Raw genomic sequence first — 54,498 nt, 5'->3', positions numbered from 1 at the left:
ACGACGCTCGTCGGCTACCAGGGCGGACACACCGTGCACCCCACCTACGAGGAGGTCTGCTCGGGGATGACGGGCCACACCGAGGCCGTCCGCGTCGTCTACGACCCGGAGAAGGTCGACTACGGGCGCCTGCTGAAGCTCTTCTGGGAGGCCCACGACCCCACGCAGGGCTTCCGGCAGGGCAACGACGTCGGCACCCAGTACCGCTCCGCCGTCTACACCCACTCCCCCGCCGACCAGAAGGAGGCCGAAGCCTCTCGCGACGCCTACCAGCGCCTCCTGACCGCCTCCGGCTACGGCGACATCACGACCGAGATCCTGCCCGCCGAGGGCCGCCCCTTCTACGCCGCCGAGCTGTACCACCAGCAGTACCTGCACAAGAACCCGGCGGGCTACTGCGGCATCGGCGGCACCGGCGTCTCCTGCCCCGTCGGCATCGCCCGCACGGACGGCTGAATCGGCCCACGACGGCTCGCAGCATCGAAGCCTCGGCTTGAAGGGCAAGCCCGCCTTCTCATCACATACGTGTGTGATCGAGCCCCCTTCAAGGTCGCTCCTTCACTCGTTCGAGAGGCGATAGCGCAGTACCGCCCATGACGCTGAGGCGCGGGATCAAAATCGCGCTCATGGGAGCCGCCATGACTACCTCCGTCGCCGGGCAACCGCTGATCCCTCAGCCGCCCGCCACTGTGGCCGCGCTGCGGCAGGCCGTGGGCCGGGTCACCCCGGCCGCCCTGCCGGCCTTCACACGGGAGCTGGACCATGCGGCCGATCAGTCCCGGCAGGGTTCCGATCCGGCACCGCTCCAGCGGTTCGTCGCCCAGTGGACGGTCCACGTCCACGTGCAGCGGCACCCGGAGATCGCAGCGGATCTCCGACGCTGGGAGGATGCCGCCGAGACTGGTGATGCCGCCCAGGCACGCCGGGCGGCCGCTCACATCGGCGCATCCTGGACGCGGCCCACGCGGCCGTCGGTCTCGCCACCCGGTGAGCGCGGATTGGCACTGGGAATACGACCCTGACCACGACCATGTAGCAGGGGGTGTTCCCACTAACGTCGTAGCCGAGGTGGAGCGGTTGGCTGACCAGATCGTCGATCTGGCCAGTACGGGCGTCGACGTCGGCGACCTCGGCACCGGGCCAAGCTCAGGGGTCTTCGGCGTGTGGACGAGAAGTGAGCCGGTGTTCAGGTGGATGCGGCCGTCCGTGTGGCCCGTCCCGGGGAGGGGCGGGCCACACGAACGGCCTGGGCACCTGAACGACGAGGTCAGGCGTCCTTGGCGCAGATGACGTTCACGTAGCCGGCGTCCAGGTCCGACGTCCTGGGCCCGGCGTCACCGACCGTCAGGACGGCTCGCCATCCCCGCACCTCACCGTTCTTGAACGCGGGTCCCGAGAGGACCGGGCTGACGTGGCGGTAGTTCGAGACGAACCCGCCTCCGGTCGCGTGGTAGCCGTCCTTGCAGAAGACGGAGGCCGTCCCCTCGGTCTCGCCCTTCTTGATGACGATCGGAGCACGACTGGCGTACGTGCCCGGGTCGGCGGCACTGGCCGTCGCCTGGGCCATGCCACATGCCATCAGCGCGCTCAGCGCGACTCCGATCGACGTGCACACCGTTCGAGACTTCATGGTCGTCCTGCCTCATCCGTTCGTCGTGGACCGACGTGTTCCGGTCGGTCGGTGAGCGCGCGTTCCGGCGATCACCGCGTCTTCAACGAGGCGGACCGCGAAGGGACACCGTTGCGAGACGCGCTTCCGGTGGTCGAGGGCGAATTTGTGCTGGTCGAAGGGGTGCAGCAGGGTCAGGATCGCCGGTTCGGCCGTCACCGGCGCATGGAGGTGACCGCCCGTTCGGCGCCGTGCGACGGGCGGGGCAGGGGTGGGGGCGGGAGGATGGGTGGGTGGGGTTCGACGAGGTCGCGGACGAGCTGTACCGGGGGCCGCCGGAGGAGTTCACGGCGGCACGGGACGCGGCCGTGCGGGCGGCGCGGAAGGCCGGTGAGCGGCGGCTCGCGGCGGAGCTGAAGGAGTTGCGGCGGCCGACGCGGGCCGCGTGGGTCAGCAACACGCTGGTGCGGGAGCGGCCGGAGGAGGTCGGGCCGCTGGTGGAGCTGGGCGAGGCGCTGCGGCGGGCGCAGGCGGAGTTGGACGGCGCGCGGTTGCGTGAGCTGGGCGCGCGTCAGCACGCGGTGGTGGGGGCGATGGCGCAGGAGGCGGGCCGGCTGGCGGCGGACGCCGGGCGGCCGGTGGGGGACGACGTCCTGGAGGAGGTCCGCCGGACGCTGCACGCGGTGCTGGCCGATGCGGAGGCGGCCCGGCGGTGGGCGGAGGGGCGGCTGGTGCGGCCGTTGCGGGCGGCGGCCGGGTTCCCGGCGGTGGCGGCCGAGCCGGGCGCGGAACCGGGGGCCGAACCGGGCGCGGTGCGGGATCTGGACGCGGCGCGGGATCGGCGGCGGGCGCGAGAGGCGCGGGCCGGGCGACGGGAGGCCGAACGGCGGGCGGCCGAGGAGCGGCGGGCCGAGCGGGAGCGCCGCAAGGGTGAGGAACGGCGGGCGGCGGAGGACGCCGAACGGGCCGTGGCGGCGCGCCGCGCGGAGCTGGAGGCGGCGCGGGAGCGGCTGGCCGGGGCGCGGGAGCGGGCCGACGCGCTGGCGGAGGAGCTGGCGGCGGCGCGGGAGGCGGTGGCGGCGGCCGAGGAGGGGGAGCGGGCGGCGCGGGCGGCGGTGGGTGACGCGGAGCGGGCCGCCCGTCGGGCCGGACGGCGTCGGCCCCCGCAGTAGGCGGGCGTCTGGAGGATCAGGCGGGGTGTGCGGGCGCCGGGCGCTCGGGGTCGGGTTGACCGGGCGCCGTGGCGGAGCGGGTGACGACGACCGTGCGGCGGGTGGTCGCGCGGCCGAAGACGAGGGCGACGGCGGCCAGGCCCGCCGTGGCGCCGAGGAGTTGGGCGGCGAGGTAGAGGAGGGCGGAGGCGGGGGCGATCCCGGCGAAGGTGTCGGAGAGCGAACGGGCGGTCGTCAGGGCGGGGTTGGCGAAGCTGTTGGAGGGTGTGAAGAGGATGGCGGCGCCGATCCAGGCGGGGACGGCGAGGGGGACGAGCCGCGTGCGGCCGGAGCGGACGAGTCCGAAGGCCACGAGGAGCAGTCCGGCCGTGGCGACGGCTTCGGCGAGCCAGACGCCGGGGCCCCAGCGTGCGTGGGTGCCGGGCGTCAGGGGCGGGAGGCCGTACATGGCGTGGGCGAGGGCCGCTCCGCTGAGGCCGCCGAGCAGTTGGGCGGGCAGGTAGGCGGCGACGTCGCGGCGGGGCGCGTCGCCGGTCCACCAGGCGGCGAGGGTGATGAGGGGGTTGAGGTGGGCTCCGGAGACGGGGCCGAGGACGCCGAGGAGCAGCCCGAGTGCGGTGGCGCTCGCCGCGACGTTGACCAGCAACGCGACGCCGACGTCCGTGCTGAGCCGGCTCGCGTGGATGCCGGAGCCGATGATGACGGCGGCGAGCAGGGCGGTGCCCAGCGCTTCGGCGGCGACGCGACGGCGCAGGGAGGGGGGTCGCGTCACCCGGTCACCCCCGGCACCGCCGACCCACCTGCAACATTTTGTTGAAGAATCATGGTGTCGATGGTGCCAGGTGGGTCAGCGGTCCTTCCGAGCGGGTCGGGGCGCGCGGGGCAGCGCCAGGAGGATGAACAGGGCGTTGACGGCCAGGACGGCGGCACCCAGCTGGAAGGCCAGGGCGTAGCCGGGGGCGAGGCCCTCGGGACCGGGGCCGGACATCCGGGCCGCCGCGACGGTCGACAGGACGGCGAGGCCGAGCGATCCGCCCATCGTGCGTGCCATGTTGACGAGCCCGGAGGCGATGCCCGCGTCCTCCGTCGGGGCGCCCGTGGTGGCGGCCGACGCGAGCGGGGTCGCCGTCAGGCCCGCGCCCGCCATCATCAGCAGGCCGGGGCCGAGGACGGTGCCCAGGTACGTGCCGTCGGCGTGCAGGGTGCTCTGCCACAGGTACCCGGCGGCCGCCATGACGCAGCCGGCGACCGCGACGTTGCGCGGTCCGGCCCACACCATCAGGCGCGGCGCCACCTTCGACGCGGCGACGATCACGAGGGAGTGCGGAACGCAGCTCAGGCCCGCCGCGATCGGCGAGTAGAGCAGGACGTTCTGGAGGTAGAGGGTGATGAAGTACCAGGAGCACACCATGGTCGCGCCCATGACGAACATCGCCGTGTTCGCCGCCGCCACGGCCGGCAGTCGGAACAGCCGCAGCGGCATGAGCGGCACCGGGGCGCGGGCCTCGACGGCGAGGAACGCCCCGAGGAGGGCCAGGCCGCCGAGCAGCGGCACCAGGGCGGAGGGCGCCCCCCAGCCGGTGGACTCCGTCTCGACGATCCCGTAGGCGAGGGTGGCCAGCCCGGCGGTGACGAGGACGGCGCCGGGCACGTCGAGCCGCCGCCGTCCGCCGGTGCGGGTCTCCACCAGCCACCAGGCGGCCGCGAGGAGCACGACGGCTCCGATCGGCACGTTCACCAGCAGCACCCAGCGCCACGACAGGCCCTCGGTGAGGACGCCGCCGACGAGGCCGCCGGCCGCGCCGCCGCCCGCGCCGACGGCCGTCCAGGTGCCGATGGCACGGGCCCGGGCCGGGCCTTCGGGGACGGAGACGGTGAGGAGCGTCAGGGTGGAGGGGGCCAGCGCCGCGGCACCGACGCCCTGCACCGCGCGGGCCGCCAGCAGGTGCCAGGACTCCTGGGCCAAGCCGCCGGCGAGGCTGGCGAGGGTGAAGACGGCGAGGCCGATGAGGAAGAGGCGCTTGCGGCCGAAGAGGTCCCCGGCGCGTCCGCCGAAGAGGAGGAGCCCGGCGAAGGTGATGGTGTAGGCGTTGACGACCCATTGCAGTCCGGCCGCGCTCATGCCCAGGTCGTCGCGCATGGAGGGCAGGGCGACGTTGACGACGGCGATGTCGAGGACGACGAGGAACTGTCCGGCGCAGGCCGCGAACAGCACGGCCCACAGCGGCGGGGTGCGCCGTCGCGCGGTGGATATCCTTGAGGCGGCGGGGACTTGGACCATTCGACCATGCTATGGCGGCGGACCTCGGGGCCGGGACGCCCGGCTGGGGTCAGCCGCCCAGGTGCTCGCGCACGGTGGCGGTGATGGCGGCGGTGTAGCGGTCGATACCGGGGGACGGACGCGGGCAGGGCTTGGGGTCGGACGTCGTCGGGGCCAGGCAGAAGTGCAGCAGGTCGTCCTCGCGGTGCAGCGGGGTGCGGCCGTCCTCGCAGTAGCCCGGGGTGTCCCGCTCCTCCTGCGTGCAGGGCAGCGTGCGGGTCCAGGTGTAGCGGGCGCCGGGGCGGCTGACGGCGGCACCGGCGTCGGAGAGCAGGGCGTCCGTGCGCGGGGCGAGTTCCTCGTAGACGGCGTTGACGCGGCGGACGCGGTCGGGCGCCATCGCGTCGGGGCCCTGGAGGACCCAGACGAGTCGCGGTGCGGCGGTGCCGTTCTCCTCGGCGGCGCCCCGGATCTGCTCGGTGATCCGCTCGGCGTCGGCGGTGTAGCGGGCGTAGTACTCGGGGGTGCCGGAGCCGATGCGGTCCATGCAGGGCGTGTAGCCCCAGGAGTTGCCCCAGAACTGGAGGACGACGACGGTGGGCCGGAAGGAGCGCACCAGGGCGGCCGCCTTGTCGTTCGCGGGGACGAGCGACTCGACGTCGCGGCCCTCCAGGTAGTCGCACAGGGTGGTGCCGGAGTAGGGGGCGCTGAGGTACGTCGTGCGGTCCAGCTCGCCGACGCGGCGGCCGAGTTCGTCCTGCGTCTCCATGGCGAGCGAGTCGCCGATGTACAGGACGCGGGCGGGGTCCCGTTCGGCGGGTTCGGCCTCCTCCGGCTCCTCCTCGGCGGCGTCCCGGGCTTCGCCCGGCAGGTAGGCGGGCCGGTCGTCCCCGGCCTCGGGCCGCTCGCGCGCCGACGTCGACGGGCCCGCCCACAGGTAGCCGACGGCCAGTACGGCGCCGACGAGCCCGAGCGCCAGTAGCGCCGCGATGTGCTTCCGCATGCCGCCCTCCCCACGGTGGACGGCCACCCAAGCACATCGCGGGCGCGGTTTCTACCGGTCGGTAGCTTCGGGGTGGCCCATCGCCTCGCGGACCTTCGCGGCCGTCTCGGCGGGGTCGTAGCCGGCCGGGACGCCGGGCACGATGACGCAGTCACCGGTGATGTGCCGGGTGCGCAGGGGCAGCACCTCCTGGTAGGCGGGCGACGCGTACCAGGCGCGCGCCCTCGCCAGGTCGGGGAAGCCGATCACGACGACGTCCCCGGGCCAGCTGCCCTCCAGCACCTCGACCTGGGCGCCGTGGACGAGGAATCGGCCGGAATACGGCGCCAGAGTGGCCTGAATCCGCTCGATGTAGCGGGGTACGTCCGGGTGCGGACGGAACTCCCGCAAGTGGGCGATGGCGTACGCGTTCACGGCGCCGGGCTCGGTCATGGTCTCCCCCTCGTGCGGACGGTGGCTGCGACGCGTTCACCGTCCCACCGGGCGGGTCGCCGGGTCGATGACCTCGGAGGTCATGCCGCCCGGGCCGAACCGAACCGGCCGCCCGCGCACGCCGCGCGCACGCCGGGCGGCCGGTCCCGCACACCGCGTCTCTCACATGCGCTTCATCTTCATGTAGCGCACGGCCTCGGGACCTTCCGAAGCGATGACGGCAACCGTCGCCAGGGTGACCAGACCCACGGCCAGCCGGACGACGGCCGCCGGGATGAAGATGCCGTTCCTCATCGCGGACTCACCTCCTCTCCCACTCCCGCCGCTTCCCCTCCGGCCTCCTCGCCCCCGACGCCCACCCGCGCCTCGCCCATCGCGCTCCGCGCCTCGCCCATCGCGCTCCGCGCGAGCAGGTCGGCCACCAGCGAGGTCACCAGCGGCACGGCCTCGGCGACCGCCCGCCGTACCGGTTCGCTGAGGCCCACGCTCACGTCCGGCTCCTCGCCCGTCATCCGCACCAGGGGCTCGCAGCCCACGACCAGGACCCGCGGCAGCGGGGCCCCGCCACTCAGCCTGCGGGCCAGGGCCAGCACCTTCACCGGGTCCATGGCGTGCGCCTCGGGCATGGCGTCGCCGAAGTCGTCCAGGGGCGGTTCGATGACGCTGAGCGTGCCGGGCGGCTGGCCGTGCGGGGCGGCGTCCACGAGGACGGCGGCCGTGTACCCCTCGGTGAGGCGGTAGGCGAGGTCCATGCCCCGGATGCCGAAGTCCGCGACGTGCGCCTCGGCGGGCAGCGTCTCCCGGCGCAGCGCCGCGGCGACCTCGGGGCCGAAGCCGTCGTCGGCGAGGAACATGTTGCCGATCCCCGCCACCAGGACGCGCGAGGGGCGCTCCCCCTCGTCGGGATCCGAGGCGGGCTCCAGCTCCTCGGGGGCGAAGAAGAAGCGGTGCCCGATCTGCGCGGCGGAGCCGAAGTCCCGCCCCGGGTCGTCCTGGAGGACGACCGCGACGTGCACGGCGCCCTCGAAGTCCTCCTCGACGGCGACGACTTCGGCCGTCCGCCCGGCCAGGGCGAGGTCCATGATGTCGCCGTGCCGCAGCGGACGCAGCCGCACCCGGCTGCCGCGGCCGACCACGACGCCGTCGACGAGGACGGTGCGGGCGGCGTCGGCGGATGACGTGGTGTCCTCCCAGGGCGCGTTCATGCCTGCTCCAGCGGTCGGAACTCGCGGATGGTGCCGTGCAGCGCGGCCAGTTCGGCGGTGCTGAGCCGGGCGCAGCGGTCGAGGATCTCCCGCGCGCGGGGGTCGGCGGCGCGGGCCTCGGCCTGTTCCTCCTCGGTGAGGCTGAGGACGGTGAGGATGAGGAGCTGGTCGATCTCGGTGCCGTCGAAGAGGTCGCCGGGGCTCTCGGGGGCGACGGCCGGGAAGTCGTAGAGCGTGACGGGCGAGGCGAGGACGGTGTGGGCGCCGGCGGTGCTGTCGGTGCGGGCGGCGCCCAGGCCGCCGGGGCCGCCGTCGACGAGGACGGGCCACACGCCCTCGTTGCGGCAGTCGGCGGCGGCGTCCGCCAGCGGGGGCGGCGGGTCCAGCAGCGAGACGAACCGCGCGGCGTCGCAGTGCAGGACGGTGTGGGTGGAGATCAGGGCGTGGGCCGCGGCCTTCTCACGCGCCCGCCGGTCCCCGGCCGAGGGCGGCGGGCAGTCGGTGGTGTTGGCGGTGCGCACGGTGACGCGGTGCACCCCGCCGCCGACGGCCTCGGCGCTCACGGTGACGGTGCCCGTCAGCCGCTGCCAGCTGCGGACGAGGGTCGCGACGTGGCCGCCGTCGGCGGCGTGCAGCGGCTCGCGGGCGCGGCCGGGCGGCACGTCGACGGGGGCGGTGCGGGGGGCCGCGTACAGCTCGGCGAGGCTCGGGCTCAGGGTCACCTCCCGCTCGGTGGCCTCCTCCCAGGCGACGTACCGCTCCCCGGCGACGGTCACCGCGTCGACGGGTTCGGGTCCGCCGGGGCCCTCGCGCAGCACGGCGCGGTCCACGACGTGGAGGAAGCGCACCCGCACGCTCAGCCGCACCTCGTGCGGCGGCCGGTCACCGGCGTCCAGCAGGACCTGGGTGCGCTGGGTGGCGGGTTCGCCGAGGTCGGCGGCGCAGCGCTGCGGGAAGACCCCGCCGAACGTCCAGCGTTTGGTGTTCTTCAGCGCGGTCCTGCGGTAGGGCCACAGCAGGTAGCCCTCGTAGAGGCAGGTGCGCACGATCTTCTCGACGGCCTCGGCGGCGTCCATGACACTCCGGTCGGTGACGTTCGGGGGGGGGTGGGGTGAGGGGGTGGGGGTCAGGAGGCGGTGGTGTGCGCGTCCCGGTCCCCGGCGGGGGGCTGTTCGCCGGTCTCGGCGTGGTCGAGCAGGCTGCGGACGGTGGCGTCCCAGTCGGTGAGGACGTGGCGCACCCGGTAGGCGTCGAGCCGCTCCCACGTCTCGCGCGGGAGCCGCAGCCAGGGGCTGTCCGGGTAGTAGCGGCCGATCAGTCCGTGCCACAGGGGGGCGGGCATCCGGTAGGTGGCGTCCTTGGACCACGAGACGCGCGCGGTGCGCAGGCCGCCGTCGGCGCCCGCGTAGAAGACGGTGCCGCTGAACAGGAAGTCCAGCGGCACCTCCCCGTCCCGGACGGCGGAGAGGTACTTGGTGACGGCGATCTCGGTGTCGTAGCCGCAGGGCACGACGACGTCCACCCGGGTGCGCCGGTCGAAGGCGGGCACCTGGAGCGTGGTCTGCGCCCAGGCCAGGGGGTGCAGCGTGGTCCCCCAGCGTTCGGCGGCGCCGAAGAGCTCGGCGAGGGCCCGCTGCGTGGCGGGGTCGTACCGGCGTCGGGCGACGTCGATGCGCAGGGCCGTGGTGAGGCTGACGGAGCGGACGGGGCCGCCGCCCGTGCGGGTGATCTCCACGCCGAAGCGCAGGGCGGGCACGGCGGCGAACCGTTCCTGTTCGGCGCCGGTGACGGCGAAGTCCAGGTCGGGCAGGTCGGGTGCGGCGGCCGGCGTCCGCTCCGGGGCCGTCATGCCGGGGAGAGGTTCGGCATGTCGGGCTGGATCGGGTCGCGCAGGTCGGAGTTGATGCCGGTGGAGCGGCGGGCGGTGCTGCGGTCGCCGGCCAGGTGGCCGGGCTGGTGCTTGGCCGCGCCCTGGTGGTTGCCGCGTCGCACGCCCCTGACGTGCGCGGTCGCGTCGGCCTTGATGTCGGGCTTTCCTACGGTGATACCCATGACGCCTCCTGCGGAGTGCGGGTCGTGCCGGTGTCGTCGGTGGCGGACGCCGCGTCGAGGGTCCGGAAGAACTCCTCCACGTGCCGCCACACGTCGGTGCCGCCGCCCAGGCCCTTCCAGTGGGCGCGTACGAGGGCGGCCAGGCGGTAGCAGTCGTCCAGCGGCAGCAGCCACTGCTCACGCCGGTCGGACGCCCGGTGGACGAGGAGGGCCTCGACGTCGTCGGCGAGGTCGGCCAGGGCCGGGTCGGTGGCCAGGACCTCCTGCCAGACGGCCGGGTCGGGGTGGGCCCGCAGGGTGCCCAGCGGGCTCGGGTAGCGGGCGGTGACCTGCCCGGACTCGGCACTGCGGGTGAAGAAGGCCAGGTCGACGGGGACGCCGAGGCCGGCCCACAGGTGGTCCTCGATCGGCGCGCCCGTCAGCCGCAGCCGTCGCTGCGGGAGGAGCCGGTAGTGGGCGCCGCCCGCCTCGTGGCGGTCGAAGAGCAGGGAGCAGGGGCGGCAGGCGCAGGACACCGCGTCGGTCAGCAGGTCGAGCAGGTGCCGGTGGTCGGGGGCGAGGCGCTCCGCGCACAGGTCGCAGCGCTCCTCGGCCGCCGGGCCGGCGGACGTCGCGCCGCCGGGGGCGGTGCGGGCCGTGGCGCGGCGCGCCACGGCCCGGAGCCGGGGGGCGGCGGGCGGGCCGGTCACGGCTGCCCCGCGGGGGTGGGGGCGGGGCGCTGGAAGAGGGAGTCGACGGAGATCAGGGTCTCGGGCGCGGGGTCGGGGGCCGTCTCCACGTCGACGCGTGCGAGGTCGGGGGCGGCTCCGGCGAGCGCGTCCCGGACGGTCCGCTCGGGCGGTTCGGGGGGTGCGTTGCAGCCCCGCGCGGTGCCGGTGATCCGCACCCGTACGGTCTCGTCGGTCAGCTCCCGCGCCGCCACGGTGACGCCGTGCCGCCGCAGGTGCTCGGCGACGGCGTCCAGCGCGCGGCGGGCGCGCACGGACGGCGGGTCGGGGTGCAGGTCGTGGACGAGGAGGAGGTGGCCGACGAGTTCGTCGTCGGCCAGCCGCCGCAGGGCCGCCGTGTCGTCACCGGTGTGTGCGACGACGCGTTCCAGCGCCTCGCCGTAGAGGCCGACGAGGGTCTCGACGGTCTCCCGGGCGCGGGCCGCCGCCGCGCTGTCGGGCAGGGCGTCGAGCCCGGAGAGCAGTTCCTCGGCCCGCGCCACGGTCGCGCGGGCCCGGGCGTCGTCCGATGCCATCACTGCCGCCTTTACAGGTGCTGGCCGAAGGTGGGCGAGTGCGTCCGCGACAGGGTGCGCCCGCCGCCGACGTACATGTGGACCCCGCAGGGCAGGCAGGGGTCGAAGCTGCGCACGGTGCGCATGATGTCGATGCCCTTGAAGTCGTCCGGGCCGTTCTCCTCGAAGATGGGGCAGCCCTGCACGGCGTCCTCGTAGGGGCCGGGGGTGCCGTACATGTCGCGCGGGCTGCCGTTCCACGGGGTGGGCGGGTACGGGTGGTAGTTGGCGATCTTCTTGTCACGGATGACGAGGTGGTGCGAGAGGACGCCCCGCACGGCCTCGTGGAAGCCGACGCCGATGCCCTCGTCGGGCACGGTGAAGTCCTCGAACACCTTGGTGCGCCCGGCCCGGACCTCGGCCAGGGCCTCGTTGACGAAGTGGAGGGCCATACCGGCGGCGTAGGCCACGAAGTACATGCGGGCCCGGTTGCGCTCGATGGTGTTGGGGAAGGGCGGCGGGGTCCACTTGAGGTTGACCTCGGCCATGCCGGGCGTCTTCGGCAGGTCGATCTCGACGCTGCCGCCGCGTGCCCGCACGTAGGGGGTGTCGACCTTGCCGGCGAGGGCCGTCGCCCAGAGCCGGGCGATGGGGCCGCCGCCGGTGTCCAGGGCGAGGTGGTCGCCGGTCCGCTGGTCGAGCCAGCGCGGGCTCATGACCCAGCTGTACTTGCCGCCCTCCTCCAGTTCGCGCTTCTGCGGGGCGGGCAGCGTCGTCTGGTTCCAGGGGTGCCGCTTGTCGACGGGGTTTCCGAGCGGGTCCTTGTCGACGTACGTCTCCTCGTTCACCCAGTCCTCGTAGTAGGAGCTGCCGAGGAGGATGCGCATGTTCAGGTTGATGTCGACGAGGTCGGTGGTGACGAGCTCGTTGTCCACGACGATGCCGGGGGTGACGAACATGGCGTTGCCCCACTCGTTCATCGTCCGGTAGCGGTAGTCGACGACGTCGGGGTCCTGGAAGGCGCCCCAGCAGCCGAGCAGGGTGCGGCGGCGGCCGACCTCCTCGTAGCCGGGCAGGGCCTCGTAGAAGAAGTCGAACACGTCGTCGTTCATGGCGACGGCGCGCTTGATGAAGTCCAGGCAGCGGGTCAGCCGCACGAGGTAGTCGGTGAAGAGCTGCGGGGTGGCGACGGTGCCGACGCCGCCGGGGTAGAGCGTCGAGGGGTGGACGTGCCGGCCCTCCATCAGGCAGCACATCTCGCGGGTGAGGCGGCTCATGACGAGCGCGTCCTTGTAGGTGCTGCCCTCGAAGGGGTTGAAGGAGCGCATGATGTCGGCCATCGTCCGGAAGCCGTGGACGTCGCCGCGCGGGGCGGGGGTGCGCTCGGCACGCTGAAGGACGCTCGGATTGGTCTCCTTGACCATGCGTTCGCTGTAGTCGACGAAGACCAGGTTGTCCTGGAAGATCGTGTGGTCGAACATGTACTCGGCGGCCTCGCCGAGGTTGATGATCCAGTCGGCGAGCGGCGGCGGCTTCACGCCGTAGGCCATGTTCTGGGCGTAGACGGAGCAGGTGGCGTGGTTGTCCCCGCAGATGCCGCAGATGCGGCTGGTGATGAAGTGCGAGTCCCGGGGGTCCTTGCCCTTCATGAAGACGCTGTAGCCGCGGAAGACGGACGAGGTGCTGCGGCACTCGACGACCTCCCGGTTGGGGAAGTCGATCTTGGTGTAGATGCCCAGGTTGCCGACGATCCGGGTGATCGGATCGAACGCCACCTCGGTGAGGGTGCGCTGCTCGGTCGGCCTGGCCTGCGTCGTCGTCACGGGGTGAGGTCCTTTCACGCGGTGTCAGCGGGAGGTCAGCGGCCCGTCCACCGCGGGGCGTAGCCGGAGGTCAGCTCCGCCCGGTTGTGGCGCCACTTGGGCTCGTGGTTCGCGGTGCGGTTGGTGATGGAGCGCAGGGAGCGGACGAGGGGCCCGTAGGTGCTGCTGAGCAGGCCGGAGGAGACGCTGCCGCCGGGCGGCTCGTCCATGAAGGGCATGAACTTGTCGGGGAAGCCGGGCATCGTGCAGCCGATGCAGATGCCGCCGACGTTGGGGCAGCCGCCGACGCCGTCCATCCAGCCGCGCTTGGTGACGTTGCAGTTGACGACGGGGCCCCAGCAGCCGATCTTCACCTGGCACTTCGGCGAGTTGTAGTCCTTCGCGAAGTCGCCCTGCTCGTAGTAGGCGGCGCGGTCGCAGCCCTCGTGGACGGTCTTGCCGAACAGCCAGGTGGGACGCAGCTGCTCGTCGAGCGGGATGGTGGGGGCCAGCCCGGCGGCCTGGTGGAGCAGCCAGGTGAGCGTCTCCATGAAGTTGTCCGGCTGGACGGGGCAGCCGGGGACGTTGACGATCGGCAGGCCGCCCGCCGAGCGGAAGTCCCAGCCGAGGTAGTCGGCCAGGCCCATGCAGCCGGTGGGGTTCCCGGCCATGGCGTGGATGCCGCCGTAGGTGGCGCAGGTGCCGATGGCGACGACGGCGTAGGCCTGCGGCGCGAGGAGGTTCAGCCAGTCGTTGAGCGGGCGGGGCTCGCCGGTGTCGGGGTCGTTGCCCATCGACGTCCAGTAGCCCTCGCCGTTGATGTTCTCGTTGGGGATGGAGCCTTCGACGACGAGGACGAAGGGGTGGTCCAACTCGCCGCGTGCGGCCCGGTGGAAGACCTCCATGAAGTCGTCGCCCGTCTCGTAGGCGAGCACCTTGTTGTGGAGGTGGACCTTGGGCAGGCCGGGGATGGCGCCGAGGACGATGTCCTCCAGGCTGGGCAGGGAGGCGGCCGTGACGGAGACGGTGTCGCCGTCGCAGCTCATGCCCTCAGAGGTCCACAGGATGTGCACCTCTTCCACGCCCGTGCCGCTGGGGGCCGTCTCGGTGGTCGTCATGGCGCGCTTCCTTTCGGCCGCTACTGGCTCACCCGAGAAAGGCTGACACGGTGTGCTAATGCTCACAAATCGGACACGCGTGACAGTGCGTGCCCGGCGGTGGTGTACCGGGCGAGGTGTTCGGGCGTGCCGGCCGGGCGGGCCTTGCGCACGAAGGCCGAGCGCAGCGCGTGGTAGGGGGCCCGGGGGTCGAGGAAGGTCCGCCGCATGGCCGCCAGCTCCTCGGCCCGGTGGTCCGCCAGTCGCCTGACGGCCTCGTCGCGCTCCCGCAGCGCCTTCTTCTCCGCCACCCGCGCGGGCAGGTGCGCCGAGTGGGTCAGCCGCACGGCCAGCCGGGCGACCTCGGACGCGAAGCCGGCGGGCGTCGCCTCCACCACGCGGTCCACCAGCCCCGCCCGGTGCGCGCTCGCCGCGCTCAGCGGCAGCGCCGCCCGCGTGAGGCGCCGCGCGGCCTCGGCACCCACCCGGCGCGGCAGGAGGTAGGTCCACAGCTCCGAGCCGGTGAGCCCCATCAGCCGGTAGTGCGGGTTCAGCACGGCGCCCTCCCGGCACCACACCTCGTCCGCCGCGAGCGCCAGCATCACGCCCCCGGCGGCGGCGTTCCCGGGCAGGGCGGAGACGACGAGCCGGTCGGTGGTCGTCACGACGGCCTCCACCAGGTCGTCGATGGCGCAGATGTTCGCCCACGACTCCGCCGCCGGGTCCTCGGCGGCCTCGATGACGCCCAGGTGGATGCCGTTGGAGAAGAAGTCCCGGGCCGGGCCGAGCACCAGGACGTCCGTGGGCCGGGTGCGGGCGTACCGGTAGGCCGCCAGCAGCCGCCGGCACTGGCCGGTGCTCATCGCCCCGCCGGGGAAGGAGAACCGCAGGAAGCCCGCCGAACCGTCCTCGTCGTACCGGATGTCCGCCCACGTGCGGTCGGCGTCACCGGCGCGCGGCCACAGCGGGGCCGGGACCTCGGGCACGTCCGCCGGCAGCCGCTCGCCGAGGGCGGTCGTGGCGGGCAGCCGCCAGGTGGGCGGGCCCTGCGGACGGCGGCGGGCGCGCAGCTCCGGGATCCAGACCGCGCCGTCGACCGTCGCCCGGCAGAGCGCCCCCTCCCGCGTCGCGACGACCTCCCCGGGCAGGCCGCGCAGGGTGTCCTCCCGATGGCCGCCGTGCAGGTACCACTCGGCGCCGAGAAGGGTGTCCAGGACGCCCGGCCGGGAGTCGGCCGCCCGCAGGGTGCGCAGCACCGACGCCGTCGGCTCGGTGAACCAGTCGATGCGGCGGTCCTCCTGGCGCAGGTACGGCCGCCAGCCGGGGCCGGACGCACCGGGGTCCCCGGGCAGCGGCCCGGCGCCGGAGGAGAACCGCCGCACGGCGCTCAGCACGGCCGTCACGGCGGCGTCGGCCAGCTCCCCCCGGTAGACGTCGCTCTTGCCGAGCCCCGCGGGCACCGGGAAGGCCGCCGACGCCCACACCGGCCCGGCGTCCAGCTCGGCCTCCGCCTGCAGGACGGTGACCCCCCACGTGTCGACGCCGTCCGCCAGCGCCCGGTCGAGCGCGGACGGCCCCCGGTCCCCCGGCGGCCCCGGGTGCACGATCAGGCAGGGCACCGCCGAGAACACCTCGGGCGGCAGGACGCTCGTCAGCATCGGCGCGAGGACGAGGTCGGGGGCGTGCCGCCGCACCGCCTCCGCCTCCGTCCCCGGACCGGTGGTGGCCGCCAGCTCCACCGCCACCGCGTGGCCGCGGTCCACCAGTTCGGTGAAGACGCGCTGGGTCAGGCTGTTGAACGCGCTGGCGAGCAGCAGGATGCGCATGGGCCGCCTCCCTGGCGGTACGGGGCGCCGCCCGGCCGGCGCCCGACGACAGCCCGATCGTGGACCGCGCCGCGCGGGCCCGGTGGCGGGACGCGCCCGGCGGGGGCCCGCCCGGCGGCACGGCATGGGCCGGGCGGGGGAAACCCCGCCGCCCCGCCCTCGCGCCCGCCGGGCTCGGGCCGCCCGGGTGCCTACCGTGACGGTCCATGCACGAACTGTCGATCGCGACCGCCGTCGTCGAGAGTGCCGACGCGGCCGCCCGGCGGCACGGCGCCGCGTCGGTCGAGTCCGTCCGCCTGCGGGTGGGCGAGCTGGCCGGTGTGGTCGCCGACGCGCTGCGCTTCTCCTTCGGCCTCGCCGCCGAGGGCACGGCCCTGGCGGGCGCCCGGCTGGAGATCGAGGAGGTCCCGGCGCGGGCCCGCTGCGGCGGCTGCCCCGGGGACTTCGCCGTCGGCTCGCCGCCGTCCCTGGAGTGCCCCGGCTGCGGCCGGTCCGCGGCGGAGCTGCTGACCGGCCGGGAGCTGGAGATCGCCGCCGTCACCCTGCCGGAACCGGACGCCCCGGCGGGCGTCCCCCCGCCGTCCCTGTCCTGAGGAGGACGTTCGATGATGTGCCGGACAGTCGACCTGCGCCACGCGGTGCTGGCGAAGAACGACGGGCTCGCGGCCGAGCTGCGCGCCGACCTCACCGCACGCGGCATGACCGCCGTGAACCTCATGTCCAGTCCCGGCAGCGGCAAGACGGCGCTGCTGGAACGGGTGCTGACGCGGGCCGGTGAGCGCGGTGTCGCGGTCGCCGCGCTCACCGCCGACCTGGCCACCGAGAACGACGCCCGGCGGCTGGCCCGTTCGGGCGCGCCGGTGAAGCAGGTGCTCACCGGCGGCCTGTGCCACCTGGAGGCCGACCAGGTACGTGAGCACCTGGCGGACTGGCCGCCGCGCGCCACCAGGGCGCTGTTCGTGGAGAACGTCGGCAACCTCGTGTGCCCGGCCACCTACGACCTGGGCGAGTCGCTGCGCGTGGTGCTGATGTCCGTCACCGAGGGGGAGGACAAGCCCGTCAAGTACCCGACGGCGTTCGGCCTCGCGCACCTCGTCGTCCTGACCAAGACCGATCTCGCGCAGCCGGCGGGATTCGACGAGGAGGTCTTCGCGGACCACGTCGAGCGGGTCAACCCCGGTGTGGAGGTGCTGCGTTCCTCCGCCCGCACGGGTGAGGGCGTGGACGGGCTGCTGGACCGGGTCCTGGCCGCGTGCAGCGGGGTGACGCCGCACCGGCCGGTGCTGGCGCGACAGCACCTGGAGCGGCACGGCCACACGCACGCCCACGAGCACGGCCACGAGCACGCGCCGGAGGCGGAGTCCGGCCCGGAGGCCGCACCGGAGGGCCCGGACGAGGCGGCGTCCGACGTCATCGCCTCCCCGGCGGGGCAGCCCTCGGACGCCGTCCTCCAGACCGTCGCCGACGGTTCCTGAGCCGTGAGGGCCGCCGCATGACCGAAGGCATCACCGGGGCACCGCACATCCCCCACCCGGACGCCGACGCCGGAACGGGTTCCGTCCTGCGGCGGCGCGTGCTGGTGCGGGGCGTCGTCCAGGGGGTGGGGTTCCGGCCCTTCGTGCACCGGCTGGCGGGCGAGCTGGAGCTGGCCGGGCACGTCGCGAACACCACCGGCGGCGTCACCGCCGAGGTCGAGGGCCCGGCCCACGCCGTCGAGGAGTTCTGCCGGCGGCTGCGGGCGGACGCCCCGCCGCTCGCGCACGTCGCCGACGTCCGCCACGAGACGCTGACGGCCGTCGGCGAGGCGGCGTTCACCATCCGGGCCTCAGAGAGCAGCGCGGGAGAAGGCGCCGAGGACGGCGGGGACGGCGCCGAGGACGGCGCGGGACGCACCCGCATCCCGCCGGACACCGCGACCTGCGCGGACTGCCTGCGCGAACTGGCCGACCCGGCCGACCGCCGCTACCGGCACCCGTTCATCACCTGCACGCACTGCGGACCGCGCTTCACGATCGCCACCGCGCTGCCGTACGACCGGGCGACCACGACGATGGCTCCCTTCCGGATGTGCCCGGCCTGCCGGGGCGAGTACCACGACCCGGCGGACCGCCGCTTCCACACCCAGCCCGTCGCCTGCCACGCCTGCGGCCCGCGCCTGCGGCTCGTGCCGGGCGCCGGCTCCGGTGTCCGGGCGGCCGAGGGCGAGCGGGCCCTCGGCGTCGCGCGGAAGCTGCTGGCGTCCGGGGCGATCGTGGCGGTCAAGGGCGTCGGCGGCTACCACCTGGCCTGCGACGCCGCCGACGCGTCCGCCGTCGCCCGGCTGCGGGAGCGCAAGGCGCGCGGCGGGAAGCCGTTCGCCGTGATGTGCGCCGATCTCACGACGGCCGCGCGGCTCGCCGAGGTCGGGGCGGCCGAGCGGGAGGCCCTGGCGGGCCGCCACCGGCCCATCGTCCTGCTGCGCCGCACCGGGGGGCCGCTCCCCGGACTCGCCGGGAACGTGTGCTCCGGCAGCCCCGACGTCGGCGTCATGCTCCCCTACACCCCCGTGCACGAGCTGCTGTTCGGGCTGCCGGGCGACGCCCCGGGGCCGCGCGTCCTCGTCATGACCAGCGGCAACCGGTCCGGGGAGCCGATCGTGACCGACGACGGCGAGGCCCTGGACCGGCTCGGCGGCATCGCCGACGCGTGGCTCACCCACGACCGCCGCATCGACGTGCCCTGCGACGACTCCGTGGTGCGGGTACGGGCGGACGGCCGGGAACTCGTCCTGCGCCGCTCCCGCGGCTACGCGCCGACGCCGCTGACGCTCCCCGTGCCCGTCCGCCCCGCGCTGGCCGTCGGCGGGGACCTGAAGAACGCGCTGTGCCTCGGCGCGGGCACCGACGCCTGGTTCTCCCCCCACCTGGGCGACCTGGGCGACCTCACCGCCCTGGAGGCGTTCGCCCGCGGCGAGCGGCGGCTGCGGGAACTCACCGGCGTCCGCCCGGAGGTGATCGCCGCCGACCCGCACCCGCGCTACCACGCGACGCGCTGGGCCCGGGGCCGCGCCGGGAACCACGCCGACCAGCCGGTCCTCGTGCAGCACCACCACGCGCACATCGCCTCCGCCATGGCCGAGCACGGCCTGGACGGCACGGGCCCCGTCATCGGCGTCGCCTTCGACGGGACGGGGTACGGCGCGGACGGCGCGGTGTGGGGCGGCGAGGTCATGCTGGCCGACTACGACGGCTACCGCCGCGTGGCGCACCTGGCGTACGCGCCGCTGCCCGGCGGGGACGCGGCGGTGGCCAACCCGTGCCGCACGGCGCTGGCCCGGCTGCGCGCGGCGGGCGTCCCCTGGGCGCCGGACCTGCCGTGCGCGGCGGCCTGCACCGACGAGGAGCTGCGGCTGCTGGCCCGCCAGCTGGAGCGGCGCGTCGCGCTCGTGCCGACGTCCAGCATGGGGCGGCTGTTCGACGCGGTGGCCTCGCTGACCGGCGTGTGCCACCGGGCCGGCTACGAGGCGCAGGCCGCCGTCGAACTGGAGGCCGCCGCCGCGCGGGTGTGGCGGGGCGGTGAGCCGGGCCCGGCCCCCGCCTACGCGTTCGCCCTGCGGTCGCGGAGCACGGCCGGGACGCCGGGCGTCACGGTCTTCGACCCGGCACCCGTCCTGGCCGACCTCGCGGCCGACGTCCGGCGCGGCACCCCGGCGGAGGTGATGGCCGCCCGGTTCCACCGGGCGGTGGCGGACGCGGTGGTCACCGTCTGCCGCCGCGCCCGCCAGGAGACGGGGGTGCGCACGGTCGCCCTCACCGGCGGCGTGTTCGCCAACGCGCTGCTGGACGAGGCGTGCGCCGAGGGACTCGACGCGGGCGGCTTCACCGTGCTGCGGCACCGCGCGGTGCCGCCCGGCGACGGCGGCCTGGCCCTCGGTCAGCTCATGGTGGCGGCCCGGGAGCCGCTGCGCACTTCCCCACCCACGAGACGAACGGAGGCGGGCCATGTGCCTGGCGGTACCAGGACGAGTGGTCGGAACGGGTGAGCGGGACGGCACCCCCATGGCGCAGGTCGACTTCGGCGGCGTGACCAAGGACGTGTGCCTGGCCTACGTGCCGGAGGCGCAGGTCGGCGAGTACGTCATCGTGCACGTCGGCTTCGCGCTGCAGCGCCTGGACGAGGAGTCGGCGCGGGCGTCGCTGCGGCTCTTCGAGGAGCTGGGGCTGCTGGACGAGGAGTTCGGCGACGCCTGGGGGCGTGCGGCGGCCGAGGCCGGCGCAGACCTCCCCGACGACGTGGCGGCCACGGCCCCCACCGCCGCCACCCGGTCGGACGAGGAGGCGACCCGGTGAAGTACATCGACGAGTTCCACGACCCGGCGCTGGCCCGCCGGCTGCTGGACGACATCCACGCCACGGTGACCCGGCCCTGGGCGCTGATGGAGGTCTGCGGCGGCCAGACGCACTCGATCATCCGGCACGGCATCGACCAGCTGCTGCCGGACTCCCTGGAGCTGATCCACGGCCCCGGCTGCCCGGTGTGCGTGACGCCCCTGGAGATGATCGACAAGGCGCTGGAGATCGCCGCACGGCCCGGCGTCGTCTTCTGCTCCTTCGGCGACATGCTGCGGGTGCCGGGCACCGGCCGGGACCTGTTCCAGGTCAAGAGCGCGGGTGGGGACGTCCGGGTGGTGTACTCGCCGCTGGACGCCCTCGACGTCGCCCGCCGCAACCCCGACCGGCAGGTCGTCTTCTTCGGCATCGGGTTCGAGACCACCGCGCCCGCCAACGCGATGACCGTCCACGAGGCGCGCCGCCTGGGCATCGCGAACTTCAGCCTGCTGGTCTCGCACGTGCGGGTCCCCCCGGCCGTGGAGGCGATCATGCGGGCGCCGCAGTGCCGGGTCCAGGGCTTCCTCGCCGCCGGGCACGTGTGCAGCGTCATGGGCACCGAGGAGTACCCGGCGCTGGCGGAGCGGTACCGGGTGCCGATCGTCGTCACCGGTTTCGAGCCGCTGGACATCCTGGAGGGCGTGCGGCGTGCCGTGCGCCAACTGGAGGGCGGGGAGCACCGGGTGGAGAACGCCTACCCGAGAGCCGTGCGGGAGGCGGGGAACGCCCCGGCGCTGGCCCGGATCGAGGAGGTCTTCGAGGTCACCGACCGGTCGTGGCGCGGCATCGGCACGATCCCGGAGAGCGGCTGGCGGCTGTCGGACGCCTTCCGCGCCTACGACGCCGAGCACCGCTTCGAGGTCGAGGACGTGCGGACGGCCGAGCCCGCCGCCTGCCGCAGCGGCGAGGTCCTCCAGGGCCTGATCAAGCCGCACGCGTGCGAGGCGTTCGGCACGCTGTGCACGCCGCGCACCCCGCTGGGCGCCACGATGGTCTCCAGCGAGGGCGCCTGCGCCGCGTACTACCTCTACCGCAGACTCACCCCGGGCGCGCCGGCCGCGCGGGAGGCGGCGGGGCGGGCACCCGCCCCCGCCGCCGCGACCGACGCCGTGAAGGAGGCGAGCCCCCTTGGCTGAGACGACGACCGCCACGACCCCCGAGGCTCCGGACGTTCCGGAGGGCGGCGTTCCGGAGCGGGAGGTCGTGGACCCGGCCGCGTGGACGTGCCCGGCGCCGCTGCGGGACCACCCCACGGTGGTACTCGGCCACGGCGGAGGCGGTGCCCTGTCGGCGGAGCTGATGGAGCACCTCTTCGTCCCCGCCTACGGCAACCCGACGCTCGCCGGGCTCGGCGACTCCGCCACCGTCACGCTCGGCGGGGCCCGCCTCGCCTTCTCCACCGACTCCTACGTCGTGCGCCCGCTGTTCTTCCCCGGCGGGTGCATCGGGGACCTCGCCGTCAACGGCACCGTCAACGACCTGGCGATGAGCGGGGCGCAGCCGGCCTACCTGTCCTGCGGATTCATCCTGGAGGAGGGTGTCGAGCTCTCCGTGGTGGGGCAGGTGGCGCAGGCGGTCGGAGCGGCGGCGGAGGCGGCCGGCGTCACGGTCGCCACGGGGGACACCAAGGTGGTGGAGGCCGGGCACGGCGACGGCGTCTACCTCAACACCTCGGGCATCGGCCTGATCCCCGACGGCGTCGACATTCGCCCGCAGCGCGCCGTGCCGGGGGACGTGGTGATCGTCAGCGGCCCCATCGGGCTGCACGGCATCGCCGTCCTCAGCCTGCGGGAGGGCCTGGAGTTCGGCGCCGGGGAGCTGGCGAGCGACACCGCGCCGCTGAACGGACTGGTCGCGGCGATGCTCGGGGTCACGCGCGACGTGCACGTCCTGCGCGACCCGACGCGCGGCGGCGTCGCGGCGACGCTCAACGAGATCGCCTCGGCGTCCGGCACCGGCGTCGTCCTCACCGAGCGCGACCTGCCCGTGCCGGAGGCCGTCGCGAACGCCTGCGGGTTCCTCGGCCTCGACCCGCTCTACGTCGCCAACGAGGGCCGGCTCGTCGCCGTGGTGCCCCGCGCGGAGGCGGACGCCGTCCTGGCCGCCCTGCGCGCGCACCCGCACGGCCGTGGGGCGGCGGTGATCGGCGAGTGCGTGGCCGAGCATCCCGGCACGGTGGTGGCCCGCACCGCCTTCGGCGGCACCCGCGTCGTGGACCTGCCGCTCGGCGAACAGCTCCCCCGCATCTGCTAGCCCGCCGAACGGGGACGAGAGGGCATGGGTGCCCGGCCGGGCGGGCACCCGGCCGGGGACCGACGTCGGGACGAACGATCCGACCAGCGACGACAAGGACGTGAGCAGCATGCGCGTGGCGTTTCTCGCCGCCCCCGAGGGCGTGGAGCAGGTCGAGCTGACCGAACCGTGGCAGGCCGTGAAGGACGCCGGCGGGACCCCGGAGCTGCTCTCCACGCGGAGCGGCACCCTCCAGGCGTTCCACCACCTCGACAAGGGCGACACCTTCCCGGTGGACCGCGAGGTCGGCCGGGCGGGCATGGAGGACCACGACGGCCTGGTCCTGCCCGGCGGTGTGGCCAATCCCGACCTCCTCCGCACGGACGAGCGGGCCGTCGACTTCGTGAAGGGGTTCTTCGAGCGGGGCAAGCCCGTGGCCGTCATCTGCCACGGCCCGTGGACGCTGATCGAGGCGGACGTCGTCCGGGGCCGCCGCCTCACCTCGTGGCCGAGCCTGCGGACGGACCTGCGCAACGCGGGCGCGACGTGGGTGGACGAGGAGGTCGTCCGCTGCGAGGACGGGCCGAACGTCCTGATCAGCAGCCGCAAGCCGGGCGACCTCAAGGCGTTCTGCGCGGCCTTCGTCCGCGAGTTCCAGCACATCTCGGCGTAGCCGAGAAGGCAACGCGTAGCCGAGAAGGCAACGCGTAGCCGAGAAGGCAACGCGTAGCCGGAACGGCCGTGGGGCCCGCGCCCGGTTCGGGTGCGGGCCCCACGGCCGTGCAGGGTGGGTCAGACGGCGGAGCCGGCGACCCACTCCGACCAGGGCATGTTCCAGCCGTTGAGTCCGTTGTCGGGCTGGATCTCCTTGTCCGGGGAGTTCTTCACGACGACGAGGTCGCCGACCATCGAGTTCTCGTAGAACCAGGAACCGTCGGTCGTCGGGTCGTCGGCGCCCTTGACGTCCTGGAGGCCCACGCAGCCGTGGCTGGTGTTGCCCTCACCGAAGGGGGCGCCCCAGTAGTTGCCGTGGATGAACGTGCCCGAGGTGGACAGGCGCATGGCGTGCGGCACGTCGGGGATGTCGTACTCGCCCTCGCCGTCGTCGTCGGTGAAGCCGACCGTCGCGCCGTTCATCCGGGTCTCCTCGAACATCTCGGAGATCACCATCTGGCCGTTGTAGGTCGGGGTCTCCTTGCTGCCCGCGGAGATCGGGACCGTCTTGATCTCCTTGCCGTCGCGGACGACGGTCATCGTGTGCTTCTCGACGTCGACCGTGCTCACCTGCGAACGGCCGATCGTGAAGCTGAAGCTCTTGTCCTGAACGCCCGTGACGCCGTTCGCGCCCTCCACGCCGTCCAGGGAGAGCTTGACCTGGACCTCGGTGCCGGGCTTCCAGTAGTCCTTGGGACGGAAGTCGAGGCGCTGGTCGCCGAACCAGTGGCCGACGACCTCCTGGGGGCCGGAGGAGTTGACCTCGATCGCGGACTGGACCTCGGCCCGGTTCGTGATCGGCTTGTCGAAGTTGATGGAGACCGGCATGCCCACGCCGACGGTGTCGCCGTCCTCGGGGGTGAAGTAGCCGATGAAGCTGTTGTCGGGCGAGACGGTGGTGAACGTCGCGTTCTCCGTGGTCGGCTGCCCGTCGGTGTCCTCGGCCTTCGCCTCGACGCGGTACTCCGTCGCGCGGTCGAGCTGGCCGGTGGGCTTCCAGGAGGTCTTGTCGGCGGACAGCTCGCCCTCGACGGCGCCGCCGTCGGCGGTGGCCGTCATGGTCACCTCGGTGAGGGTGCCGCCCTTGACGGTGACCTCGGTGTCGTTGTTGATGCCCGCGTTCTCCGTGCCGTTCTCCGGCGCGATGGATATCTGCGCGGCCGACTCCGGCTTCTGCTCGTCCGCGTCCTGGGAGCTCCCGCCCGACGGGTCGCTCTTCCCCGGACCGTCCTGGCCGTCGGCTTCCTCGCTGCTGCACGCACCGAGCGCGAGGACACCACTGAGCAGAGCAGCCGTGACCGCTATGCCCCTGCGGTGCTTGCTGGCCGTTTTCACACGCTTCTCCATCACTTCGAAGGCCCTGGACTCCCCGCGCCGCACAGGGTGGCGAGCGCGCCCATCAAATCGGGCATGTGACATCACATTTGTACGTACAAGAACGCAAGGGAGTCTGTGGCGCGTTCCACCCCGAAGCAAACTGTGGCCCAGAACACCGGTCCAGGTCCAGTGGCACCTGCCCCGGGCGAGCGAAGCGGATGTCCGTGACGGGTGGGGCGCGAGGGGCACGGGGGCGTCGGGCGGTCCGGCACCGGCCGTCGCCGGAGCAGCCGGGGCACCCTGACCGGCCTCGGGCTTCCGCTTCCGCTTACCGGTCGGCCGCGGCCGGTTCGGCGTCCTCGAAGCCGTCCAGCTGCCAGAGCTCGGACTCGGGATCGTAGTCGATCAGCTCACTGCTCCACGACGCCTGCGCGAGCTCGACGCCCGGCACCTCGCTGACCAGGTCGATCGGGTCGACGAGGTAGGCGATGGCCTCCGCGGTGTCCCCGCCCACGGCCGTCACGGCGTCCCGCCGCTCCTCGTCCGGCATGAACTCGTCCGCTGCGATGTGCTCGGACGCGGCCCGGGCGAGGGATTCCGGATCGGCGACCTCCAGCACGACTTCGACCTGGAGGCGGACGTAGCGGGGGGTGTCTTCTGTGTTCATGCCACGGAGCGTAGGCGGCCCCGCCTGCGGGGCTTCCCCACGACCCGCCGCGCTGGCTAACATCGGCTCCCGCACGGGTGTTTCCCCCGTACTCCCCCCACGCACACCGCACCTGCACCACTGAAGGAGGCCCTCGTGGCCGGACCCCGCCGCACGCTGGTGACCTCGGCTCTGGCGGGCGGCCTGCTGTGCGGGTTGTGGTTCGTCCCGTCCGCGAACGCCTCCCCGGAGGAGGAGCCGCCGCGCACGGACCGGGCGACCTCGTCCGTGTCAGAGAGCGCCGCCCGCACCGAGGCCTCCGACGCCTCCGGTCCCGGCGCGGACGGCCCGCGACTGGCCGAGACCGGGACGTTCGACAGCATGCCCTACGTCGCCGGAGGGGTCGCCTTCCTGGCGGCGGGCTCGGGGCTCCTCGCGCACGCTGCGCGCCGCGCGCGCACCGCGCTCTGACCGGCACGCGCCACCGCACGCCCCCACCGCGCGCCCCCGCCCCACGACGACCCCCACGGGGCGCCGCACGCCCGGCGGGGGTCGGCGCGTCGTCAGGCCAGCCGGCCGGTGACCGTCTCGGCGGCCCGCACCAGGCCACCGCCGCGCACGAACGCCTCCGCCGCCGCGAGGTCGGGCGACAGGAACCGGTCCGGCCCGGCGCCGGCGACACCGGCGGCCCGCGCGGCCTCCAGCACGGCGAGACTCGCCGGGGCCGGCATCCCGCCGGCCGCCGCGCGCAGTTCCAGGGCCCGCGCGGCGGCGTAGAGCTCGATCGCGATGACGCGCGTGAGGTTGTCCACGGCCGTGCGCAGCTTGCGCGCCGCCGACCAGCCCATCGAGACGTGGTCCTCCTGCATGGCGGAGGAGGGGATCGAGTCCGCCGAGGCCGGTACGGCGAGCCGCTTGAGCTCGCTGACCAGCGCGGCCTGCGTGTACTGGGCGATCATCAGACCGGAGTCGACGCCGGGGTCGTCGGCCAGGAAGGCCGGCAGGCCGTGCGAGCGGTTCCTGTCCAGCAGCCGGTCGGTGCGGCGCTCGGCGATGGAGGCCAGGTCGGCGCAGGCGATGGCCAGGAAGTCGAGCACGTAGGCCACGGGGGCGCCGTGGAAGTTGCCGTTGGACTCCACCCGACCGTCGGCGAGGACGACCGGGTTGTCGACGGCGGCGGCCAGCTCGCGTTCGGCCACCAGGAGGGCGTGGGCGAGCGTGTCGCGGCCCGCTCCGGCGACCTGCGGGGCGCAGCGCACCGAGTAGGCGTCCTGCACGCGCGGCGCGTCGTCCTGGTGGTGACCGGTGAGCCCGGAGCCCTCCAGCACCTTCGCCATGTTGGCCGCGCTGGCGGCCTGCCCGGGGTGCGGGCGGACGGCGTGCAGCTCGGGGGCGAGCACGCGGTCGGTGCCCAGCAGCGCTTCGAGGGTGAGGGCGGCGGTGATGTCGGCGCCGGTGAGGAGGCGGGAGAGGTCGGCGGCGGCCATGACGAGCATGCCGAGCATGCCGTCGGTGCCGTTGAGCAGGGCGAGGCCCTCCTTCTCTCGCAGCTCGACGGGGGCGATCCCGTGTGCGGCCAGCAGCTCGGCGGCGGGGCGCACGACGCCGTCGGAGCCCTCCGCGTCGCCCTCGCCGAGGAGGGTGAGGGCGCAGTGGGACAGCGGCGCCAGGTCGCCGGAGCAGCCCAGCGAGCCGTACTCGTGGACGACGGGGGTGATCCCGGCGTTCAGCACGTCCGCCATCGTCTGAAGGACCTCCGGGCGGACGCCGGTGTGGCCGGAGGCGATGGTCTTGAGCCGCAGGAACATCAGCGCGCGGACGACCTCGCGCTCGACGCGCGGGCCGGTGCCGGCGGCGTGGGACCGCACGATGTTGCGCTGGAGCTGCGCGCGCAGCTCGGGGCTGATGTGCCGGACGGCGAGGGCGCCGAAGCCGGTGGAGACGCCGTAGACCGGGTCCGGCTTGGCGGCCAGGTCCTCGATGAACCCGCGTGCCCGGGCGACCTCGGCCAGGGCCTCGGCGCTCAGCTCGACGCGCGCGTCGCCCCGGGCGACGGCGAGGACGTCGGCCGGGCCGACGCCCCGGGACCCGACCGTCACGACTGCCTGCTGCATATCCATATTCACGCACCCTAAGCACTGAATGCCTTCCTGTCACGCCCCGGACGCGACCGGTCGGAGGGCGCCCCGCCCGGCACTCCCGTCAGCGGCCCCGGAAGCGGCGGCGCTCCCCGGCGGGCGGCTCGGTCCCGTCCGCGAGGTGGACGATCTCCCGCCCGGCCACCACCGGCTTGCCCGCCCGTGCCGCCTTCGCCCGGTACTGGGCCGCGTCGGCGAGCCGCAGCAGGCGGCGGGCCGAGTGCACGGGCCCGATGGGGTCGCCGGTGGACGCCACCCCGCAGGCGACGCCGTGGCCCGCCTCCAGCTCGCCCGCCCGCACGCACAGCTCCTCCGCCACGGCCACGACCTCGTCGGCCGGGGAGCCGATGGCGAGCAGGCAGAACTCGTCGCCGCCGAGTCGGGCGGCCAGCGCACCCGACACCCCCGGCGGTCCCGACAGCCCCGACAGCATCGCCCCGCAGCGCGACAGGAGGCAGCCGAAACGTTCGAGCAGGCGGTCGCCCGCCGCGTGCCCGGCGGTGTCGTTGACCTCCTTGAGCCCGTTGAGGTCGCACACGACGAGGCTCACCACCGTGCCGTCCGCGCGGTGCCGCTCCAGCGCCTCCTCAAGCCGGGCGTCCACCGCACGCCGGTTGCCCAGGCCCGTGAGCGGGTCGGTGAACGCGAGCCGCCGCACCTCCTCCAGCCGCTCGTGCTGGGAGAGCCCGGCCGCGACGACGGCGGCCAGCACCGTCGCGAACGCCGCCTCCTCCGGCCCGAAGACCACGCCGTGCGGCGGGCGCGCGACGTACAGCTCGCCCCACGCCCGGCCGTGCAGGACGATCGGCGCGACGACGCAGCTCCCCCGCCCCCGGCGGCGCAGCGCGGCGGCGCGGCGCGGCCCGTGTCCCCCGTCCGGGGCACCGGCGGCGCTCCCGGGCGTGGGGCGCGCGGGCGGGGCCGGGTCCGCGCGCTCGACCCACGCCTGGGGGCCCTCGCCGCCCGTCCAGCGCTCGTGGAGGAACTCGGCGATCTCCGGGAAGTCGTGGACGGGGTACGACTCGTCTTGCGGAAACGTTTCCTCGCCCGGCGCCAGCAGCCCGTCGTTCACCAGCACGCGCAGCCGTCCCCGCGCCCGCTCCCACACCGAGACGGCCGCGAACGACCCGTCCATCGCCGTCCGCGCACCGGTCGCCGCCGCCCGGGCCGCCTCGGCGGAATCCGGGGCGGCGGCCATGGCCTGCGCAAGCCGCAGCACCGCACAGAGCCTGGCATCGTCACCCATACGACCCAGATTAGGAGGGTTCGACGCACTCTGCGCTGCGGGCCGTACGCCGCCCGTCACTCCCCGGGCCACTCCGGGGTCCGCTTCTCGTTGAACGCGGCGACGCCCTCGGCCCGGTCACCGGAGAACGCCACCGTGCGCCAGGCCGCGTCCTCCACCTCCAGACCGGCCGCGAGCGCCATCCCCCAGCCGGTGCGCAGGGCCCGCTTGGCCGCGCGCAGCCCGACGGGCGAGTGGGCGGCGATGCGGGAGGCCAGGGCCAGCGCCTCGGTGCGGTCCGCCCCCTCGGCCACCAGCTCGTCCACCAGTCCGAGCGCCCGGGCCTCCTCGGCGGCCACCCGGCGCGCGGTGAAGATCAGCTCCGCCGCCCGGGCCGCACCCACCCGGCGCGGCAGCAGCTGCGTGCCGCCACCGCCCGGGATGACGCCGACGGACACCTCGGGCAGCCCGACGACGGCCGTGGCGTCGGCCACGATCAGGTCGCAGGAGAGCGCCAGCTCGAAGCCGCCGCCGAGGGCGAAGCCGTGCACGGCGGCGATCGTGGGCATCGGGAGCTGGAGCACGCCGGTGTAGGCGGCTCGGGCGTAGGGCCGCTGACGGCCCAGCTCGGCGTCGGTGAAGCGGTTGCGCTCCTTGAGGTCGGCGCCGACGCAGAACGCGCGCTCGTTGCTGGACGTCAGCACGACCGCCCGCACGTCGCGGTCGGCCGACAGCGCCGCACAGGCCTCCCCGATGGAGGTCGCCATCGACGTCGACACCGCGTTCATGGCCTTCGGCCGGTCCAGCACGAGCTCCGCGACGTGCGTCCCGGCGTCCTTGCGGACCTCGACGTACTCGCCGTATCGCGTCATGGCGATCCCTCCCACGCGGGTGTGTTAACGACCGCTCACACTCTAACCACGCGGGCGGGAGGCCGGGGTGCGGCGGGCGTCAGCCGCGACGGCCCAGCAGCCAGGGCTCGACGACGCCGAGGCCCCGCACCGGGCGCTGGTAGAGCGGCTGGAGGGCGAAGCGGTAGCCCGCGCCGGGCCCGGAGTCCTTCTCCGAGTGCGGGGCGTCGCCGACGGCCGTCAGCTCCTCGCGCAGCGCGCCGTCGATGAGGACCGTGTCCTTCGGCGCTATCGACGTGAGCCGGCTCGCGAGGTTCACGGTGTTGCCGAAGACGTCGCCCATCCGGGTCGTGACCGTGCCGAACGCCATGCCGACGCGCAGCTCGGGCATCGTCTCGTCACCGGAGAGCGTCTCGATCAGGCGCAACCCGATCTCGGCGGCCGTGCCCGCGTCGTCGGCGGAGAAGAGGACCTCGTCGCCGAGGGTCTTGATGAGCCGTCCGCCGTGCGCGGCCACCAGGTCGGCGGCCGTCGTCTCGAACGCCTCGACCAGCTCGCCCAGCTCCTCCTCCTCCAGGCGCCGGGTCAGCCGCGTGAAGCCGACGAGGTCGGCGAAGCCGACGGCCAGCCGGCGGTCGACCATCTCCTCGTCGTCCTGCGCCTGCACGACGCGTCCGGTGGCCGCCGCGAGCTGGCGGCGCCAGACGTAGATGAGGAACTCCTCCAGCTCCGGCAGCAGCAGTTCCACCAGCGGGTAGGTGACCTCCATGCGGCTCATCCCGGGCTCCGGGGAGACGGTGAGCCCGGCGATGAAGGAGTCCACCTGCCACTCGGCGAGGCGGGCGGTGGTCTGCCCGGTGGAGCGGGCGACCTGGATGGCCATCGCCTCGTTCAGCAGCCCCGCCTCGACGAGACCGGCCAGGCGGCGCAGCGCCAGCACGTCGGCCTCGGTCAGGGCGCGGGCCTGACCGATGTCGGCGAAGCCCATGGCCCGCCAGAAGCGGGCCGCCAGGTCCATCGGGACGTCGGCGGCGCGGGCCGCCTGGAACGGCGTGTAGGTGCGGGCCGCGCCGAGGATCAGCTCCTCGACCTTGAGCGCGAGGGGGTTGTCCTTGCCGCGCTCCTCGGCGCCGTCGCGGTCCTCGGAGAAGGCGTGGTCCGTCGCGGTGCCCGTGCTGTCCCGCGACTCGCGCCCGTCCGACCCGCCGGCCGCCGCCCCGGGGCGTCCGCCGCCCTCGTCGGCGGGCGGAACGGCCGATTCGTTCGCGGTCACTGCCCGCCCCTTGCCCGGTTCCCGCGCATGACGTACCTGCGCACTGCCCTTCCGTTCCCTACACCGCGCCCACCGCGCCGCGCTACCGCCACAACGATACGGCAGGTGTGCCGTAGCTCACGTCCGGCGAGGCGGCCGGACCGGGCCCCGGTCAGCCGCCGGGCCGCAGGTGAACGATGTCGCCCGCGCCCACGGGCTGCGTGACGCCGCTCCCGGTGGCCAGGACGAGCTGCCCGTCGCCGTCCACCGCGACGGCCTCGCCGACGACCTCCCGCCCGCCGGGCAGCAGGGCGCGCACGCTCCGGCCGAGGGTGGCGCAGCCGGCGGCGTAGGTCTCCTGGAGCCCGCAGGCGGCCGCGTCCCCGTCGGCCGCGCGCCAGTCGCGGTACCACCGCTCGACCGAGCGGAGCACCGCGCGCAGCAGCGGGTCCCGGTCGGTGCCCTGCGCACCGGCCAGCAGCAGCGATCCCGCCTCCGGGACGGGGAGTTCCCCGGCGCCCAGCGAGACGTTGATCCCGATGCCCACGACGACGGCGTGGTGCGCGGCGTCGCCCGTGCGCTCGGCGAGGATGCCGCCGATCTTGCGCTCCTCCCCGTCCACCTCGGCCAGCAGGTCGTTGGGCCACTTCAGCATGGTGTCCACCCCGGCCGTGCGGGCCAGCGCGGTGGCGGTGGCGACGCCCACGAGCAGCGGGAGCCAGCTCCAGGCGCGCTGGGGGACGTCCGGGCCGGGGCGCAGGACGAAGGAGAGGAACAGGCCGCTGCGCGGCGGGGCGACCCAGTGCCGGTCCAGTCGGCCCCGGCCGGACGTCTGCTCCTCCGCGACGAGGACCGTGCCCTCTTCCACCGGGCCGCTGCGGACCCGGTCGACCAGGTCGGTGTTGGTCGATCCGGTACGCGCGACGACCTCCAGGTCGCTCCACAGGCCGTCGGGCACGAGGAGCGCGCGACGCAGGGCCGCGCCGTTCAGCGGCGGCCGTCCGAGGTCGCCCCAGGGACTCCCTGCGGACGCTCCGCCCTCGGCGGAACCCGGCGCGTTCGAGGACATCTGCGGTGTCATGATCACAGCGTAGGTGCCGGTCGGGGCCGCCGCCCCTTCACGACCGGTGCGGCGCCCCGTCGGCGGGGGGGCGGCGGCAGCGGGCGGCCGACGCCCGGTCCCGCCCGTCCGGCATCAGCGGATTTCACCCTTCCGGACCGTCCTGCGGTGTGGTCAACGACGCACCGCCGACACGGGCCGTCGCGGCTACGCTACGAGTCGGTAGCCCCGAGGACGACTAGGAGCCGCTCCCCGTGTCCGAGCAGGAAAGCACTCCCGACATCCACACCACGGCGGGCAAGATCGCCGACTTTCAGCGACGTACCGCTGAGGCGACGCACGCCGGTTCCGCTCGCGCGGTCGAGAAGCAGCACGCGAAGGGCAAGCTGACCGCGCGCGAGCGCGTGGAACTGCTGCTGGACGAGGGTTCGTTCACCGAACTGGACGAGTTCGCCCGGCACCGCTCGACGAATTTCGGGCTGGAGAAGAACCGCCCCTACGGCGACGGCGTCGTCACCGGCTACGGCACGGTCGACGGCCGGCCCGTCGCCGTCTACTCGCAGGACTTCACGATCTTCGGCGGGTCGCTGGGCGAGGTCTACGGCGAGAAGATCGTCAAGGTCATGGACTTCGCGCTGAAGACGGGCTGCCCCGTCATCGGCATCAACGACGGCGGCGGCGCGCGCATCCAGGAGGGCGTCGCGGCGCTCGGCCTGTTCGCGGAGATCTTCCGGCGCAACGTGCACGCCTCCGGCGTCATCCCGCAGATCTCGCTGATCATGGGACCGTGCGCGGGCGGCGCGGTGTACTCCCCCGCCATCACCGACTTCACCGTGATGGTCGACAAGACCTCGCACATGTTCATCACCGGCCCCGACGTCATCAAGACGGTCACCGGCGAGGACGTCGGTTTCGAGGAGCTGGGCGGCGCCCGCACCCACAACGCGACCTCCGGCGTCGCCCACCACATGGCCGGGGACGAGAAGGACGCGGTCGAGTACGTCAAGGCGCTCCTGTCCTACCTGCCGTCCAACAACCTCTCCGACGCCCCGGTCTACCCGGAGGACGTCGACCTGGAGACCAGCGACCGGGACCGGGAGCTGGACGTCGCGATCCCGGACGGCGCGAACCAGCCGTACGACATGCACGGCGTCATCGAGCACGTGCTGGACGACGGCGAGTTCCTGGAGACGCAGGCCCTGTTCGCACCGAACATGATCACCGGCTTCGGGCGGGTCGAGGGCCACGCGGTGGGCATCGTGGCCAACCAGCCGCTCCAGCTGGCCGGGTGCCTGGACATCGACGCCAGCGAGAAGGCCGCGCGCTTCGTGCGGACGTGCGACGCCTTCAACGTCCCCGTGCTGACCTTCGTCGACGTGCCCGGCTTCCTGCCCGGCACGGAGCAGGAGTTCGACGGCATCATCCGCCGGGGTGCGAAGCTCATCTACGCCTACGCGGAGGCCACGGTCCCGCTCATCACCGTCATCACGCGCAAGGCGTTCGGCGGCGCGTACGACGTCATGGGTTCCAAGCACCTGGGCGCCGACCTCAACTTCGCCTGGCCCACGGCCCAGATCGCCGTCATGGGGGCGCAGGGCGCGGTCAACATCCTGCACCGCCGCACGCTGGCCGCCGTCGAGGACGAGGGCGAGCGCGAGGCGCTGCGCGCCCGGCTCACCGCCGAGTACGAGGACACACTGCTCAACCCGTACGTCGCCGCCGAGCGCGGTTACGTGGACGCGGTGGTGCAGCCCTCGGAGACGCGCCGCCACATCGTGCGGGGGCTGCGCTCGCTGCGCAGCAAGCGCGAGCAGCTGCCGCCCAAGAAGCACGGCAACATCCCGCTCTGACCTTCGGAGGCCGAAGATGATCAAGGTCCTACGCGGCAACCCGACACCCGAGGAACTGGCGGCCGCGCTGGCCGTGGTCCAGGCCCGCGCCGCCGCGGCCGCGTCCGCCGGGCCCGGGGCGCGGGACGTCTCCCAGTGGTCCGACCCGGCGCGGCTCGTCCCCCGCCGCGTCCCGCACCCCGGCCCCGCGGCCTGGCGGACGACGTACTGGCCCGCCTGACGCGTCCGTCCGGCGTCCCGCGTCCCGCGTCCGGTGCGCGGGACGCGGTACGCCGGGAATGAGTACGCGTACTCAGGTGGCGGGGACGGGCGGGGTGCACCCTGGTCCCATGCTCTGGTCCGACCCCCCAGACCGGCCCCCGGAGTCACTGCGCGCCGCGCAGGCGCAGCTGCGCCGGGCGGGATGGGTGCTGGCCGCCGTGGTGCTGGTGGTGACCATCGTGCTCGGCCTGCGTTGACCAACCTTTTACTATGTCCGCATGACCGCTGCCGCCGCGCCCTCCCGCCGCCTCGTGCTCGCCTCCCAGTCGCCCGCCCGCCTCAAGCTGTTGCGGCAGGCCGGGCTGGCACCCGAGGTGATCGTCAGCGGGGTCGACGAGGACGCGCTGGGCGCTCCGACGCCGGGGCAGCTGGCCCTCGTCCTGGCCGAGGCGAAGGCCGACGCCGTCGCCCTGCGCCCGGAGGCCGCCGGGGCCCTGGTCGTCGGCTGCGACTCCGTCCTGGAGCTGGACGGCGAGGCGTTGGGCAAGCCGGCCGACGCGGAGGACGCCATCGCCCGCTGGAAGGCCATGCGGGGCCGGGCCGGGGTGCTGCTCACCGGGCACTGCGTCATCGACACGGCGAACGGCCGACGGGCCTCGGCCTCGGCCGGGACGACCGTGCGCTTCGCCGAACCGTCCGACGACGAGATCGCCGCCTACGTCGCCTCCGGGGAACCGCTGCACGTCGCGGGCGCGTTCACGCTCGACGGCCGGTCGGCGCCCTTCGTGGAGGGGATCGACGGCGACCCGGGCAACGTCATCGGCCTCTCACTGCCCCTGCTGCGCCGGCTGCTGGCCCGCCTGGAGGTGCCCATCACCTCGCTGTGGACCGCTCGGGCCGCCTGAGACCGGCCCCGTGCTCGCGGAAGGCGGCGCCGGGTAGGAGAGCAGGTTCAGCACCACGAACGCCAAGGCCGCCATCAGGACGACGAACGCGCCCCAGCCGACCAGTCCGACGGCGACGGCGCCGAGGACGCCGTGGGTGACCGCGCAGCCGATCAGCGCGCCCCGCGCCGCCCGGCCGGGGGGACGGTCGCGCACCGCCGTGAGCAGGACGAGCACACCGCACAGGGCCACGAAGCCGCCGAGCGCGAGCCCGGCCGCCCGGACGCCCCACACCATGTGGTCGGGATCGAGCCCGTCCAGCGACATGGACTGCCCACGCACGAAGAGGCTCAGGACCCAGTGCACGGCCACGAGACCGAGCCCTTCGAGGATCAGCACCACGGCCGTCACCGCGGCCACCGGTCGTCTCGGTGCCACCGCACTCCCCTCCCGTCCGCGCACCCCTGGCGGCACGTCCGTCGCCCGCGCACGCTACTCAGGGGTAATGACGGCGGCAAGGGGTCGCTCGGACCCCGTCGGCCCGTCACCCGCGCGTCGCAAAGAAAACCCCGTTCATTAGTAGGGATTCCACAAAACGCCACCGCCGTCGGGCACGATCACCGGGGGAGACGTCGGCCACAGCGCGATGCTCCGGTCAGGCTCGTGTTCGCGTCGTATTCGCGGCGTACCGTGGGACGACAAGGGATCGGAAGCCGGGGGCGCGCCCCCCGGCTACGGATCGTGTGGGCAAGCTCACCCCACTGGAAGACTGCGCGTGTGGTGTCGCCAGTACCTAAACTCAGCTTGTTTCAAGGAGGGAGCCATCGTGCGCAAGGTGCTCATCGCCAACCGCGGCGAAATCGCTGTCCGCGTTGCCCGGGCCTGCCGGGACGCCGGGATCGCGAGCGTAGCCGTCTACGCCGAGCCGGACCGGGACGCGTTGCACGTCCGGGCCGCTGACGAGGCATTCGCCCTGGGCGGTGACACTCCGGCCACGAGCTACCTGGATGTCGCCAAGGTGCTGAAGGCCGCCGCCGACTCCGGCGCGGACGCCGTCCACCCCGGCTACGGTTTCCTCTCGGAGAACGCCGACTTCGCCCAGGCCGTGCTCGACGCCGGGCTCAACTGGATCGGCCCGCCCCCGCAGGCCATCCGGGACCTCGGCGACAAGGTCGCCGCCCGCCACATCGCCCAGCGCGCGGGCGCGCCGCTCGTCGCCGGTACCAAGGACCCGGTGAGCGGCGCCGACGAGGTCGTCACGTTCGCCGAGGAGCACGGCCTCCCCATCGCCATCAAGGCCGCCTTCGGCGGCGGCGGGCGGGGACTGAAGGTCGCCCGCACCCTCGAAGAGGTGCCCGAGCTGTACGACTCGGCGGTGCGCGAGGCCGTCGCCGCCTTCGGCCGGGGCGAGTGCTTCGTCGAGCGGTACCTCGACCGCCCCCGGCACGTCGAGACCCAGTGCCTCGCCGACCGGCACGGCAACGTCGTCGTGGTGTCCACCCGCGACTGCTCGCTCCAGCGCCGCCACCAGAAGCTCGTCGAGGAGGCGCCCGCGCCGTTCCTGACCCAGGAGCAGAACGCCGAGCTGTACCGCGCGTCCAAGGCCATCCTCAAGGAGGCCGGCTACGTCGGCGCCGGCACCTGCGAGTTCCTCGTCGGCCAGGACGGCACGATCTCCTTCCTGGAGGTCAACACCCGCCTCCAGGTCGAGCACCCGGTGACCGAGGAGGTCACCGGCATCGACCTCGTCCGCGAGATGTTCCGCATCGCCGACGGCGAGGAGCTCGGCTACGACGACCCGCCGCTGCGCGGTCACTCGTTCGAGTTCCGCATCAACGGCGAGGACCCCGGCCGCAACTTCCTGCCGGCCCCCGGCACGGTCACGAAGTTCGAGCCGCCCGCCGGCCCCGGCGTCCGGCTCGACGCCGGCGTGGAGAGCGGCTCGGTCATCGGCCCGGCCTGGGACTCGCTGCTCGCCAAGCTGATCGTCTCCGGCGCCACCCGGCAGCAGGCGCTCCAGCGGGCCGCCCGCGCGCTGGCCGAGTTCGACGTCGAGGGCATGGCCACCGCCATCCCCTTCCACCGCGTCGTCGTCGCCGACCCGGCCTTCGCGCCGGAGGTGCACGGCCGCGAGGGCGAGCCGTTCTCCGTCCACACCCGGTGGATCGAGACGGAGTTCGTCAACGAGATCAAGCCCTTCGCCGGTGCCTCCGCCGAGGAGGACGAGGACGAGAGCAGCCGCGAGACGGTCGTCGTCGAGGTCGGCGGCAAGCGCCTGGAGGTCTCGCTGCCCGCGTCGCTCGGCATGCCGCTGGCCCGCGCCGCCGTCGCGGGCGGCGCCAAGCCCGCCCGCCGCCGCGCCGCGAAGAAGTCCTCCTCCGCCGCCTCGGGCGACGCCCTCGCCTCGCCGATGCAGGGCACCATCGTGAAGGTGGCCGTCGAGGAGGGCCAGGAGGTCGCCGAGGGCGAGCTCGTCGTCGTCCTGGAGGCGATGAAGATGGAGCAGCCCCTCAACGCGCACCGCGCGGGCACCGTCAAGGACCTCAACGCGGCGGTCGGCGCGTCGATCTCCTCCGGCACCGTCATCTGCGAGATCAAGGACTGACGTCCCCTCCCGCTCCTCGTGGGCCCCGGCACCGTACGCGGCGCCGGGGCCCACGCGCGTGACGCGCGCCTCAGGAACACCGGCGTGCGGAACGTCGCGTAGCCGGGGGCGGCGTCCTCGGATCGCCGCGCGTTGCGCGACGGTCAGCATGTGGCGTGCCGATCGCAGATGTTCTGCACCGGTTTGCCGGACAGCGAACCGCCACGAGAGCAGGCCGTCATGCTCGGACGGCGACGCCTGCGGCCGCACCGGTCCGGGCGTCAGGTCCGGCCGTAGAGAGCCGCCAGGTCGATCAGCCGGATGTCCGGGTCGGCGGCTGCCGCGGCGTCCGCCTTGCCGTTGAAGCCGGCTCCGCTGAAACAGAGGAGCCGGGTGGAGGTGGTGTCGTAGCGGCCCGCCCGGGTGATGAGGTCGCGAATGCGCCGAAGCCGTTCGATGTGCGCCGCGCCCATGGTGTCGTTCCACTTGGCCTCCCCGATGGCCAGCAGCGGTGGCTTGGCGCCCTCCGCGATGCCGACGACCGCGACGTCGACCTCGTGGCCGGTGCGGGCTTTGGGGTCGTGCACGACGCCTTGGCCGACGCGCGCGGGAAGACCACCCAGGAGATCGGGGTCGGCGTGGTACAACGCCCATTCGCGGCAGACCTGTTCGAAGTGGGGCCCGAGGACGTTGCTGACGAAGCGACGCCGGCTGGCCTGCCAGACCCGCGCCGCGTTGCCGGGGCGTTCGAGTTGGTCCCAGACCGGGCGCATGATCGCGTGGTGGAAGCCGATCAGTGGTTCGGCGATGCGGTAGGTGGGGCGGTGGTCACGGAAGACATCGGCGTCCCGGCGGAGCAGGCCCGCGTCCTCCAGGACGTTGATGGGGTGGGCGATGTCGGTGGCCTTCCGCTCCAGGTAGCCGGCCATGCCGCCTCGGGTGGCGTTGCCGTCGGCGACGGCGGCCAGGACGGACAGATAGAGGGCGGTGTCGCGAAGGTCGGGTTCTTCGGCCAGCAGGTAGCGGGCCTCTCGGAAGAGGGGCGTTTCGGGGTTGAGGACGGTGCGGACGACCCAGTCGTCGAAGTCACCCGGGCCCTTCGGAGTGTCGCCGCGCGCGAATTCCCGCCGGTAGGCGGGGGTCCCGCCCACCACGGCGTTCACCTTCATCGCCAGGTGGGGGTCGTCGATGTCCCAGAACTCGGCGGCGAGGCGATGGTCGAGGGGACGGACGACCAGCTCCAGGCCCGCCCGGCCGCGCAGAGGGGCGTTGCCCGACAGGAGCCGTCCCATGAAGGACAGTGCCGAGCCGCACAGGAGCAGCCGGGTACGTGAGCCGGTGCGCTGGTCACGCAGCGGCCGCAGCGCCTCCTGAATGATCGACGGCAGCTCGGGGTTGGCCTTGGCGAGGTAGGGAAACTCGTCGATCACGACGGGGACGGTCCGGTCGGCACCGAGCGCGAGGAGAGCGTCGACGGCCTCCGACCAGTCGGCGAAGTGGAACGGGCTGACGGGTCGGACGTGGGCCGTCATCGCCGCACTGATCCGCCGGAGGGACTCGGCGTCAGCGGCCTCGGTCGCCCCGAAATAGAACCCTCCGGCCGCGCGGCAGGCGGCATCCAACAGGAACGTCTTGCCCTGGCGGCGACGCCCGGAGACCACACCCAACGTCGCTCCCGGCTGGGGATCGGCGATGAACCGGCTCAGCGCCGACCACTCGTGGTCCCGGTCGAACATCTCGGCGGGCTTGTCCACGCTTCGCTCCTATAGAGAAGTACACTTTAGAGAAACATACTCCTCTATCCGCCCCTCGCGCGTCAGCGGTCGGGAGGGGCGCCGTCGCGGTGCGGGGGGGTGCGGGCGCAGGACCGCGTCCACCGCCGTGTACAGCGTCTCCCGCTCGCGTTCCGTGAGGGTGTCCTCCGCCGGCATCGCCCGCTGGAACGCGAGCCCGTTGACGACGGTGGACAGCAGGCGGGCACTGCGCGGAACGTCGTCGACGGACAGTGCGCCTTCCTCGGCCAGGGTCCGCAGCCGGCGCGCGCGGCGACCGCGCGCACGCTCAGGCGTGCCGTCAGTCCGTCCTCGGCGAGCATGTCCGCGGCCGCCGCCAGGATCCGTTCGCACAGCTCTCATGGTGATCGTCGATCAGGGCGGCCACGGCGTCTACCCGTACAGCGCCGACACCCGCGCGAACGAAGCCGCCACCACCTTCCTGACCACGGGCCGGCGCCCGGCCGAGGACCGCAGGTGCCCGGTGGAGCCGACGACGTGAACGCGGCGGACGGTCCCCTTGGTTCGGACCAGCGCGTACCGATGTGTGAAGGGGCTGTGGGGGGCTCATGTATGGCGTCATCGCGCCATTGACGTGATCGCGCCGCCGAGGTCACGATCCGAGCATGCTTGAGGCACTCGATCTGGACGGGGCGCAGCAGCGGGTGTACGAGGCGCTGGTGGACGGCGCGGTCACCGTGCCGGAACTCCAGGGCGGGCTCGGGCTGACCGTCCCCCGGCTGCGCTCGACGCTCCGGGCGTTGGAGGGGCTGGGATTGATCGAGCGCGTCGTCGGCGGGCGGCGGGAGCCGGACCGGTTCCTGCCGGTCGAGCCGGACGTGGCGTTCTCCGCGCTGCTGACCGCGCGCGAGGAGGAGTTGCAGCGGGCGCGGCGCCATGTGCACCACCTGGCGGCCCGGTTCCGGACCACCACGGAGGCGCGCGACCCGCTGGACGTGGTGGAGGTCGTCGTCGGCCGGGCGGCCGTCATCCAGCAGGTGGACCAGCTCCAGCGCACCGCGCGGCGGCTGATCCGGGGCATCGACCGGCCGCCGTACGTCAACAGCGACCCCGACCGGCACGACCCGCGCACCGGCATGATGCCGCTCCAGGGCGAGACGATGCGGCGCGGCGTCGCCTACCGGGTGCTGTACGACGCGGAGGGGCTGGCGACCTTCCACAGCACCCACAGCGACATCCTTTCGTGCGCGGACCTCGGCGAGGAGGCCCGCGTCCTGCCGCACGCCCCGACGAAGCTGCTGCTCGCCGACGAGCAGACGGGCCTGCTGCCGCTGCGCACCTCCCCGTACGAGGTGGCGAGTTGCATCGTCGTGCACGCGTCGGGGCTGCTGGAGGCGCTGTGCGCGTTCTTCGAGGTGCTGTGGGAGCGGGCGTTGCCGCTGTCGGACTTCCTGTCGGACAGCCCGCGCCCGGCCGCCCACGGGCTGCCTCCGGACGACGCACGCCTGCTGGCCCTGCTGGCGACGGGTCTGACGGACCAGGTCATGGCACGTCAGCTGGGCGTCAGCCACCGCACGTTCCAGCGCCGGCTGAGCGCCGTCATGGAGCGGGTGGGGGCGTCGACGCGTTTCCAGCTCGGCATGATGGCGGCGCGGCTGGACATCGGGGGCCCGGGTGTCCAACCCGGCCCCGACCGAGTCGGGCCGTAATGCCGCCATGCACCTCAAATGTCCGTTATCCGGAGCCCCTTGTTCGCTGTCGTGTACATGAGCTTGTCTGCTGTCAGCGCCCCACGGCGCTCGCGCCCCCCACGGCGCTCCCCCCACACAGCAGTAAAGGACGTTCACATGGCAGTGACGCGGAAGAAGCTGACCGTCGGTCTCTCGGCGGCCGTGGCCGCGGCGGCGATCGGTACCGGACTGGCCTTCCCGGCGGGCGCGGCCCCGGCCGAGGCGACGGTCGTCGGGGCCGGTTCGGCGTCGGCGGTCGAGGGCAGCTACATCGTCACGATGAAGGAGTCGGCCGTCTCGGTCTCCGCCGGCGAGGGCGAGGCCGGCGAGGACGTGATCACCGAGCACGGCGGCACGGTCGAGGACACCTTCGACGCCGCCCTCAACGGCTACGCCGCCGCCTCCCTCACCGAGCGGGAGGCGCGCCGCCTCGCCGCCGACCCGGCCGTCGAGAAGGTGTACGTCAACCAGCGGCACACGGTCTCCGCCGAGCAGACCGACCCGCCGAACTGGGGCCTGGACCGCATCGACCAGCAGGCCCTCCCGCTCGACCAGTCGTACACCTACCCCGACGACGGGGGCCAGGGCGTCACCGCGTACGTCATCGACACCGGCGTGATGGTGGAGCACGAGGACTTCGGCGGCCGGGCGGGCAACGGCTTCGACGCGGTCGAGAACGACGACGTCGCGCAGGACGGCAACGGGCACGGCACGCACGTCGCGAGCACCATCGCCGGTACCGAGCACGGCGTCGCGAAGAACGCCGAGGTCGTCGGCGTCCGGGTGCTGGACGACAACGGCTCGGGGACGACCGCGCAGGTCGTCGCGGGCATCGAGTGGGTGGCGGAGAACGCCTCCGGGCCCTCGGTCGCCAACATGTCGCTGGGCGGCCCGCAGGACCCGGCGCTGGACGAGGCGGTGAGCGGGGCGGTGGCCGCGGGCGTGACGTTCGTCGTCGCGGCGGGCAACGAGGCCCAGGACGCGAACAACGTCTCCCCGGCGCGCGTCCCGGAGGCCATCACCGTCGGCGCGACGGACGACGCGGACGGGCAGGCGGGCTTCTCCAACTACGGCTCGGCGCTGGACCTCTACGCCCCCGGCGTGGACATCACGGCCGCCTGGAACGACGGCGCGACGAAGACGATCTCCGGCACCTCGATGGCCAGCCCGCACGCGGCCGGTGTCGCCGCCCTCTACCTGGCGGGCAACGGCTCGGCCTCCCCGGCGGACGTCTCCGCGGCGCTGACGGACGCGGCGGCGCGCGACGTCGTCGGCAACCCCGGCTCCGGCTCCCCCAACCTGCTGCTGAACCTCGTCAAGTGACCCCCTGAGCCACGACGGGCCGGGCCCGGCGCACGAAGCGCCGGACCCGGCCCGTCGTGCGCGTGACAGACCTGCCGAAGACGGTCAACACTGGTACGATAAGTGGTACCATGAAAGGGGTTCGACCCATGTCCATCACAGCCAGCGAGGCCCGGAAGAACCTGTTCCCCCTGATTCAGCAGGTCAACGACGACCGTACGCCGGTCCACATCACCTCGCGCAGCGGCAACGCGGTCCTGATCTCAGAGGAGGACTTCTCCTCCTGGCAGGAAACGATCTACCTCATGCGCTCACCGGCGAATGCCCGACGCCTGGCCGAGTCCATCGCCGAGGCAGAGGCGGGCCGCGTCTCACCGCGTGAGTTGATCGACGTCGAAGAGGCCGAGTGAAGACTGTTTTCACGGATCAGGGATGGGACGACTACACCCACTGGGCCGAATCCGATCGGCGCATGGTCAGACGTATCAATCGGCTCATCGAGGAGTGCAAGCGCGACCCCTTCACCGGAATCGGCAAGCCGGAGCCGCTGAAGGGAGATCTGAGCGGCTACTGGTCTCGGCGGATCGACGAGGAACACCGCCTCGTGTATCGCGTCAAAGGGGACGAACTCCTCATCGTCCAGGTGCGGTACCGCTACTGACGCAGGACGCAGTCGCCGCAGGTGGCGGCGCCGGGGACGCGGTAGTAGAGGCAGCAGTTGCGGCGGGCGTAGGCGGGGTCGCCGGTGGCGTCGACGTGGAGGCGTCCGGCGTCGCGCAGCGGCTCGCGGGCGAGCAGCGCCCGGGTGAGGGGCAGGGCGCTGCGGGCGGTGGGCGCGGCGTGCAGGAGGACGCGCAGGGCTCCGGCGAGGGCGGAGGCGGCGTTTCCGCGCAGGGTGTGCGGGGAGACGCCGGTGCCGCGGCGGACGGCGTCGCCGAGGGGTGTGAGGTGGTCCGCCATGACGGTCGTGTAGGCGGCGGAGGCCGGGTCGGGACCGTCCGCGTCGCGGGGGTCGGGGAGCCACCACCGCGTGCCGGCCGGGTCGGGGCGCAGCCACAGAGCGCCGAGGTCGGGGACGCGGCCGTGCAGGGCGGCGGAGGCGAGGGCCAGGGACCACAGCCGGGCGGCGACGCCGAGGTGGGCGGTGGACGCGGCCACCCGCGCGTCCCGGGTGCCGAGGCGCGCGCCGACGAAGGCGGTGTAGGTGTCGAGCGCACGGCCCGGCGTGTGCAGGTCGGCGAGGCGGAGGAAGCCGGGGGACGGCATCGCGGTGCCGGTGTGCACGGTGAAGAAGGGGCCGACGCGGGCGACGTGGGCGAGGTACTCCGCCGTCGTGGTCATGCGGGCGCGTCCCCGGGCAGTTCGTCGAGGACCTCCGACAGCCACTCGATCCAGAAGTGCTCCAGGCGGATGCCGCCCTTGAGGACGACGTGCCGGAGCCGGTCGGGTTCGGCGTCGCGGCCGGGCGGGAAGTCGCGCCGCTCGATGTCCCGGTACTCGGCCAGTCGTTGCCGGTGCAGTTCCAGGTGGCGGCGGAGTTCCGGCGCCAGCCCGGCACTGCCGACGACCGCCGCCGCGCGCACGCGCAGCGGCAGCGGGTCGCGTCCGGCCCTCGGTTCCTCGACCCGCGCCACCCAGGCCGTCAGCTCCTCCCGCCCGGCGGACAGCACCTCGTACTCCTTGCGCTGCCCGCGCGTGGGCGCTTCGGCGGGCAGGACCCGGATGAGCCCGGCCTGCTCCAGCTTGCCCAGCTCGCGGTAGATCTGCTGGTGCGTGGCCGTCCAGAAGTAGCCGATGGACCGGTCGAAGCGCCGCGTCAGCTCCAGGCCCGAGGAGGGCTTCTCCAGCAGGGCGGTGAGGATGGCGTGCGGCAGGGACATGTCCGCATCCTAGGCAGGCCGGGCGGCGGAGCTCAGAGGGCCGCCGCCAGCTCGGTGCCCTGCCGGATGGCGCGCTTGGCGTCCAGCTCGGCCGCGACGTCCGCGCCGCCGATGAGGTGCACGGTGTGCCCGGCGGCGCGCAGCTCCTCGTGCAGGTCGCGCCGGGGGTCCTGGCCCGTGCACAGGACGACGGTGTCGACGGGCAGGACGCGGGCGTCGCCGTCGACGGTGAGGTGCAGGCCGTCGTCGTCGATGCGGTCGTAGGTGGCTCCGGCGACCATGGTGACGCCCCGGTGCTTCAGCTCGGTGCGGTGGATCCAGCCGGTCGTCTTGCCGAGTCCGGCGCCGACCTTGCTGGTCTTGCGCTGGAGGAGGTGGACCGTGCGCGGCGGCTTGGGGCGCTCGGGCTCGCGCAGTCCGCCCCGGCCGCGGTACTCGGTGTCGACGCCCCACTGGCGGAAGTAGGTCTCCGGGTCGAGGCTGGCGGCGTCGCCGCCGTCGGTGAGGTACTCGGCGACGTCGAAGCCGATGCCGCCGGCGCCGACGATCGCGACGCGCTCGCCGACGGGCGCGCCGTCGCGCAGCACGTCGAGGTAGCTGACGACGCTGGGGTGGTCGACGCCGGGGATGTCGGGGGTGCGGGGGGTGACACCGGTGGCGACGACGACCTCGTCGAAGGCGTCGGCGTCGGCCGTGGTGAAGGTCGTGCCGAGCCGGACGTCGACGCCCCGCAGGTCGAGCTGGGTGCGGTAGTAGCGCAGCGTCTCGTCGAACTCCTCCTTGCCCGGGATGCGCCGGGCGATGTCGAGCTGTCCGCCGATGTGGTCGGCGGCCTCGAAGAGGGTGACGGCGTGGCCGCGTTCGGCGGCGGAGACGGCGCAGGCCAGTCCGGCCGGCCCGGCGCCGACGACGGCGACGTGCTTGCGGCGCCGGGTGGGGGTGAGGACGAGTTCGGTCTCGTGGCAGGCGCGGGGGTTCACCAGGCAGGAGGTGATCTGGAGGTTGAACACGTGGTCCAGACACGCCTGGTTGCAGCCGATGCAGGTGTTGATGGTCTCGGCGCGGTCCTCGGCGGCCTTGGCGACGAAGTCCGGGTCGGCGAGGAAGGGGCGGGCCATGGAGACCATGTCCGCGTAGCCGTCGGCGAGCAGTTGCTCGGCCTTCTCCGGGGTGTTGATGCGGTTCGTCGTCACCAGCGGCACCGATACCGTGCCCATCAGCCTCTTGGTGACCCAGCTGTAGGCGCCGCGCGGGACGGAGGTGACGATGGTGGGGATGCGGGCCTCGTGCCAGCCGATGCCGGTGTTGATGATGGTGGCCCCGGCCTCCTCGACGGCGCGGGCCAGCGTGACGACCTCCTCCAGGGTGGAGCCGCCGGGCACGAGGTCGAGCATGGAGAGCCGGTAGACGAGGATGAAGTCCGGGCCGACCCGCTCGCGGACGCGCCGGACGATCTCCACGGGGAAGCGCATGCGGTTCTCGTAGGAGCCGCCCCAGCGGTCGGTGCGCTGGTTGGTCGCCGAGACGATGAACTCGTTGATGAGGTAGCCCTCGGAGCCCATGATCTCGACGCCGTCGTAGCCCGCGCCCCGGGCGAGTTCGGCGGCACGCGCGAAGTCGTCGATCGTCTGCTCGATCTCGGCGTCGGTCAGGGCGTGCGGGACGTGGGCGCTGATCGGGGCCTGGAGCGCGCTGGGGGCGACGAGGTCGGGGTGGTGCGCGTACCGACCGAAGTGGAGGAGCTGGCAGGCGATGCGTCCGCCCTCGCGGTGGACGGCGTCGGTGACGACGCGGTGCCGCTCGGCCTCGGCCTCGGTGGTGAGCGCGGCGCCGCCGTCCCAGGGGCGGCCGGCGTCGTTGGGGGCGATGCCGCCGCTGACGATGAGCCCGACCCCGCCCCGGGCGCGTTCGGCGTAGAAGGCGGCCATCCGCTCGAAGCCGTTCTCGGCCTCCTCCAGGCCCACGTGCATCGAGCCCATGACGACCCGGTTGGGCAGGGTCGTGAACCCCAGGTCGAGCGGCTGCAACAGATTCGGGTACCGGCTCACGTCCACACTCCTTCGCCTCCACGGGCTGCCGGTACGAGATTATGCAACAAAGTGCACAAGGTGAAGGCCCGTCCCGCCGCGAGCCGCATGAGCTGCGCCACACCACGCGTGCTCCATCCGTTCGCGAGCCGCCGCTCCTAGCGTGGCGGCGCGGTGAAGGACGCGACGGGGAGGCGGTGGCCGCGTGGAGGTGCACCGGCGGACGATGTGGCGGAGGGCGCCCGACGGCAGCGGCTACCGCGTCCGGCGCTCCTTCCCCTCCCGGCCGCCGACGGCCACCGTCCTCCTCGCCGGGCCCGGCGCCGTCACCGCCCTCGACGGGGACGGCACCGACGCCCGCCTCCTCGCGCGGCTGACGGACGGGCTGGTCGCCGCCGGGGCCCAGGTCCTCGCCTGCGACATGCCCGCACGCGCACCCGGCCGCCTCGTCGACGAGGGCGACGAGCGGGCCCGCGTCGAACGGCTGGAGGGGCTGCTCCGGGCCCACCGCCACGTGGTGACCGGACCCGTCAGCCTCGTCGGCTTCTCCGTCAGCGGCCTGGCCGTGCTGCGGCTGCTGGAGACCGGCCGCGTCCCCCACGTGGACCGCGTCCTCCTCGTCGGCACGATGCTCGACGAGGAGACCTTCATCGACACCCGCGTCGACTCCGTCGACCTCGTCTACGGCAGCCTCGACCTCGTCGGCTACCTCACCGACGGCGAGGGCGAGCACCCCGGCAGCCTGCCCCCGGCCGTCCTCGGGCCCGAGATGTACGGGGAGTGGTCGGCGCGGCGCGTCGTCGGACGCCACCCGCTGACCGTGCGCGTGCAGCTCCTCGAAGGGCTCGGGCACACCCTCCAGCCCCTCGTCCCCGGCCCCGTGCGCGACCCGGTGGCGGCGCTCACGGAGTGGACCGTGCGCCCCTCCGGCTGACGCCCACCGGACCCGCACCGGACCCGCGACGCCCGCCAGACCACCCACCGGCCGCCCAGGAACCGAGGAGGCCCCGTGTCCCCACGCATCCCCGAACAGCCCGTCATCGTCGTCGGAGCCGGCCCGACCGGGCTCACCCTCGCCTGCGAACTGGCCGCCGCCGGCGTCCCCTGCACCGTCCTCGAACGACGCGCCGCGCCCTCGGACGGGTGGCGCTCCGTCGCGCTCTACAGCCGCACCATGGAGGCGCTGCACCTGCGCGGCCACGCCGAGGAACTGGCCGCCGCCGGACGGCCCGTCCGCCGCATGGCCGTCGGCACCGCCCCTCCCCTCGACTTCGGCGCCCTCGACTCGCCCTACCCGTACGTCAACGTCGTCCCGCAGAGCACCACCGAGGAGGTGCTCGCGCGCCGCGCGGCCGACCTCGGCGTCACCGTCCAGCGCGCGGCGGAGGTCACCGAGCTGCGCCAGGACGGGGACGGCGTCACCCTGCGCGTGCGCGCGGCCCGGCGGGAGTGGGAGGAGCGGGCGGAGTACGTCGTCGGCTGCGACGGCGCGCACAGCGCCGTCCGCGAGCTGTCCGGCCTCACCCTGCACGGCCACACCTACGCCATGGCGCCCCTGCTCGCCGACGTCCACCTGCGCAGGCCGCTGCCGCGCGACGTGCTCGTCCTGCCGGGCCGGGGCGGCGTCGTCGTCTCCGTCCCCTACGCCGACGGGTCCTACCGGCTCGCCGTCGCCCGCCACGACCACGGCTGGCGGCCGCAGCCGGCGACGCTCGCCGAACTGCGCGCCGCCCTCGCCGCGACGCTCGACCACGACCCCGATCCGTACGACGCCCGCTGGCTGGCCCGGTTCAAGGTGCACCAGCGGATCGTCGACCGGTACCGCACCGGCCGCGTCCTGCTCGCCGGGGACGCCGCCCACCTGCACTCACCCCTCGGCGGCCAGGGGCTGAACCTCGGCATCCAGGACGCCGTCAACCTCGGCTGGAAGCTCGCCGCCCGGGTGCGGGGCTGGGCCCCGGACGGCCTGCTCGACTCCTACGAGGCCGAACGCCGCCCCGAGGCCCGGCGGGTGCTGGCCGCCACCGACCGGGCGACCCGGCTGGCCACCGGCACCACTCTCGCCGAACGCACCGCGCGGGCGGCCGCGTTGGCGGGCCTGCGCTCGCCCCGGCGGCGGCGGTTCGCCACGCAGGTGCTCGCCGGACTGCGCACCGACGGCACCGACGGCACGTCCCGCCTCGGCCCCGGCGCCCGGCTCCCCCACTGCACCCTGCCGCTGCCCGGTGCGGCACCGGTCCGCGCCGACGCACTCATGCGCGACGGCCGGTTCCTGCTCCTCGACCTCACCGCCGACGGGGCGGCGGCCACCGCCGCCGAGCCGTGGGGCGGCCGGGTCTGCGTCGTCCACACCGGCGGCCCGTGTCCCGAACTCCCCGGCCTCGGCGCGGTACTGGTCCGGCCCGACGCCCACCTCGCCTGGACGTCCGCACGCCCCGACCCGGACGCCGTCACCGACGCCCTCCGCCACCACTGCGGCCCCACCCCGCTCCCCGCCACGTCCCCTCACCTCAGCCTCCAGCCCGCCACCGAACCCTGACCCCGGCGCTTGCCGCCTCCGTCAGAAGACGAACCGGCGCAGCCCGTGGTCCTCGGGGATCTCCGGCTCCCCGAGACGCGTCGCCAACTCCTCGATCGTGTCGTACTGCGATCGGCTCAGCGGGATGGTGAAGCTTTCGACTACGTGGCCCAGTTCATCCATCGCCGTGTCCGGCTCGCCGTTGCGCGCGAGGTCGGAAAGGGACCTCAAGGCCGCCACGTGGAGCGCGCCCGGCTCCGCTGCCTCGCGCAACTCCGCCAGCAGCCCCTCGACATCCGACTCCACCGCTGCGTCGAACCGTGTCGTCACCGCACATGCCCCCTTCCGGGCCGAGGTCGAGCCGAAACGGTAGCGCGCGGCGGCTGGGTCTGTGAGTCAGGGCCGATGAGCCGCCGACTCCGCACGGATACCGACCAGCAACAGGCGCAGCCCGAACCGGAACTGTTCGTCACCTCCGACGACGAACAGCTCGTCTCCGGCTTCCCCGGCCTCGAGCAGCGCGTTCACCATGACGCGCACCCGCTCCCAGCGGTGGTCCCGCGTCGCGGTAGTGCTTCCTGATGAGGGCGCCCGTCTCCGGGGGCCGGCCCGTCAGGACTGACCTGGCCGATCGTCGCGACGCCGGCGACCGGCCCGACACCCGCCGCGTCGAGCAGGGCGGGCACCGTGTGGGCGCACAGGCCCGCGCAACTCGCGGCGTAGGCCTCGGCCCGCCCCCGCCAGATGCGCCGCTCGGCCGTGTCGAAGTGCGTGGTCACGGTGGGTGCCACCTCGGGCGGGCGGGGTCAGGGGTTCGCGTTCGGGGCCGCCGGGACGGCGTCGTCGGGTGGCGTGGTCACCAGGTGACGGGGAGGGTGAGGAGGCCGCGGGCGCGGATGGTGGGGCGGTGGCGCAGGTCGGCGCGGGGGACGTCGAGGCGCAGGTCGGGCAGCCGTTCGAGGAGGACGGCGAGGGCCGTCTCCGTCTCCATGCGGGCCAGCGGGGCGCCGAGGCAGTAGTGGACGCCGTGGCCGAGGGCGAGGTGGCCGGCACCGGCGGCGTCGGGGCGCAGGGCGTCGGGTGCCTCGAAGCGCGCGGGGTCGCGGTTGGCGGAGGCGAGGGAGAGCAGCACCGTCTCTCCGGCGGGGACGGTGACGCCGCCGATGTCCAGGTCCTCGACGGGGAACCGGCGGATGGCCAGGGGCGCCGGACCGTCGAAGCGGGCGAACTCGTCCACGGCCGGGGCCAGGAGGGCCGGTTCCGACCGGAGGCGCGCCAGGACGTCGGGGTGGTCGAGCAGGGCGAGGACGGAGTTGCCGATGAGGTGGACGGTGTTCTCGTACCCGGCGAAGAGGATGAGGAAGGCGAGGGAGGTCAGTTCGTCCTCGGTGAGCCGGTCGCCGTCCTCGTCGCGGGCGGCGATCAGGTCGGAGAGGAGGTCGTCGCCGGGCGTGGCGCGCTTGTCGGCGATGAGGCCGGTGTAGAAGCGGAGCATCGCGCCGACGGCCCGCTTCGCGGCCTCGGGGCGGGCCGGGTCGGGGGTGATGAGGGTGTCGGTCCAGGTGCGGAAGTCCGGGCGGTCGGCGGCCGGTACGCCGAGCAGGTCGCAGATGACGGTGATGGGCAGCGGCGCGGCGTAGGCGGCGACGAGGTCGGCGCGGCCGAGCGGCTCGACGGCGTCCAGCAGCGTGTGGGCGAGGGTGCGGACGGGGTCGCGCAGCTTCTCGACGCGGCCGGGGGTGAAGGCCCGCGCCACGAGCCGCCGGACGCGGGTGTGGTCGGGCGGGTCCATGTTGAGGAGGTTGGCGTCGAGGGCGGGCGGCAGGTTGAAGCCGGTGTAGTTGCCCGGCAGGGCGTGGCGCCTGTCCAGGGCGAGCCGTGGGTCGCCCAGCGCCCGGCGGACGTCCTGGTACCGGGTGACGAGCCAGGCGGGTTTCCCGTCCGTCCCGGTGATCCGGTGCACGGGCCCGGCCGTGCGGAGTTCGGCGTAGACGGCGTGGGGGTCGTCGGTCAGGGCCCGTGGCTCCACGGACCGCACACTCTCCAGCATTCCCCCAGTGTCCCTGTTCGCGACGCGGTGTCGGGTACCTGTGGGCACGCCGGGGGCGGCGCGGCGGCGGCCCGCGTGTATTGCCGTGGGGTCGGGGCGGGGGCTAGCTTCGCCGGGTATCCCCCCACGGTACGGAGCCATGCATGCCTGACGCGGTCCTTCGTCGTGCCGAGACGCCCGTTCTGGTGGGACGGACGGGGGAACTCCACGCGCTGCTGGACGCCCTCACGCACCCCCCGGCCGTGGTGCTGGTGGAGGGCGAGGCGGGAATCGGGAAGACGCGGCTCGTGCGGGAGGCGCTGGGGCACGTCTCGGTGCGCGGCCGCACGGTGCTGACCGGTGGGTGCCATCCGCTGCGCGAACCGTTCCCGTACGGGCCGGTGTTCGAGTTGCTGCGGCGGCTGGAGGGCAGGCTGCCGGGGGAGCTGAACCCGGTCTGCGGCGCGTTGCGGCCCTACCTGCCGGAGCTGGCCGAGGGGCTGCCGCCCGCGCCGGAGCCGCTGGCCGACCAACGCGTGGACCAGCACCGGCTGTTCCGGGCCGTGCGGGCCCTCCTGGAGGACGTCGGCGGGGGCGTCATCGTCGTCGAGGACCTGCACTGGGCCGACGAGGGGACGCGGGACCTGGTCCGCTTCCTGGTGGACGACCCGCCCGAGGGGCTGAGCACGGTGCTGAGCTACCGGCGCGAGGAGCTGCCGGGGGCGGGGCTGCCGCTGGGCCGGGCGTACCGGCAGCCGCCGGGGACGACGGCGGTGCTCGTGCCGCTCGGTCCGCTCGACGTCACCGGGGTGCGCAGCATGACGGCGGCGCTGACCGGGACCGCCGACGTCCCGGCCGCCCTGGCCGAGGCGCTGCACGCGCACACGGCGGGCATCCCGTTCGTCCTGGAGGAGGTCGTGCGGGCGCTGCCCGAGGGCGCGGGCACGACGGGACGGCTGGCGGAGTTGGGGGTGCCGACGCGGCTGCACGAGGCGATGGCGGACCGGATGGCGCTGCTCTGCCCGGCGGCGGCCGCCTGCGTCCGGGCGGCCGCGACGCTGCGGGTGCCCGCCGGGGAGGAGGTGATCGCGGCGGTGGCCGGGGTCGGCCCGGCCGAGGCGGGGACGGCGCTGCGGGACGCGCTGGGGGCGGGCGTCCTGCACGAAGTGGGCCCGGACCGCTACGGGTTCCGGCACACGCTGGCGCAGCAGGCCGTCTACCACGGCGTCCCCGGACCGGCCCGGCGTGCCCTGCACCGGGGCGCGGTGCGGGTCCTGGAGTCGACCGAGCCGCGCCCGCTCGTGCAACTCGCCTACCACGCACGGGAGTCAGGTCAGCCCGCACTGTGGCGGCGGTACGGGGAGGCGGCGGCGGAGACCGCCCAGCGGATGGGCGACCTCGCGCTCGCGGTGGAGCTGCTGGAAGGGCTCCTCTCCGACGAGCACCTCGCCGCGCTGGAGCGGGCGCGGCTGGCCACCCGGCTCAGCCGGGTGGCGGTGAACACCGTCTCGCACCGGCGGGCCGCCGCGCTGCTCCGCCGGATCGTGCAGGACGACCGGCTGCCGGACGGACTGCGCGGAGAGATCCGACTCAACCTGGGGCTCCTGCTGCACAACCAGGGGGGCGAGTACGAACAGGGCCGGGTGGACACCGAGGTCGCGGTGGAGGAGCTGCGGGAGCGGCCCCCGCTCGCCGCGCGGGGCATGGCGGCCCTGGCACTGCCCAGTTGGAGCGGGCAGCCGTACCGGGTGTACGAGCGGTGGATCGAGCGGGCCGAGGGGCTCCTCGGTGACGACGCGGACGGCTGGCTGCGCGCCGCCGTGCGCGGCAACCACCTGGCGCTGCGCGTCAGCCGGGGCGATCCGGCGGTGTGGCCGGAGGCGGAGGAGCTGCTGCGCAGCGCGGAGCAGGGTGACGCGCAGCAGCGCGTGCACGTGGCCCGCACCTGCGGGAACCTCGCCGACTACGCCGCCTGGCTCGGACTGGACGGTCCGGCCCACCGCTTCCGGCGAGAGGCCGAGCGGCTGGCCACCGAGTACGGGGCCACGTTCGTCGAGGGCATCGCGGTCGGCACCGGACTGCGGCTGGACTGGTACGGCGGGCGCTGGGAGGGGCTGACGGAACGGGCCCGGAGGGTTCTGGAGGGGCACCTGGGCGTGGCGGCCGTCGCGGCCGACGCCCAGGTGGTGCTCGGCCAACTGGCCCTGGCCCGGGGCGAGTGGGAGGAGGCGACGGCACGGTTGGACGCCGCCGGGGTCGCCGACCCGGACAACGCGCCCGCACCCGTCCTCGCGTCGGCCTCCGGCGCCGCCGTCCGGCTGCTGGCGGCCCGGGGCGGGCTCAACGCCGCCTGCGCCACGGCGGACCGGGCGCTGGCCCGGCTGCGGCGCAAGGACATCTGGGCGTGGGGCGCGGAGTTGGTGCCGATGGCCGTGACGGCGTACGCGCGCGCCGGACGCCTGGACGAGGCGGAGGCCGTCACGCGGGAGTTCGCGGCGGGCGTCGCCGGGCGGCAGGCGCCGGCGGGGGACGCGGCGGTCCACGTGTGCCGGGGTGTGCTGGCGACGGCCGCGCGCCGACACGGTGCCGCCGTCGCGGCGTTCGAGGAGGCGCGGGCCGCCTACGCCGCGCTGCCCCGGCCCTACCCGGCCGCCCGCGCGGCCGAGGCGGCGGCCCGGGCGGCGCTGGCCCTCGGCGTCCCGGACGGCCGGGACCCGGCGGAGGCGGCGCGGCGCCTGGGCGCCGTCGCGGAGGAGTTCACGGCCCTCGGCGCGACGCGGGACGCCGCCCGCTGCCGGCGCGTGCTGCGGGGCACGGGCGTGGTCACGCCGTCGCGGCGCGGCCGGCGCGGGTACGGGGACGCGCTGTCGCCGCGCGAGCGGGAGGTGGCCCGGCTGGTGGCCCTCGGCCACACCAACCGGGAGATCGCCGAGGTGCTGTTCCTGTCGCCGCGCACCATCGAGCAGCACGTCGCGAAGGTGCTGCGCAAGCTCGGCGTCGCCTCCCGCGCGGAGGTCCCGGCCGAGGACTGAGCGCGGTGCGGGACGGGTGGTGCGACGAATAGGTAGGCGCTACCTACCGATGTCCGGATTGTTTGCGCACCGCGCGCGGCGGAGGGTGAGGCCCGCCCGGTCCCGGTGTCTCCCCCGGGCCCGGCCCCACCCCCATGGACAGGAGCAGTGGTATGCGCAGAAGGAGAAGTCAGCTCGGCGCGCTGTGCGTCGGAGCGGCCACGGCGACGGTGCTGGCGCTCGCCGGGCCCGTGGCGGCGGCCCCGGCGGGCCAGGCCCCCGCCGACGGCCAGATACGGAACGCCGAGGCGGCGGGCGTCGTCAAGGGGCAGTACATCGTGGCGCTGGAGGGTGACGCCTCCGTGCGGGCGGGTGCCCGGGCCTCGGTGAGGTCGGAGGCGACGGCGCTGGCCGAGCGGCACGGCGCCACGGTCAAGCAGGTGTACTCCTCCGCCTTCCGCGGCTTCTCGATCTCCGCGACGGAGGCCGAGGCGAAGGCGCTGGCCGCCGCTCCGGGGGTGCGCTACGTGGAGGCGGACGGCGTCGCGCGCGCCGTCGGCGAGCAGCCGAACCCGCCGTCGTGGGGTCTGGACCGCGTCGACGGCTCCATGGACGACACCTACACCTACCCCGCCACGGGCGCGGGTGTCACCGCCTACGTCATCGACAGCGGCGTGGACACGAGCCACCCCAACTTCCAGGGTCGGGCCGTCAGCGGCTACGACTTCATCGACAACGACCGCGACGCCGCCGACTGCAACGGCCACGGCACGCACGTCGCGGGCACCGTCGGCAGCCGGGACCACGGCGTCGCCAAGGACGCCGACCTCGTCGCCGTGCGGGTGCTGAACTGCCAGGGCTCGGGCCAGTGGTCGCAGATCATCGCGGGCATCGACTGGGTCGCCGACAACGCCGACGGCCCGTCCGTGGCGAACCTCTCGCTCGGCGGCGGCGCCAACTCCTCGGTGGACCAGGCCGTCCAGGGCCTCATCGCCGCCGGGGTGACGACCGCCATCGCGGCGGGCAACAGCAACGCCGACGCCTGCGGCACCAGTCCGGCCCGGGTCGCGGCGGGCATCACGCTGGGCTCGACGGACCGGGGCGACGGTCGCTCCGGCTTCTCCAACTACGGCCGCTGCCTGGACCTCTTCGCCCCCGGCCGGGACATCGTCTCCACCCGCAACGGGGGCGGTACCCAGTCCATGAGCGGGACGTCGATGGCGACCCCGCACGCCGCCGGTGCGGCGGCCCTGTATCTGGAGGGGAA

Annotated in this window: 55 protein-coding genes and 1 pseudogene (1 of these 56 only partly in view); 25 read left to right on the top strand and 31 right to left on the bottom strand. The window is 74.3% G+C overall.

Annotation, left to right across the window (positions count from 1 at the left end):
• Window positions 1–456, top strand: the 3' portion of a protein-coding gene (msrA, locus tag IF129_RS18355; protein WP_191210810.1) for a peptide-methionine (S)-S-oxide reductase MsrA. The gene continues 207 nt to the left of window position 1, outside the view; the window shows 456 of its 663 coding nt (coding positions 208–663); its start codon lies beyond the left edge, outside the window; the stop codon is at window positions 454–456.
• 182 nt (window positions 457–638) lie between these two features.
• Window positions 639–991, top strand: a pseudogene (locus tag IF129_RS18350) (hypothetical protein).
• A 276-nt stretch (window positions 992–1,267) separates the two neighbouring features.
• Here IF129_RS18350 and IF129_RS18345 read toward each other — a convergent pair.
• The gene (locus IF129_RS18345) at window positions 1,268–1,630 is read right to left on the bottom strand and encodes a hypothetical protein (RefSeq protein WP_191210809.1); all 363 of its coding nucleotides are present in this window, start codon (window positions 1,628–1,630) and stop codon (window positions 1,268–1,270) included.
• A 272-nt stretch (window positions 1,631–1,902) separates the two neighbouring features.
• Here IF129_RS18345 and IF129_RS18340 point away from each other — a divergent pair, with 272 nt between their 5' ends.
• A complete protein-coding gene (locus tag IF129_RS18340) occupies window positions 1,903–2,781 on the top strand; it encodes a hypothetical protein (protein WP_191210808.1) in 879 nt (292 codons plus the stop codon).
• A 16-nt stretch (window positions 2,782–2,797) separates the two neighbouring features.
• On the opposite strand, the gene IF129_RS18335 is transcribed toward IF129_RS18340, so the two are convergent.
• The 14 genes from IF129_RS18335 to IF129_RS18275 all read right to left on the bottom strand — a co-directional run bounded on the left by IF129_RS18335 (window position 2,798) and on the right by IF129_RS18275 (window position 15,680).
• The gene (locus tag IF129_RS18335) at window positions 2,798–3,553 is read right to left on the bottom strand and encodes an aquaporin (RefSeq protein WP_191210807.1); all 756 of its coding nucleotides are present in this window, start codon (window positions 3,551–3,553) and stop codon (window positions 2,798–2,800) included.
• A gap of 75 nt (window positions 3,554–3,628) precedes the next feature.
• A complete protein-coding gene (locus IF129_RS18330; protein WP_191210806.1) occupies window positions 3,629–5,062 on the bottom strand; it encodes an MFS transporter in 1,434 nt (477 codons plus the stop codon).
• 49 nt (window positions 5,063–5,111) lie between these two features.
• Window positions 5,112–6,044: an SGNH/GDSL hydrolase family protein gene (locus IF129_RS18325; protein ID WP_191210805.1), complete on the bottom strand. Its 933-nt coding sequence runs from the start codon at window positions 6,042–6,044 to the stop codon at window positions 5,112–5,114.
• Between the two features lie 51 nt (window positions 6,045–6,095).
• The gene (locus tag IF129_RS18320) at window positions 6,096–6,458 is read right to left on the bottom strand and encodes a DUF1330 domain-containing protein (RefSeq protein WP_191210944.1); all 363 of its coding nucleotides are present in this window, start codon (window positions 6,456–6,458) and stop codon (window positions 6,096–6,098) included.
• Window positions 6,459–6,638: 180 nt separating this feature from the next.
• Window positions 6,639–6,770: a hypothetical protein gene (locus tag IF129_RS26795; RefSeq protein WP_263576250.1), complete on the bottom strand. Its 132-nt coding sequence runs from the start codon at window positions 6,768–6,770 to the stop codon at window positions 6,639–6,641.
• Window positions 6,767–7,681, bottom strand: coding sequence for a hydrogenase maturation protease (locus IF129_RS18315; protein WP_318153820.1), 915 nt, complete (start codon window positions 7,679–7,681; stop codon window positions 6,767–6,769). Before IF129_RS18315 ends, IF129_RS26795 begins: the two co-directional genes overlap by 4 nt.
• Window positions 7,678–8,757, bottom strand: coding sequence for a hypothetical protein (locus IF129_RS18310; protein ID WP_191210804.1), 1,080 nt, complete (start codon window positions 8,755–8,757; stop codon window positions 7,678–7,680). The genes IF129_RS18315 and IF129_RS18310 overlap by 4 nt, the downstream gene beginning before the upstream one ends.
• 50 nt (window positions 8,758–8,807) lie before the next feature.
• The gene (locus IF129_RS18305; protein ID WP_191210803.1) at window positions 8,808–9,530 is read right to left on the bottom strand and encodes a DUF6084 family protein; all 723 of its coding nucleotides are present in this window, start codon (window positions 9,528–9,530) and stop codon (window positions 8,808–8,810) included.
• A complete protein-coding gene (locus tag IF129_RS18300; protein WP_191210802.1) occupies window positions 9,527–9,733 on the bottom strand; it encodes a hypothetical protein in 207 nt (68 codons plus the stop codon). The genes IF129_RS18305 and IF129_RS18300 overlap by 4 nt, the downstream gene beginning before the upstream one ends.
• On the bottom strand, window positions 9,718–10,422 hold the full coding sequence (locus tag IF129_RS18295) for a DUF5947 family protein (RefSeq protein WP_191210801.1): 705 nt from the start codon (window positions 10,420–10,422) through the stop codon (window positions 9,718–9,720). Before IF129_RS18295 ends, IF129_RS18300 begins: the two co-directional genes overlap by 16 nt.
• The gene (locus IF129_RS18290) at window positions 10,419–10,976 is read right to left on the bottom strand and encodes a NifU family protein (protein WP_191210800.1); all 558 of its coding nucleotides are present in this window, start codon (window positions 10,974–10,976) and stop codon (window positions 10,419–10,421) included. Before IF129_RS18290 ends, IF129_RS18295 begins: the two co-directional genes overlap by 4 nt.
• An 11-nt stretch (window positions 10,977–10,987) precedes the next feature.
• Window positions 10,988–12,778 (bottom strand): nickel-dependent hydrogenase large subunit, encoded by a 1,791-nt coding sequence (locus tag IF129_RS18285; protein WP_191210799.1) that lies wholly within the window; start codon window positions 12,776–12,778, stop codon window positions 10,988–10,990.
• A 35-nt stretch (window positions 12,779–12,813) separates the two neighbouring features.
• Window positions 12,814–13,875 (bottom strand): NADH-quinone oxidoreductase subunit B family protein, encoded by a 1,062-nt coding sequence (locus IF129_RS18280; protein WP_191210798.1) that lies wholly within the window; start codon window positions 13,873–13,875, stop codon window positions 12,814–12,816.
• A gap of 62 nt (window positions 13,876–13,937) precedes the next feature.
• Window positions 13,938–15,680, bottom strand: a complete 1,743-nt coding sequence (locus tag IF129_RS18275) for a hydrogenase maturation protein (protein ID WP_191210797.1) — start codon at window positions 15,678–15,680, stop codon at window positions 13,938–13,940.
• Window positions 15,681–15,886: 206 nt separating this feature from the next.
• Here IF129_RS18275 and hypA point away from each other — a divergent pair, with 206 nt between their 5' ends.
• The 7 genes from hypA to IF129_RS18240 all read left to right on the top strand — a co-directional run bounded on the left by hypA (window position 15,887) and on the right by IF129_RS18240 (window position 22,952).
• Window positions 15,887–16,273, top strand: a complete 387-nt coding sequence (gene hypA, locus IF129_RS18270; protein ID WP_191210796.1) for a hydrogenase maturation nickel metallochaperone HypA — start codon at window positions 15,887–15,889, stop codon at window positions 16,271–16,273.
• 15 nt (window positions 16,274–16,288) lie between these two features.
• Complete coding sequence (hypB, locus tag IF129_RS18265; protein WP_191210942.1) at window positions 16,289–17,155, top strand: hydrogenase nickel incorporation protein HypB; 867 nt, start codon at window positions 16,289–16,291, stop codon at window positions 17,153–17,155.
• Between the two features lie 17 nt (window positions 17,156–17,172).
• Window positions 17,173–19,701 carry a carbamoyltransferase HypF gene (gene hypF, locus IF129_RS18260; protein WP_191210795.1) on the top strand — a complete coding sequence of 843 codons (2,529 nt, stop codon included), beginning with the start codon at window positions 17,173–17,175 and terminating at the stop codon, window positions 19,699–19,701.
• Complete coding sequence (locus IF129_RS18255; protein WP_191210794.1) at window positions 19,661–20,008, top strand: HypC/HybG/HupF family hydrogenase formation chaperone; 348 nt, start codon at window positions 19,661–19,663, stop codon at window positions 20,006–20,008. The genes hypF and IF129_RS18255 overlap by 41 nt, the downstream gene beginning before the upstream one ends.
• Entirely contained in the window at window positions 20,005–21,183 is a 1,179-nt protein-coding gene (gene hypD, locus IF129_RS18250) for a hydrogenase formation protein HypD (RefSeq protein WP_191210793.1), read from the top strand. Before IF129_RS18255 ends, hypD begins: the two co-directional genes overlap by 4 nt.
• Entirely contained in the window at window positions 21,176–22,300 is a 1,125-nt protein-coding gene (gene hypE, locus IF129_RS18245; RefSeq protein ID WP_191210792.1) for a hydrogenase expression/formation protein HypE, read from the top strand. The genes hypD and hypE overlap by 8 nt, the downstream gene beginning before the upstream one ends.
• Window positions 22,301–22,409: 109 nt before the next feature.
• Window positions 22,410–22,952: a type 1 glutamine amidotransferase domain-containing protein gene (locus tag IF129_RS18240; protein WP_191210791.1), complete on the top strand. Its 543-nt coding sequence runs from the start codon at window positions 22,410–22,412 to the stop codon at window positions 22,950–22,952.
• Window positions 22,953–23,071: 119 nt separating this feature from the next.
• Here the strand turns inward: IF129_RS18240 and IF129_RS18235 are convergent, their stop codons facing one another.
• Window positions 23,072–24,340 (bottom strand): L,D-transpeptidase, encoded by a 1,269-nt coding sequence (locus IF129_RS18235; RefSeq protein ID WP_191210790.1) that lies wholly within the window; start codon window positions 24,338–24,340, stop codon window positions 23,072–23,074.
• 298 nt (window positions 24,341–24,638) lie between these two features.
• Window positions 24,639–24,977: a hypothetical protein gene (locus tag IF129_RS18230; RefSeq protein WP_191210789.1), complete on the bottom strand. Its 339-nt coding sequence runs from the start codon at window positions 24,975–24,977 to the stop codon at window positions 24,639–24,641.
• Window positions 24,978–25,112: 135 nt separating this feature from the next.
• Between IF129_RS18230 and IF129_RS18225 the strand changes: the two genes are divergently transcribed.
• Window positions 25,113–25,427: a hypothetical protein gene (locus tag IF129_RS18225; protein ID WP_191210788.1), complete on the top strand. Its 315-nt coding sequence runs from the start codon at window positions 25,113–25,115 to the stop codon at window positions 25,425–25,427.
• 92 nt (window positions 25,428–25,519) lie between these two features.
• On the opposite strand, the gene hutH is transcribed toward IF129_RS18225, so the two are convergent.
• The 5 genes from hutH to IF129_RS18200 form a co-directional block, all read right to left on the bottom strand.
• Window positions 25,520–27,070 carry a histidine ammonia-lyase gene (gene hutH, locus IF129_RS18220; RefSeq protein WP_381479809.1) on the bottom strand — a complete coding sequence of 517 codons (1,551 nt, stop codon included), beginning with the start codon at window positions 27,068–27,070 and terminating at the stop codon, window positions 25,520–25,522.
• A gap of 88 nt (window positions 27,071–27,158) precedes the next feature.
• Entirely contained in the window at window positions 27,159–28,340 is a 1,182-nt protein-coding gene (locus IF129_RS18215) for a GGDEF domain-containing protein (RefSeq protein ID WP_191210786.1), read from the bottom strand.
• Between the two features lie 56 nt (window positions 28,341–28,396).
• Window positions 28,397–29,191, bottom strand: a complete 795-nt coding sequence (locus tag IF129_RS18210; protein ID WP_191210785.1) for an enoyl-CoA hydratase/isomerase family protein — start codon at window positions 29,189–29,191, stop codon at window positions 28,397–28,399.
• 79 nt (window positions 29,192–29,270) lie between these two features.
• Window positions 29,271–30,443 carry an adenylate/guanylate cyclase domain-containing protein gene (locus tag IF129_RS18205; protein ID WP_191210784.1) on the bottom strand — a complete coding sequence of 391 codons (1,173 nt, stop codon included), beginning with the start codon at window positions 30,441–30,443 and terminating at the stop codon, window positions 29,271–29,273.
• 151 nt (window positions 30,444–30,594) lie between these two features.
• On the bottom strand, window positions 30,595–31,503 hold the full coding sequence (locus IF129_RS18200) for a biotin--[acetyl-CoA-carboxylase] ligase (RefSeq protein ID WP_191210783.1): 909 nt from the start codon (window positions 31,501–31,503) through the stop codon (window positions 30,595–30,597).
• A gap of 233 nt (window positions 31,504–31,736) precedes the next feature.
• On the opposite strand from IF129_RS18200, the gene IF129_RS18195 reads away from it, so the two are divergent.
• From IF129_RS18195 to IF129_RS18185, 4 genes are all read left to right on the top strand, one after another.
• Window positions 31,737–33,332, top strand: a complete 1,596-nt coding sequence (locus tag IF129_RS18195; RefSeq protein ID WP_191210782.1) for an acyl-CoA carboxylase subunit beta — start codon at window positions 31,737–31,739, stop codon at window positions 33,330–33,332.
• A 16-nt stretch (window positions 33,333–33,348) separates the two neighbouring features.
• A complete protein-coding gene (locus IF129_RS18190) occupies window positions 33,349–33,552 on the top strand; it encodes an acyl-CoA carboxylase subunit epsilon (RefSeq protein WP_191210781.1) in 204 nt (67 codons plus the stop codon).
• A gap of 109 nt (window positions 33,553–33,661) precedes the next feature.
• Window positions 33,662–33,790, top strand: coding sequence for a morphogenic membrane protein MmpB (mmpB, locus tag IF129_RS26790; protein ID WP_263576249.1), 129 nt, complete (start codon window positions 33,662–33,664; stop codon window positions 33,788–33,790).
• 21 nt (window positions 33,791–33,811) lie between these two features.
• Window positions 33,812–34,438: a Maf family protein gene (locus IF129_RS18185; RefSeq protein ID WP_191210780.1), complete on the top strand. Its 627-nt coding sequence runs from the start codon at window positions 33,812–33,814 to the stop codon at window positions 34,436–34,438.
• Here IF129_RS18185 and IF129_RS18180 read toward each other — a convergent pair.
• Window positions 34,361–34,855, bottom strand: a complete 495-nt coding sequence (locus tag IF129_RS18180) for a hypothetical protein (protein WP_191210779.1) — start codon at window positions 34,853–34,855, stop codon at window positions 34,361–34,363. The genes IF129_RS18185 and IF129_RS18180 overlap by 78 nt on opposite strands.
• Before the next feature lie 388 nt (window positions 34,856–35,243).
• On the opposite strand from IF129_RS18180, the gene IF129_RS18175 reads away from it, so the two are divergent.
• Window positions 35,244–37,022, top strand: a complete 1,779-nt coding sequence (locus tag IF129_RS18175) for an acetyl/propionyl/methylcrotonyl-CoA carboxylase subunit alpha (protein WP_191210778.1) — start codon at window positions 35,244–35,246, stop codon at window positions 37,020–37,022.
• Between the two features lie 260 nt (window positions 37,023–37,282).
• Here IF129_RS18175 and IF129_RS18170 read toward each other — a convergent pair whose 3' ends face one another.
• The gene (locus IF129_RS18170; protein ID WP_191210777.1) at window positions 37,283–38,755 is read right to left on the bottom strand and encodes an AAA family ATPase; all 1,473 of its coding nucleotides are present in this window, start codon (window positions 38,753–38,755) and stop codon (window positions 37,283–37,285) included.
• A gap of 9 nt (window positions 38,756–38,764) precedes the next feature.
• Complete coding sequence (locus IF129_RS27100; RefSeq protein ID WP_191210776.1) at window positions 38,765–39,136, bottom strand: TetR/AcrR family transcriptional regulator C-terminal domain-containing protein; 372 nt, start codon at window positions 39,134–39,136, stop codon at window positions 38,765–38,767.
• Between IF129_RS27100 and IF129_RS18160 the strand changes: the two genes are divergently transcribed.
• The 5 genes from IF129_RS18160 to IF129_RS18140 all read left to right on the top strand — a co-directional run bounded on the left by IF129_RS18160 (window position 39,135) and on the right by IF129_RS18140 (window position 42,427).
• The gene (locus tag IF129_RS18160) at window positions 39,135–39,275 is read left to right on the top strand and encodes an alpha/beta hydrolase (RefSeq protein ID WP_191210775.1); all 141 of its coding nucleotides are present in this window, start codon (window positions 39,135–39,137) and stop codon (window positions 39,273–39,275) included. The genes IF129_RS27100 and IF129_RS18160 overlap by 2 nt on opposite strands.
• A gap of 124 nt (window positions 39,276–39,399) precedes the next feature.
• Entirely contained in the window at window positions 39,400–40,443 is a 1,044-nt protein-coding gene (locus tag IF129_RS18155; protein WP_191210774.1) for an ArsR family transcriptional regulator, read from the top strand.
• Between the two features lie 138 nt (window positions 40,444–40,581).
• Window positions 40,582–41,787, top strand: a complete 1,206-nt coding sequence (locus tag IF129_RS18150; protein WP_191210773.1) for a S8 family peptidase — start codon at window positions 40,582–40,584, stop codon at window positions 41,785–41,787.
• Between the two features lie 128 nt (window positions 41,788–41,915).
• Window positions 41,916–42,176, top strand: a complete 261-nt coding sequence (locus IF129_RS18145) for a type II toxin-antitoxin system Phd/YefM family antitoxin (protein WP_191210772.1) — start codon at window positions 41,916–41,918, stop codon at window positions 42,174–42,176.
• Entirely contained in the window at window positions 42,173–42,427 is a 255-nt protein-coding gene (locus IF129_RS18140) for a Txe/YoeB family addiction module toxin (RefSeq protein WP_191210771.1), read from the top strand. Before IF129_RS18145 ends, IF129_RS18140 begins: the two co-directional genes overlap by 4 nt.
• On the opposite strand, the gene IF129_RS18135 is transcribed toward IF129_RS18140, so the two are convergent.
• From IF129_RS18135 to IF129_RS18125, 3 genes are read right to left on the bottom strand one after another with little or no spacing between them, the layout of a single operon-like run.
• On the bottom strand, window positions 42,421–43,107 hold the full coding sequence (locus IF129_RS18135; RefSeq protein WP_191210770.1) for a (2Fe-2S)-binding protein: 687 nt from the start codon (window positions 43,105–43,107) through the stop codon (window positions 42,421–42,423). The genes IF129_RS18140 and IF129_RS18135 overlap by 7 nt on opposite strands.
• Window positions 43,104–43,646, bottom strand: coding sequence for a PadR family transcriptional regulator (locus tag IF129_RS18130; protein WP_191210769.1), 543 nt, complete (start codon window positions 43,644–43,646; stop codon window positions 43,104–43,106). Before IF129_RS18130 ends, IF129_RS18135 begins: the two co-directional genes overlap by 4 nt.
• Before the next feature lie 32 nt (window positions 43,647–43,678).
• Window positions 43,679–45,694, bottom strand: a complete 2,016-nt coding sequence (locus tag IF129_RS18125; protein ID WP_191210768.1) for an oxidoreductase — start codon at window positions 45,692–45,694, stop codon at window positions 43,679–43,681.
• Between the two features lie 184 nt (window positions 45,695–45,878).
• Here IF129_RS18125 and IF129_RS18120 point away from each other — a divergent pair, with 184 nt between their 5' ends.
• A complete protein-coding gene (locus IF129_RS18120) occupies window positions 45,879–46,607 on the top strand; it encodes an alpha/beta hydrolase (RefSeq protein WP_191210767.1) in 729 nt (242 codons plus the stop codon).
• 75 nt (window positions 46,608–46,682) lie between these two features.
• Window positions 46,683–48,212 (top strand): FAD-dependent oxidoreductase, encoded by a 1,530-nt coding sequence (locus IF129_RS18115; protein WP_191210766.1) that lies wholly within the window; start codon window positions 46,683–46,685, stop codon window positions 48,210–48,212.
• 21 nt (window positions 48,213–48,233) lie between these two features.
• Here the strand turns inward: IF129_RS18115 and IF129_RS18110 are convergent, their stop codons facing one another.
• The 3 genes from IF129_RS18110 to IF129_RS18105 form a co-directional block, all read right to left on the bottom strand.
• A complete protein-coding gene (locus tag IF129_RS18110) occupies window positions 48,234–48,521 on the bottom strand; it encodes a hypothetical protein (protein ID WP_191210765.1) in 288 nt (95 codons plus the stop codon).
• A gap of 66 nt (window positions 48,522–48,587) precedes the next feature.
• Complete coding sequence (locus tag IF129_RS26785; protein WP_263576248.1) at window positions 48,588–48,722, bottom strand: hypothetical protein; 135 nt, start codon at window positions 48,720–48,722, stop codon at window positions 48,588–48,590.
• 325 nt (window positions 48,723–49,047) lie between these two features.
• On the bottom strand, window positions 49,048–50,241 hold the full coding sequence (locus IF129_RS18105) for a cytochrome P450 family protein (protein ID WP_191210764.1): 1,194 nt from the start codon (window positions 50,239–50,241) through the stop codon (window positions 49,048–49,050).
• Window positions 50,242–50,384: 143 nt separating this feature from the next.
• On the opposite strand from IF129_RS18105, the gene IF129_RS18100 reads away from it, so the two are divergent.
• Both IF129_RS18100 and IF129_RS18095 read left to right on the top strand, forming a co-directional pair.
• Entirely contained in the window at window positions 50,385–53,252 is a 2,868-nt protein-coding gene (locus tag IF129_RS18100; protein ID WP_191210763.1) for an ATP-binding protein, read from the top strand.
• A 152-nt stretch (window positions 53,253–53,404) separates the two neighbouring features.
• The coding region (locus IF129_RS18095) for a S8 family peptidase (protein ID WP_191210762.1) at window positions 53,405–54,498 on the top strand (1,094 nt) is incomplete at its 3' end.

The sequence above is a fragment of the Streptomyces chumphonensis genome, assembly GCF_014779715.1.
Taxonomy (GTDB): Bacteria; Actinomycetota; Actinomycetes; order Streptomycetales; family Streptomycetaceae; genus Streptomyces; species Streptomyces chumphonensis.
Note: the sequence above shows the minus strand (reverse complement) of the source record. Positions and strands in the feature narration are given on the sequence as shown.

What these genes read in the sequence shown, in the direction of transcription:
- IF129_RS18345 (WP_191210809.1), bottom strand. Translation starts at nt 1,630, where the DNA reads ATGAAGTCTCGAACGGTGTGCACGTCGATCGGAGTCGCGCTGAGCGCG.
- IF129_RS18330 (WP_191210806.1), bottom strand. Translation starts at nt 5,062, where the DNA reads ATGGTCCAAGTCCCCGCCGCCTCAAGGATATCCACCGCGCGACGGCGC.
- IF129_RS18325 (WP_191210805.1), bottom strand. Translation starts at nt 6,044, where the DNA reads ATGCGGAAGCACATCGCGGCGCTACTGGCGCTCGGGCTCGTCGGCGCC.
- IF129_RS26795 (WP_263576250.1), bottom strand. Translation starts at nt 6,770, where the DNA reads ATGAGGAACGGCATCTTCATCCCGGCGGCCGTCGTCCGGCTGGCCGTG.
- IF129_RS18315 (WP_318153820.1), bottom strand. Translation starts at nt 7,681, where the DNA reads ATGAACGCGCCCTGGGAGGACACCACGTCATCCGCCGACGCCGCCCGC.
- IF129_RS18310 (WP_191210804.1), bottom strand. Translation starts at nt 8,757, where the DNA reads ATGGACGCCGCCGAGGCCGTCGAGAAGATCGTGCGCACCTGCCTCTAC.
- IF129_RS18305 (WP_191210803.1), bottom strand. Translation starts at nt 9,530, where the DNA reads ATGACGGCCCCGGAGCGGACGCCGGCCGCCGCACCCGACCTGCCCGAC.
- IF129_RS18300 (WP_191210802.1), bottom strand. Translation starts at nt 9,733, where the DNA reads ATGGGTATCACCGTAGGAAAGCCCGACATCAAGGCCGACGCGACCGCG.
- IF129_RS18290 (WP_191210800.1), bottom strand. Translation starts at nt 10,976, where the DNA reads ATGGCATCGGACGACGCCCGGGCCCGCGCGACCGTGGCGCGGGCCGAG.
- IF129_RS18280 (WP_191210798.1), bottom strand. Translation starts at nt 13,875, where the DNA reads ATGACGACCACCGAGACGGCCCCCAGCGGCACGGGCGTGGAAGAGGTG.
- IF129_RS18275 (WP_191210797.1), bottom strand. Translation starts at nt 15,680, where the DNA reads ATGCGCATCCTGCTGCTCGCCAGCGCGTTCAACAGCCTGACCCAGCGC.
- hypA (WP_191210796.1), top strand. Translation starts at nt 15,887, where the DNA reads ATGCACGAACTGTCGATCGCGACCGCCGTCGTCGAGAGTGCCGACGCG.
- hypB (WP_191210942.1), top strand. Translation starts at nt 16,289, where the DNA reads ATGTGCCGGACAGTCGACCTGCGCCACGCGGTGCTGGCGAAGAACGAC.
- hypF (WP_191210795.1), top strand. Translation starts at nt 17,173, where the DNA reads ATGACCGAAGGCATCACCGGGGCACCGCACATCCCCCACCCGGACGCC.
- IF129_RS18255 (WP_191210794.1), top strand. Translation starts at nt 19,661, where the DNA reads ATGTGCCTGGCGGTACCAGGACGAGTGGTCGGAACGGGTGAGCGGGAC.
- IF129_RS18240 (WP_191210791.1), top strand. Translation starts at nt 22,410, where the DNA reads ATGCGCGTGGCGTTTCTCGCCGCCCCCGAGGGCGTGGAGCAGGTCGAG.
- IF129_RS18235 (WP_191210790.1), bottom strand. Translation starts at nt 24,340, where the DNA reads ATGGAGAAGCGTGTGAAAACGGCCAGCAAGCACCGCAGGGGCATAGCG.
- IF129_RS18230 (WP_191210789.1), bottom strand. Translation starts at nt 24,977, where the DNA reads ATGAACACAGAAGACACCCCCCGCTACGTCCGCCTCCAGGTCGAAGTC.
- hutH (WP_381479809.1), bottom strand. Translation starts at nt 27,070, where the DNA reads ATGCAGCAGGCAGTCGTGACGGTCGGGTCCCGGGGCGTCGGCCCGGCC.
- IF129_RS18215 (WP_191210786.1), bottom strand. Translation starts at nt 28,340, where the DNA reads ATGGGTGACGATGCCAGGCTCTGTGCGGTGCTGCGGCTTGCGCAGGCC.
- IF129_RS18210 (WP_191210785.1), bottom strand. Translation starts at nt 29,191, where the DNA reads ATGACGCGATACGGCGAGTACGTCGAGGTCCGCAAGGACGCCGGGACG.
- IF129_RS18200 (WP_191210783.1), bottom strand. Translation starts at nt 31,503, where the DNA reads ATGACACCGCAGATGTCCTCGAACGCGCCGGGTTCCGCCGAGGGCGGA.
- IF129_RS18190 (WP_191210781.1), top strand. Translation starts at nt 33,349, where the DNA reads ATGATCAAGGTCCTACGCGGCAACCCGACACCCGAGGAACTGGCGGCC.
- mmpB (WP_263576249.1), top strand. Translation starts at nt 33,662, where the DNA reads ATGCTCTGGTCCGACCCCCCAGACCGGCCCCCGGAGTCACTGCGCGCC.
- IF129_RS18185 (WP_191210780.1), top strand. Translation starts at nt 33,812, where the DNA reads ATGACCGCTGCCGCCGCGCCCTCCCGCCGCCTCGTGCTCGCCTCCCAG.
- IF129_RS18160 (WP_191210775.1), top strand. Translation starts at nt 39,135, where the DNA reads ATGGTGATCGTCGATCAGGGCGGCCACGGCGTCTACCCGTACAGCGCC.
- IF129_RS27100 (WP_191210776.1), bottom strand. Translation starts at nt 39,136, where the DNA reads ATGAGAGCTGTGCGAACGGATCCTGGCGGCGGCCGCGGACATGCTCGC.
- IF129_RS18155 (WP_191210774.1), top strand. Translation starts at nt 39,400, where the DNA reads ATGCTTGAGGCACTCGATCTGGACGGGGCGCAGCAGCGGGTGTACGAG.
- IF129_RS18150 (WP_191210773.1), top strand. Translation starts at nt 40,582, where the DNA reads ATGGCAGTGACGCGGAAGAAGCTGACCGTCGGTCTCTCGGCGGCCGTG.
- IF129_RS18145 (WP_191210772.1), top strand. Translation starts at nt 41,916, where the DNA reads ATGTCCATCACAGCCAGCGAGGCCCGGAAGAACCTGTTCCCCCTGATT.
- IF129_RS18135 (WP_191210770.1), bottom strand. Translation starts at nt 43,107, where the DNA reads ATGACCACGACGGCGGAGTACCTCGCCCACGTCGCCCGCGTCGGCCCC.
- IF129_RS18130 (WP_191210769.1), bottom strand. Translation starts at nt 43,646, where the DNA reads ATGTCCCTGCCGCACGCCATCCTCACCGCCCTGCTGGAGAAGCCCTCC.
- IF129_RS26785 (WP_263576248.1), bottom strand. Translation starts at nt 48,722, where the DNA reads ATGGTGAACGCGCTGCTCGAGGCCGGGGAAGCCGGAGACGAGCTGTTC.
- IF129_RS18105 (WP_191210764.1), bottom strand. Translation starts at nt 50,241, where the DNA reads ATGCTGGAGAGTGTGCGGTCCGTGGAGCCACGGGCCCTGACCGACGAC.
- IF129_RS18100 (WP_191210763.1), top strand. Translation starts at nt 50,385, where the DNA reads ATGCCTGACGCGGTCCTTCGTCGTGCCGAGACGCCCGTTCTGGTGGGA.